Source organism: Achromobacter sp. 1014246743, assembly GCF_059760725.1.
The window spans coordinates 1-40,584 of the sequence record NZ_JCBANA010000065.1 but is presented as its reverse complement, the minus strand read 5'-3'; the positions used below and the strand labels follow the sequence as shown (position 1 = coordinate 40,584).

Sequence of the window (40,584 nt, the reverse complement as noted above, 5' to 3'; positions counted from 1 at the left end):
CGGGCCGCGAGATCATGTCTTGCAACGACAGGCCGGCATCGTCGGACAGCGCCACGATGCGCAGTTGCGCCACGCCCGACAGCGCCTCGCGGCCGGTCCAGCCTTCGACGTGCAGCGACGCCAGCGCACCCTCGCCTTGCAGGCGATAGAGGCGGGCGTCGGAATTGAACAGGCCACTCATCGCAGCGGCCCGACACGCAATAGCACCAATGTCAGCATCAGGAAACTCCCATGTCGCATTGCACCTGCGCGCCGACAACGAGTGTCGATACGCCTCGGGGTCAACATCCCCGATGGACAGGAAGAAATACCACGACGATCTGGCGTCAATGACAACCAACGTCGCTCAAGTTGCAACAAAAATTGAAAAAACGGCACGAGAATGAAAAAATCGAAGGCTTCCTATCCGTCGTGCCGCCCCCCCCGCGGTGCTTGCCCCAACGCCATGCGCCTGCTTGCCGGCACCGCTTCCTGGACCGACCCCACGCTATTGGCCTGCGGCCGCTTCTATCCGCCCCAGGCCAACAGCGCCGACGCCCGGCTGCGTTTTTACGCCTCGCGTTTTTCGCTGGCCGAGGTGGACTCCAGCTACTACGCCCTGCCCAGCGCGGAAAACGCCTACCTGTGGGCGCAACGCACGCCGGACGACTTCGTCTTCAACATCAAGGCGTACCGACTGTTCACCGGCCACCAGACGCCGCTGGCGGCGCTGCCGGCCGATATCCGCCAGGAACTGGGCGACTGGCCCGAACCGGTGATCTATCACCGCGGCATGCCCGATGACCTGCGCGATGAACTGTGGCGCCGCTATACGCTGGCGCTGGAGCCCCTGCGCATGGCCGACAAGCTGGGCGCGGTGCATTTTCAGTTTCCGCCCTGGGTCCAGCGGGATGCGCGCGGGATGGCGCGGGTTGCCGATTGCGCGCGGCGGCTGGAAGACCATCTGGTGTCAGTGGAATTTCGCCATCGCAGCTGGTTCGCGACGCCCGAGGCCACGGCGGCCACGCTGGCGATGGAACGCGAATTGGGGGTGGTGCATACCGTGGTCGATGCGCCGCAGGGCTTTGACAACAGCGTGCCCGCGGTATGGGCATGCACGCATCCCGACCTGACGCTGCTGCGCCTGCACGGGCGCAACACGGCCACCTGGAACGCGTCGGGCAGCGCGTCGTCGGGGCGTTTCCAGTACGAATATTCGGAAGAGGAACTGGCCGAACTGGTGCGCCGCTTTCAGCAAGTAGCGCAGCAAAGCGCGCAGGCGCACGCGGTGTTCAACACCAATTACGAAGACCAGGGCATGCGCAATGCCGCGGCATTCAAGGCGGCATTGAGCGCCCCCGGCACGCAAGACGGCCCGCCGTGAAGGGGATGGCGCGGCCCCGCATGCGGCGCCACGGCGGCAAGCGCTAGCCGCCCGCCTCGGCCAACGCCAGCGGCGCGGGCGACGTGCGTGCCACTTCCGCCAGGCTTTCCAGCAGCACTTCGAATTTGCGGGCGATGTCGTGCTCGGGCACGCAGGCATAGCCCAGCAGCAGCCCGGGGCGGCGCCCTTCGGCGCCCACGTAGTAGCGCGACAGCGCGCGCGTCAGCACGCCCTTGCGGCGCGCCACGTCCACCACGCGCAGGTCGTCCATGTGTGTCGGCAAGGTCAGCACCAGGTGCAGGCCCGCCAGGCTGGCGTCGCGATGCAGCCAGTCGGGCCCCAGGCGCCGTTCGATCAGGTTGACCAGCATGGCGCGGCGGCGCGCATACAGCATGCGCATGCGGCGGATGTGGGCGGCGTAGTGGCCTTCGGCGATGAAGGTGGCCAGCGCCGCGTGCGTCATCAGGTGGCCTTCGCGGTACAGCTCGGCGTGGGCCGCCTGGAACGCGGCGGTCAGGGGCTTGGGCAGCACCAGGTAGCCCACGCGCAGCCCCGGATACAGCGTCTTGCTGAAGGTGCCCATGTAGATCACGGGCGCATCGGGCTCCAGCCCCAGCAGCGACGCGATGGGCCGGCCGGAAAAGCGGAATTCGCTGTCGTAGTCGTCTTCGATGATCCAGCTGCCGTGCTGGTGCGCCACGGCCAGCAGCTGGCGGCGGCGCGCCAGCGACATGACCGGCCCCAGCGGATACTGGTGCGACGGCGTGACGAAGATGAAGCGCGGCGGCGCGCCGCCGGGCAAGACGCCGCCTTCCGGCAGGCGCATGCCTTCTTCGTCGACCGGCAGGTGCACCGTGTGCAGGCCGTTGGCCTGCAGCACCGTGCGCGCGCCCCAGTAGCCCGGGTCTTCGACCCAGGCGGTTTCGCCGGCTTCGCCCAGGATGCGCGTGGCCAGGTCGATGGCCTGGTGCGAGCCTTCGGTGATCAGGATCTGGTCGGGGTCGCAGTCGATGGAACGCGTCAGCGCCAGGTGCTCGGCCAGGGCTTCGCGCAGCGCCGGCAGGCCGCCGCCGTAGGCATAGGTGAGCAGATCGGGCGAGGGGTTGCGCCACAGCGCGGAAAAGATGCGACCGAATTTCTTGTGGGGAAATTCGGTCAGGTCGGGCACCCCGGGCATGAACGCCCCCCACTGGTAGGGCGAGGCCGAGACGCCGTCGACAATGGCGGCGCCGCGCGCGGACAGCGCCGGACGCGGCTGCGGGGTGGGTGCGCGGCGCGACTGGCGGCCGCTGGCCAGGTAGGAATCGGGCAGCGAGGCGTTGACGAAGGTGCCGTTGCCCTGGCGGCTGCGGGTGTAGCCTTCGGCAAGCAGCTGGCTGTAGACGTGCACCACGGTGTTGCGGGCGATGCCGAGTTCGGCGGCCAGGTCGCGCGAGGCGGGCAGGCGCGAATCCGCCGCGATGGAACCATCGAGGATGGCTTCTCGAATGCCATGGTAGAGCCGCTTGTTCATCGGCCCGCCGCCGGCATCGGCCAGGCGCAGCAGCAGCAAATCCCCAACGATGGACCGCAATTGGTTCTACCTGATTTATAAAAGTGGTTCCCAACAATGGGGCCATAGTAGCATTAAATAAGGTTTTTCCCGCCCACTTGCCATCCGAGGCTGAGATGAAGAATCAGGACCTGAATACCCGCCGTTCCCTGGCCACGCCGCGCGGCGTCGGCGTCATGTGTGATTTCTATGCCGTGCGCGCCGAGAACGCCACGCTGTGGGACGCCAACGGCAAGGAATACATCGATTTCGCGGGCGGCATCGCGGTGCTGAACACCGGCCACCTGCACCCCAAGGTCAAGGCCGCCGTCAGCGCCCAGCTCGACAATTTCACGCACACCGCCTACCAGATCGTGCCCTACGAGGGCTACATCTCGCTGGCCGAACGCATCAACCGCCTGGCCCCCATCGACGGCCTGAAGAAGTCCGCCTTCTTCACCACCGGCGTCGAAGCCGTCGAGAACGCCGTCAAGATCGCGCGCTCGGCCACGGGCCGTTCGGGCGTCATCGCCTTCTCGGGCTCGTTCCACGGCCGCACCATGCTGGGCATGGCGCTGACCGGCAAGGTCGCCCCCTACAAGCTGTCGTTCGGCCCGATGCCAGGCGACATCTACCACGTGCCCTTCCCCAACGCTACGCAAGCCATCACGGTGGCCGATTCGCTCAAGGCGCTGGACCTGCTGTTCAAGGTCGACATCGACCCCAAGCGCGTGGCGGCCATCATCATCGAACCGGTGCAGGGCGAAGGCGGCTTCAACATCACCCCGCCCGAACTCATGACCGCGCTGCGCAAGGTCTGCGACGAGCACGGCATCCTGCTGATCGCCGATGAAGTGCAGACCGGCTTTGGCCGCACCGGCAAGCTGTTCGCCATGGAGCACCACTCGGTGCAGGCCGACCTCATCACCATGGCCAAGAGCCTGGGCGGCGGCTTCCCGATCTCGGGCGTGGTCGGCCGCGCCGACGTCATGGACGGCCCGGCCGCGGGCGGCCTGGGCGGCACCTACGCCGGCAACCCGTTGGCGGTGGCCGCGGCCCACGCCGTGCTGGACGTGATCGCCGAAGAAAAGCTGTGCGAACGCTCGGTCACCCTGGGCGACAAGCTGCGCGCCCATCTGGAAGGCCTGCGCGGCAAGGTGCCCGGCATCGCCGACGTGCGCGGCCTGGGCTCGATGGTGGCGCTGGAACTGAACGACGCCAACGGCAAGCCCGACGCCGAAGCCGTCAAGCGCGTGCAGGCCCGCGCCCTGGAACAAGGCCTGATCTTGCTAAGCTGCGGGGTGTACGGCAACGTTCTGCGCTTCCTGTACCCCTTGACCATTCCCGACGCCCAGTTCGATCGCGCGCTGGCCATCCTGACCGAGTCGCTGGCCGCTTAAGAATCGGCCTTGGCCCCCCATAACGGCCCGCCCCCCTGTCGGGGTACCGCCCGATCGAGATGCCGCGGAGCCGGCTCTGCCGGTCCGCAGGCATGCCCCCTTGAGGGGGAAGCGCGCAGCGCTTCGGGGGTGGACCTATTCCATTGGAGACTTTTGCAATGACGTCTTTGACCCATCCCCTTTCGCGTCCCGAACTGCTGCGTGACGCCTGCTACATCGACGGCAAGTGGGTTGCCGCGGGCAATGGCCCGTCGATCCCCGTCGACAACCCGTCCACCGGCAAGACCATCGTGTCCGTGCCCAAGCTGGGCCGCAAGGAAACCGAACAGGCCATCGCCAGCGCGCAAGCCGCCCTGCCCGCCTGGAGCGCCAAGACCGGCAAGGAACGCGCCGCGATCCTGCTGAAGTGGTCCCAGCTGATGATGCAGAACCAGCAGGATCTCGCCGCCATCATGACCTCGGAACAGGGCAAGCCCGTGACCGAGGCCGCCGGTGAAATCGCCTACGCCGCATCGTTCCTGGAGTGGTTCGCCGAAGAAGCCAAGCGCATCGACGGCGACGTGCTGCAAAGCCCCAAGGCCGGCCAGCGCCTGCTGGCGCTCAAGCAGCCCATCGGCGTGACCGCCGCGATCACGCCGTGGAACTTCCCGGCCGCGATGATCACCCGCAAGGTCGGCCCGGCGCTGGCCGCCGGCTGCACCATGGTGGTCAAGCCCGCCCAGCAGACCCCGCTGACCGCGCTGGCGCTGGCCGTGCTGGCCGAAGAAGCCGGCGTGCCGGCCGGTGTGTTCCACGTCATCACGGGCAGCTCGCGCGACATTGGCGCCGCGCTGTGCGAAAGCGACGTGGTGCGCAAGCTGAGCTTCACCGGTTCGACCGAAGTGGGCCGCACGCTGATGGAGCAATGCGCCCCCACCATCAAGAAGCTGTCGCTGGAACTGGGCGGCAACGCGCCGTTCATCGTGTTCGACGACGCCGACCTGGACCGCGCCGTGGACGGCATCCTGGCGTCCAAGTACCGCAACGCCGGCCAGACCTGCGTCTGCGCCAACCGCATCTACGTGCAGGCCGGCGTGTACGAGGAAATCGCCAAGCGCCTGGTGGCCAAGGTCAACGCCATGAAGGTGGGCGACGGCTTTGGCGACGGCGTGACGCAAGGTCCGCTGATCGACGCCAACGCCGTGGAAAAGGTGCAGGAGCACATTGCCGACGCCACCGCGCACGGCGCCAAGGTCATCGCCGGCGGCAAGCCACATGCGCTGGGCGGCACGTTCTTCGAACCCACCGTGGTGCGCGACGTGACGCAGTCGATGCGCTTTGCCACCGAAGAAACCTTCGGCCCGGTCGCGCCGCTGTTCCGCTTCGAATCCGAAGACGAGGTCATCGGCATGGCCAATGACACCATCTTCGGCCTGGCCGCGTACTTCTTCACCCGCGACTACGCCCGCATCTGGCGCGTGTCCGAAGCGCTGGAATACGGCATCGTCGGCATCAATACCGGCCTGATCTCCAACGAAGTCGGCCCGTTCGGCGGCGTCAAGCAATCGGGCCTGGGCCGCGAAGGCTCGAAGTACGGCATCGAAGAGTACCTGGAGATCAAGTACCTCTGCGTCGACCTGGGCGCCTGAGCCCCGGCATCGCCCGGGCGCCGCTCGGCGCCCGTCCTGGCGGGATAAACGGGGCTCGGGTCCCGTTTATCCCCAGGAATTGTGGACAACCTGGCAGATAACTCCTGCACAGGTGCAAAATTCCCTTTAAGTTCATGCGGTTATAAATCGCGATCAATTGCCGCCCAGGCGTGATAGATTTGCGCGTTCCCTGGACGAGCGACTATGAGCAGATCATTTACCCGTGAGGACACCCGCCGGCTGGCGAGCATCCTGGCAGACGCGGCGCAGGCGGAAGTCATGCCGCGCTTTCGCAACCTGCCCGAGGGGTCCGTGCGCGACAAGACCTCGCCGCGCGACCTGGTCACCGACGCCGACGAGGCCGCCGAACGCCTGATCGCCGCGCGCCTGTCCAAGCTGCACCCCGGCGCCGTGCTGATCGGCGAAGAAGCCTCGACCCGCAACCCGGCACTGCTCAACATGCTGGTGGACGCCGACCTGGCGTTCCTGATCGACCCGATCGACGGCACCCGCAACTACGTGGCCGGGCTGCCGCTGTTCGGCATGATGATCGCCGCCTGTCATCGCGGCGACGTGATCGCCGGCGTCATCTACGACCCCGTCAGTCGCGACAGCGCGCTGGCCGTGCGCGGCGAAGGCGCATGGATGGAATACGAGAACGGCAAGCAGGCCTCACTGGCCGTGGCCGCCCCGGCGCCGCCCGAAGACATGGACGGGCTGATTTCCACCGGCGCCCTGCCCGAGCCGCTGCGCACCACGGTCAACGGCAACCTGTCGCGCCTGGGCAGCACGGCCAGCCTGCGCTGCGCCGCCCACGAATACCGCATGCTGGCGGCCGGGCACAGCCATGTCGCCCTGTACAACCAGCTGACCGCCTGGGACCACGCCGCCGGCTGGCTGCTGCACCGCGAAGCGGGCGGCTATGCGGCGCGCTTTGACGGGTCGCCCTACAAGCCCACCCACCGCAGCGGCGGCCTGCTGTATGCCCCGGATGCGGGCAGCTGGCACGCCGCCCGCAAGGCCTTGATGGGCGATGCCATCCCCGACGCCGAGGGCTGAATCCCGGCGATCACGGCGTTAAAAGTCGCTAAAAATCGGGGTTATCCCTAGGATTTATCCACAGTATCTGTGGACAACCCTATGGAAAGCTCTGTAACCGCGCGAAAAAACCCTTACGGGGCGGGTACTTGGTTAAACCGGTCAAAAACCGGCCGGTCTCCGTCCCCGTTATAGGGCTTCCAGCGCCACGGCGCAGGGCAGCGCTACCTTGAGCGTGAGCAGGTTGTCGGCGCGGGTGCGGCCCAGGTTGATGGCGGCTATCGGCAGGCCGTTGCGGGCCGCCGCCGTCACAAACCGGTAACCGGAATAGACCATCAGCGACGAACCGGCCACCAGGACCGCATCGGCAGCCATCAGGCCGGCATTGGCCCGGTCGACCCGATCGCGCGGCACGGTTTCGCCAAAAAACACGACGTCGGGCTTGACGATGCCGCCGCAGCGCGGACAGGGCGGCACGCGGAAGGAGGCGAAATCCACGCCGTCCAGGTCGGCGTCGCCGTCGGGTGCGTCATCGGCCTCGAAGGCGATCCAGTCGGGATTGCGTTCGTGCAGGGTGTCCTGCCAGGCCTGGCGGCCGCCCCGCCAGTCGCAGTTCATGCAGCGCACTTCGTCCAGCCGGCCATGCAGGTCGACCACGTCGCGGCTGCCGGCGGCCTCGTGCAGGCCGTCGACGTTCTGGGTCACCAGGATGGACACCAGGCCGCGATGCTGCAGCCGCGCCAGCGCGCGGTGCGAGGCGTTGGGCTGCACCTGGCCGAAGCGGCGCCAGCCCACCATGCTGCGGGCCCAGTAGCGGGCCCGTGCCAGGTCGTCGCCCATGAACGTCTGCAACGTCATGGGCGGCTTGCGCTTCCATTCGCCGTCGGTGTCGCGATAGTCGGGGATGCCGGAATCGGTGCTGACGCCCGCCCCGGTCAGGACGAACAGCCGCGGGTGGCGGTCGACGAAGCCGCGCAGCGCGGCCAGATCCGAAACTCGTGTGTCCATCGTGGCTCCGAGGGCGTGGGACCGCGGGCGTCAGCCGCCCAGGCCGCAATCCGGCATGTCGCTGACCAGGCTGGCCTGGGTGACGTTGCTGCCCGGCGGCACGCTGCGCGTGAGCCAGACGTTGCCGCCGATGGTCGAGCCCTTGCCGATGGTGACGCGTCCCAGGATGGTGGCGCCCGCGTAGATCACGACATCATCTTCGATCAGCGGGTGGCGCGCCAGGCCTTTCTTGAGCTCGCCGTTTTCGCCCGGCGGGAAGCGCTTGGCGCCCAGCGTGACCATCTGGTAGAGCCGCACGCGGTCGCCGATGATGGCGGTTTCGCCGATCACCACGCCGGTGCCGTGGTCGATGAAGAAGCTGCGACCGATGGTGGCGCCCGGGTGGATGTCGATGCCGGTGTCGGCATGGGCGATCTCGGCCACGATGCGCGCCAGCATGGGCACGCCCAGCCGGTACAGCACGTTGGCCAGGCGGTGGTGGATCATGGCCGCCACGCCGGGATAGCACAGCAGCACTTCGTCGACGCTGTGCGCGGCCGGGTCGCCCTGGTAGGCGGCGGTCACGTCCAGGTCGAGCGCGGCGCGCACCCGCGGCAGCTCGGCGCCGAACTGGCGCACGATCTCGATGGCGCGCTGCTGCGTGTCGGCCTGCAGGGTCGGATCGTTGCGCCCGACGTATTGCAGTTCCAGACCGACCTGGTGCAGCAGGGCATCCAGCGCCGCGCCGATGGTGTGGCCGACGTAGAAGTCTTCGACTTCCTCGCGCAGGTCGATGGGGCCCAGGCGCATCGGGAACAAGGCGCCACAGAGATCCTTGATGATCTGGCGCAGGCTTTCCTGGGACGGGAATTCGCGCAGGCCGGCATCTTCGCGCAGGCGGCCGCGCGGGCCGCGCCAGGCCACGCGGGCCTCGCGCAGGCCGGACACGATGCTGTCCAGGTTCCAGTGGGCGGGCGGCAGGTAGGTCGGGCCGCTCATAGGGACCGCCCCGCCAGGGTGGACAAACCGGCGCGCAGGCCGGCCAAGGAATGGAATGCAAACATGAGGGTGCCTCGCTGACGGTGCATCGCCGGGTGACGGCCGGGCCGCGCGGCGATGCTGCTTCGCAATATTTCCGTCAACTGTAACCGCTTGCGCGCCGTTCGCGGAACTCGTCCGACAGGCTGTTGGGGTTATGCCGCAGGCGGATCGGCCTCGTAGCCTTCGGGATTGCCTTGCTGCCAGCGCCAGCCGTCGGCGCACATGGCGTCCACCCCGTGGCGGCTGCGCCAGCCCAGCAGCGAAGCCGCCAGGGCCGGATCGGCCCACATCCGCTCGATGTCGCCCGGCCGGCGCGCCACCGTGCGCAGCGGAATGCGGCACTGGTTGACCCGTTCGAACGCCCGCACCAGTTCCAGCACGCTGGTGCCCTGCCCCGTGCCCAGGTTGACCGCCACGAAGCCGGGATGACCGGCGGCATAGGCCAGCGCCTGCACGTGCCCCTGGGCCAGGTCCATGACGTGCAGGTAATCGCGCACGCCGGTGCCGTCCGCCGTCGCGTAGTCGTTGCCGAACACGTTCAGGAAGGGACGCCGACCCACCGCCACCTGGGTGATGAAGGGGAACAGATTGTTGGGCACGTCGCGCGGGCTCTCGCCGATCTGGCCGCTGGGATGCGCGCCGATCGGGTTGAAGTAGCGCAAGGTCACCGCGCCGAAATCGGCTTGGGCCGAGCACAGGTCGCGCAGCATCTGCTCGACCATCAGCTTGGTGCGGCCGTAGGGGTTGGCGGGCGCCAGGGGGTGGGCTTCGGTGAAGGGCAGCGACTGGGGTTCGCCATAGACAGTGGCGGACGAGCTGAACACCAGCCGCGCCACGCCCGTCTCGCGCATGGCGCGCAGCAGCGCCAGCGAGCCCGCCACGTTGTTGTCGTAGTACTTGAGCGGGTCGGCCACGGACTCGCCCACGGCCTTGCAACCCGCCAGGTGCAACACCGCCTGCACCGGATCGCCGTCGGCCGCCGCCTGCGCCAGCACCGCCTGCACGCCGCCGGGCTCGCGGATGTCCCCTTCCACCAGGGGAATCCGCGCGCCGCACAGGCGCTCGACCCGCCGCACGGCCTCGGGGCTGCCGTTGCTGAAGTTGTCCAGCACCAGCGGCCGCTGGCCCGCGGCCAGCATCGCCACCAGCGTGTGGGCGCCGATATAGCCCGCGCCGCCGGTGACCAGTACCCGCATGTCTGCCATGGCCCGGCTCCGTCAGAGATGGGCGGCCACGCCAGGCACCCAGGCATGGCGCGGACGCGGCGCCTGCGCATGGCCACGGTAGCGGTCGATCCAGTACGAGGTCGAGGCGTCATGGCCCCAGTCGACCACGCCGGCCGACACAGGCACCGCCAGTTCGCGCTCGATGCCGGTGGCCAGCCGCTTGCCCAGTTCCACGCCCCATTGATCGAAGGGGTTGATGCCCCAGACCACGCTCTGCACGAACACCTTGTGCTCGTACAGTGCCAGCAGCGCGCCCAGGCCGCGCGGATCCAGCTGGCGCAGCACGATCAGCGTGGATGGCCGCCCGCCCGGGTGCACCATGTGGTGGGCGAGGCTCAACGCCTTGTCCGGATCATCGACATGGGCCACATCCAGCAGCGCCTGTTGCAGGGACTTGCCGCGTAACAGCGCCTGGCGCTGCGCCAGGCAGTTGGCCAGCAGCATGCGATGCGCGTCGGGGCTGTCCGCATGCCCTTGCAGGCTGGCGATGAAATCCACCGGCGCCCCTTCTGCGCTCTGGTGCAGCCACTGGAAGAACGTGTGCTGGCCGTCGGTGCCCGGCATGCCCCAGATGATGGGGGCCGTGGGCACGCCGACCTCGCTGCCGTCACCGGCGACCCGCTTGCCCAGCGATTCCATTTCCAGCTGCTGCAGGTAGGTCACCAGGTGCAGCAGGCGGGCGCTGTAGGCGGCAATGTTCAGGGAACTGTGGCCCAGCACGCTGCAGTTGACCAGCCCGGCCAGGGCCAGCTGCACCGGCGCATTCGAGGCCAAGGGCGCCTGCTGGAAGTGCTGGTCCATCGCTTCGGCGCCGGCGCGCATGCCGATCAGCACGTCGGCCCCGACGGTCAGCGCGATGGACAGGCCGGCCACCGACCAGACGGAATAGCGCCCGCCCACCCAGTCGCACATGCGAAAGACCTGGCTGGACGGCACGCCCAGCGCGCGCGCGGCGGGCACGTTGGCGGTCACGGCCGCCAGGTGGGTGGAGACGTCGGCCACGCCGCCCTGCTTGAGCCAGGCAATGGCGGCGCGCGCATTGTGCAGCGTCTCGGCGGTGGTGAACGATTTGGACGACACCACCACCAGGCAGCGGCGCGGGTCCAGCCCGGCCACGGCGTCATGGAAGGCATGCCCGTCGATGTTGGAAACGAAGCGGATCTGGCGGCGCTGGCCGGGCCCGCCGAACGCCTGGATGGCCAGGCGCGGCCCCCAGTCGCTGCCGCCGATGCCGATGTGCAGCACGCTGGAAAAATCAGCGGTCTGGTCGGTACGCCGCACGAAATCGGCCATGCGCGCGTATTCGCACACCGAATCTTCATCCTGCCCGTCCGGCTGCTCGCGGGTACGGCCGGCTCGCAGCGCCGTGTGCCAGGCGGGTTTGCCTTCGGTCCAGTTGACCGGCCCCCCGGCGAACAGCGCCTGGCGCGCCGCGTCCAGCCCGCGGGCGCGCAGCAATGCCACCGCGGCCGCATCCAGCGCCGCCGACTGCCGCTGCATGGTCAGGTCCACGCACAGCCCCGCCGCTTCGATCACCTTGAGCGCCGCGGCATCCAGCGGCGCATCGCTTGCCGACTGCGCGAACGCCAGCCATTCGGGGCTGCCGGCCAGCCCGGCCGTCTCGCTGTTGACCAGGGCCTCTATCGCAAAATTCGCCTTTCCCATCGCGTGATGCTCCTTAGAACGGTAAACGGATATGAGGTGCAATGCGCCGGAACGCGTTGCGGAAGTCCTCCTCGATGCGGGCCAGGGCGGCCACGGTGTCTCCTTCAAAACGCAGCACCACCGTCGACGTGGTGTTGGACGGCCGCGCCAGGCCGAAGCCATCGGCGTAGTCGACCCGCACGCCATCCAGGTCGTTGATGGACAGCGCGCCGGGAAACTCCCCGTTCTCGCGCAGGGCGTCCACCAGTTCGACGTGTTCGCCTTCGGCGGTTTCCAGCTTGATTTCCGGGGTGGCGCAGGACTGCGGCAGGCTTTCGAGCAAGGCCGAGGGGTCCGGCGCCGCGGACAGGATCTCCAGCAGGCGGGCCGCGGCATACAGGCCGTCGTCAAAGCCGTACCAGCGTTCCTTGAAGAAGATGTGGCCGCTCATCTCGCCAGCCAGTAGCGCGCCGGTTTCGCGCATCTTCGCCTTGACCAGCGAATGCCCGGTCCGGCACATGGTGGCCTTGCCGCCGGCCTCGACGACGGCGCGCGCCACGTGGCGGCTGCATTTGACGTCGTAGAGAATCTCGGCGCCCGGGTTGCGCGCCAGTACGTCGCGGGCAAACAGGATCAGTTGCCGGTCTGGCCAGATGATCTGGCCGGACTTGCTGACCACGCCGAGCCGGTCGCCGTCGCCATCGAAGGCCAGGCCGACCTCGCAGTCCGAATAGCGCAGGCAATAGATCAGGTCCTGCAGGTTCTGCGGATCCGCCGGGTCGGGATGGTGGCCCGGAAACGAGCCGTCGACCTCGCAGAACAGCTCGGTGACCTCGCAGCCCAGTGCGCGAAACAGCGCCGGCGCCACCGCCCCCGCCACGCCGCTGCCGCAGTCGATGGCGACCTTCATGGGCCGCGACAGGCGGATGTCGCCCAAGAGCCGTGCCGCGTAGCACGGCTGCATCTGCATCTGGGTGCGACCGCCCGCCACGCTGGCGGACTCGATCGGCAGGCGCATGGCATCGCGCAGCGCGGTGATGCCCTCGCCATACAGCGAGGCGCCGTCCAGCACGATCTTGAAGCCGTTGTGGGCCGGCGGATTGTGGCTGCCGGTCACGGCAATGCCGGCGCCGGTATCCATCAGGCGCGCCGCGAAATACACCATCGGCGTGGTGGCCATGCCGATGTCGATGACGTGCACGCCCGCCGAGCGCAGCCCGGCCTGCAGCGCCGCCGCCAGTTCCACGCTGCTCAGGCGGCCGTCACGCCCTACCACCACGGCGCGCGCGCCCAGTTCCACCGCCCGCACGCCCACCGCCATGCCCAGGCTATGGGCGAAGCGCGCGTCGATCTCGTCCGGCACCGTGCCGCGTATGTCGTAGGCCTTGAAGACCGCATCCAGGATCTGCGGGGATTCCCAGCCAAAAGTTCCATGCATGCCAGTTCTCCGCCGGGGTTACTTGGGGCCGTTCTGCTTGAAATCGCCGTAGTACGCGGCCCGCGAGTAGCGGTAGCCGCCGTACTTGGACCGGAAGCCGAAGCGCTCCGGCATCAGCTTCAAGCCGTTGAACAGCACCCCGTCCACCGGCGCGCCCGCCTGGATCAGGCGCTTGGCCGTCTCGCGGATCTCACCCACGGTATTCATGCCGGAACGCACCACCACCATCACCGCCGCCGCATGCGTGCCGACCACGGCCGCATCCGGCGAGGACAGCACCGGCGCGGTATCGAGGATCACCATGTCGTACTGGCTGGACAGTTCACGCAGCGTCTGGCCGAAGATCGGCGAGGCCAGCAATTCCGACGGATCGAAGGTGACCGCGCCCGTGGCGATGAAGTCCACGCCTTCGGACACGCTGTGCTTGCGCACGCGTTCCAGCGGGATGGTGCCCGACAGCACTTCGAACAGGCCATCTTCCTTGGGCACGCCGAAATAGCGGTTCAGCTGGCCTTTGCGGAAGTCGGCGTCGATCAGCAGCACGCGCTTGCCCACCCCGCCCTGGATGAAGGCGAAGTTGGCGGACAGGAACGACTTGCCCACCCCTGCCACCGGCCCGGTGAACATGACCATGTTGTTGGCGGACTGGCGCAGCGACGCCTGCAGCACGTTGCGGAAGGACCGCAGGCTTTCGATGGGTGGCGCATTGCCCTGGCTTTGCGCCAGCAGCGCCGGCACGGTCGCGTTCTTGCGCCGGCTGCGGCGCCACAGCTTGTCCTGCAGGTCGCTGTGGGGAATGGCGGCCAGCACCGGCAGGCCGGTGTAGCGTTCGACGTCGTCCGGTTCGGACAGTCCGCCGAACAGCGCGTTGCGCACGAAGGCGCACAGCACGCCGAAGATCAGCCCGATGGCGGTGGCCACGCCGATGATGATGGCGGCCTTGGGGCGCACCGGCTTATCCGGCTGCACCGCGGCGTCCAGGATGCGCACGTTGCCGACCTTGCCCGCGCGGATCAGGCGCAGTTGCTGCGCGTTGTTGAGCAGGCCCGTGTACAGCTCGGTATTGACGCGCACGTCGCGCACCAGCCGCACCACGTCCTGCTCCAGGTCGGGCAACTGCTTGATGTTGTCACCGATCCGGTTGACGTCGCCCGTCAGCGACGCGATCTGGCGGTCGATGGCGACGATGCTGGGGTGGGTCGGCGCGAACCGGGTGATCAGTTCCTGGCGCTTGGAGCGCAGTTCCATCACCTTGGTCTGGGCGTCGACCGATTGGGCCAGGATCAGCTTGGCCTCTTCGCTCAGGTCGATGGTGCCGCGCTTGTTGCGCAGCGAGTTGTACTTGGTTTCAGCCGCGTCCAGTTCCTGCTTGAGCTGCGGCAATTGCTTGTCCAGGAACGCCAGCGACTTCTCGGCCTGGGCCGACTTGCGGTTGACGTTCTGCTGCACGTATTCCTGGCCGATCTGGTTCAGCACGGCCGTGGTCAGCACCGGGTCGTTGCCTTCCATCGTGACGCCGATGACGCCCGACGTGCGGCCGCGTTCGAAGATGCCCAGGCGCGACTGCACGTCCTCGATGGCCGCCAGGCGCGAGGTGCGCGACACGGTGAATTCCGTGCCCGGCCGCCCGCTGAGCGCATCGATGTGCACGTCCATCGCGCCGCCGCCCGGCAAGAGGAAATGCTCGGGCTTGCCGACCGTGCCCTTGAACGTGGACCCGGTGACCTTGTCGAACAGCGTGAAGGCGCCTTCGCCCTGGGTGGTGATGCGAAAGGGCTTGCCCAGCCATTCGTTGGGCACGTCCAGCTGTGAAATCGAAATCGACTCGCCGCCCCAGGCATAGCCGCCGCGCGGCAGCCCGGACGGATACGGCAGGCTTTCATGCCGCTGCGCCAGCCATTCACCCACCACCGGGAAGTAGCGCGGCTTGGCATGGATGTACAGCCTGAACTTGTCGACGGCCGGCCCGACCACCATGCGCGAGCGCAGCACTTCCATTTCGCCGGAGGTCTCGGCCTTGGTGTCGAAAATGGCCGAGACGTCGCCCAGCAGGCTGCGGTTCTGGCCTTGGGGGAGTTCCTCCTCCACCTGGACGATGATGTCCGCCTGGTAGACCGACGGCGTCACCATGACGTAGAGGACCGCGCCCAACAGCGCAATCAACGTCAGGGCGATGATCAGCCATCGGTTGGAGAAAATGGCGTCCACATGCGAGGACAGCGGGGTTTCCTGCTGGCGAGCCGGGACGGAGGGCTCGAACGATTCGATAGGCAACGACATGCAGCTCTCCAAGAATAGGCGCCGCCGCGGTCGCGACGCCCCCAAAGGCGTGGGTCGGGGCCCGCACGCGCCGGACGGCGCCGGGCGGGCCCCGGGTCGATTACTTGATGGAATGCACGGTCTGCACCGTTTGCGCACTCGGGAACAGGTTGCTGATGAAGCGGTTCCACCGCACCAGCGCTGCCGTATCCACGAACACGACGTCTTTGGGTTGCAACTCGAACTTCTCCGCCACCGCATAAGCCTGCGGCGATGCGGCGTTCAGATGGAACACCAGCGGCGTCGCCTGCTCGGTACTGCGCACCACAAACACCTGTGACGAGTCCGCAGTCATCTGGTTGGGCCCGCCGGCCACACCCAGCGCTTCGTTCAGCGTCAGTCTTCCATCCCTCATCACAATCGAGGCGGGCGTAGTCACTTCGCCCGTCACGAACACCTTGCTCTCGTCGCGCGGCGTCACCCGGACGATGTCGCCCGACTTCAGCATGACCTGGTTCAGGTCCTGCCCACGCTCGATCAGGGCGGGCAGGTTGACGCGTGTGGCCTTGCCTTCGCGGATGACATAGACGCTGCTGCGGTCACCGGTGGGCAGGATGCCGCCCGCGCGGTTGATCGCTTCCAGCAAGGTCATGGGAATGTCGTTGATCGCGACGGTGCCAGGCGTCTTGACTTCGCCCTCGACGTAGACCCGCTTGCTGCGGTAGCCCAGCACCCGCACCGTGATCTGCGGGTCCTGGATGTATTTACCCGAACTGTTCACTATGAGATTGCGCGCCTGAAGTTCCGTCAAGCCCGCCACTTTCAGCAGTCCTGTATAGGGAAATTGGATATATCCAGAGGATGAGACCGTATAGCCCGGAATGCCCGAGGCGGTATCCCCGAAGGCTAGTTCGGTCACCCCAGTCCCGATGGCGTAGGTTTGCGTCGGAAGCACGAGTTCGGGGTGATCCCACACCACGATCGAAAGGATGTCGCCAGGGCCGATGCGGTACGGCTCGGTCTTGTCGACCAGCTTCGACACCCCATCGTTGTTCAGCAGCGCCTGGCGCGCACGGTTGTCTTCCAGCACGAGGCTGGGCGTGATTTCCCGAATATCGGCGACCGAGTTCGGGTCGAGCGGATCGACGCGATGCTTGGCGTTGAAGGTCATGCCGGGAGAGAGGGCGCAAGCGCCTAGCGAGGACACGAGCGCGATGGCAGCGATGGCTCGGCTCAACGTTCCGAAAAATGTCGTCATGGCAAATCCACTGTGAATGACTTCGTTGCTTGGAAAGGAGCCCGATGCGTAACGGGTTGCGACATTCCACTCTCTTTTCCAGCCCCCGCACATTCGACGGATGCCCTAAGCCTTCTCCTACATCGTTTGGAGGTTTCGGGTGGCTCTTGCACTCAATAAGATTCCCACGGTAGCCACATGCTTTGCGGCAGTGCACCGTTGTTTTCCTTGCGGCCGCAGGGCGACTCCCCCCACCCAGGAGTTCGCGATGGAATCGTCCCACACGGACACGTCGGCAAGATTCAACCGCTCCAGCTATCTGTACCGCATGCTGGATGCCGCAATCGTCGTCATCTGCGGCCTGGCCGTCACCGAGCTCAAGTTCGCGGACGAGACCCTGGCGGAACCGCCGCAGATCCACCTGTTCCTGATCTACCTGTGCGGCCTGGGCGTCATCGCCCTGTTCCCCGCCTTCCGGCTGTACGTATCGTGGCGCGGCCGCATGCTGACCGACCTGGTGGTGCGCAGCCTGGCCGCCTGGGCCACGGTGTTCGCGCTGGGCATCCTGGTCAGTTTTCTCATGCATCAGAGCGCGGCGGTATCGCGCATGTGGGCGGCCACCTGGTTCGGCACGGCCGCCCTGGCGCTGGCCGGCGTACGCCTGGCGGTCTACGCCGTACTGGGCGCGGCGCGCGACCGCGGCCTGAACAAGAAGCGCGTACTGCTGGTGGGCTTCGGCGCGCTGGGTCACGACCTGTGGCGCCGGGTGGAACGCTATCGCGAGGCCGGCTACGAGGTCGCGGGCATCTACGCCGAACCGCACGAAAGCCTGCCGCCACAGGTGCGGCGGCTGCATCAACTGGATGCCCTGCACGGCTTCGTGCGCGAGCACAACGTGCGCGAAGTGTGGATCGTGCTGCCGATGGAGGCCGGCCAGGAACTGCGCGAAGTGCTGTACCACCTGCGCAACGACCTGGTGGATATCCGCTGGATACCCGACGTGATGTCGATCCAGTTGCTGGGGCACCGCATCGGCGAATTCCTGGGGCTGCCCGCCATCCAGCTGAACAGCCTGCCGGCGGCCGGCGTACGCGGCCTGGCCAAGGAGGCCTTCGACCGCAGCTTTGCGCTGTGCGCCCTGATCGGCCTGTCGCCCCTGATGCTGGGCGTGGCGTGCCTGGTCAAGCTGACGTCGCGCGGGCCGGTACTGTTCACCCAGCCGCGCCTGGGCGTGGACGGCAAGGTCTTCCATGTCTACAAGTTCCGCACCATGACCGTGCACCAGGAACACGGCGTGGTCACCCAGGCCACGCGTAACGATGCCCGCATCACCCGCGTCGGCGGATTCCTGCGCCGCACCAGCCTGGACGAGCTGCCGCAATTCCTGAACGTGCTGCGCGGCGACATGTCGGTGGTCGGCCCGCGCCCGCACGCGCTGGAACACAACGAGATGTACAAGGACCTGGTGCAGCGCTACATGATGCGGCATCGCGTCAAGCCCGGCATCACCGGTTGGGCGCAGGTCAACGGCCTGCGCGGCCAGACCGACACGCTGCGCAAGATGAGCGACCGGGTCGAGCACGACATCTACTACATCCAGCACTGGACGTTCCGGATGGACCTGATGATCATCGCCCGCACGGCGATATCCGGATGGACGGGCCGAAATGTCTACTGAACCCCTGGGCTGGCCCGCCGTGGCCGGCGCACGCGCCCGCCTTGCCCCTCGCCCCGCCGCGCCGGCCCCCGGCCTGCTGCCCGAAGACGACTTTCGCCGGGCGGTACAGATGCTGCCGCTGGTGTCCATCGACCTCTTGCTACGCGACCCCGAAGGCCGCTACCTGACGGGGCTGCGCTGCAACCCGCCCGCGCAGGGCGCCTGGTTCGTGCCGGGCGGCCGGGTGCGCAAGGACGAAACGCTGGCCCAGGCGCTGCGCCGGCTGGCCCGCGAAGAACTGGGCCTGACGCTGCCGCCGCAGGCCTGGCGCCAGCGCGGCGTGTACGAACACTTCTATGGCACCAATTTTGCCGGCGAGAACGGCCGCTCGACGCACTACATCGTTCTCGCCTACGAAGCCCAGCTGGCGCTGGATACCGCCAGCCTGCCGCTGGGGCAGCACCGACGCTACCGCTGGCAGCCGCCCGCGGCCATCGCCGCCGATCCCGGCGCGCATCCGTACACCCAGGCCTACTTCAAGGAGTCAGCGCCATGACCAACCCCCATCCCCCGTACCGGGCCGTCATCCTTTGCGGCGGCTCCGGCTCGCGCCTGTGGCCGTTGTCGCGGGAGCTGTTGCCCAAGCAGTTCATCCGTTTGACCGATGACCGCAGCCTGCTGCAGAACACCTTGCGGCGGCTGGGCTCGGCCGGCGCCCAGGCGCGCCCGATGCTGGTCTGCAACGAGGCGCACCGCTACATCGCCGCCGAACAGGCGCTGGAGCTGGACATCCAGGACGCCGAGATCGTGCTGGAACCCTTTGCCCGCAACACCGCCCCGGCGATTGCCGCGGCCACCCTGCGGGCGATGCGCGACGGCGAAGATCCGGTGATGCTGATCATGCCGTCCGACCACGTGCTGGAAGACGGCCCCGTGCTGGCCGAGGCCTTTGCCCAGGCCTACCAGGCCGCCCGCCAGGGTGCGCTGGTGACCTTCGGCATCACCCCCACGGCGCCGCTGAGCGGCTATGGCTACATCCAGGCCGCCGAACCCGACGACCTGGCCCCGGCACGCCGGGTGCGCCGCTTCGTCGAAAAGCCGTCGCCGGAAGTCGCGCAGCGCTTCATCGAGGACGGCGGCTACTACTGGAACAGCGGCATGTTCGCCTTCCAGGCCTCGGTCTTCCTGGCCGAAATGGAACGGCTGGCGCCCAAGATATTGGCCCAGGTGCGCCTGGCCGTCAGCGCCGGCCACGGCGAAAGCGCCCTGTTCCAGTTGGACGGCGCCGCCTTCGAGGCCTGCCCCAGCGATTCGATGGACTACGCCATCATGGAACGCACCGACAGCGCCGTGGTCATCCCGCTGGCGGCCTCCTGGAGCGACGTCGGGGCCTGGGACGCGGTCTGGGGCATTGCCCAGAAGACGGCCGAAGGCAATTCCACGACGGGCGACGTCATGGTCGAGGACTCGCGCAACTGCCTCATCCATTCGACCAGCCGCCTGGTGGCCTCGGTGGGGCTGGACGACATCGTGGTGATCGAGACGGCCGACGCCGTGCTGGTAGCCCATAAGACGCGTTCGCAGGACGTCAAGCGGCTGGTGGAGGTATTCAAGACCCAGCACCGGTCCGAAATGAACCACCACCGCGAAGTGCAGCGCCCCTGGGGCTCGTACGACTCGGTGGGCCACGGCCCGCGCTACCAGGTCAAGCGCATCACGGTCAAACCGGGCGCGCGGCTGTCGTCGCAGATGCACCACCACCGGGCCGAGCACTGGGTGGTGGTGTCGGGCACGGCGCGCATCTACAACGGCGACAAGCAATACCTGCTGACCGAGAACCAGTCGACCTACATCCCCCTGGGCGAGGTCCACAGCCTGGAGAACCCCGGCAAGATCCCGCTGGAAATCATCGAGGTGCAGTCCGGCGCCTACCTGGGCGAGGACGACATCGTGCGCTTCCAGGACATGTATGGCCGGGTATGACGCGCCGGGCCGGGCCTCATCCTTTTGGCGCCCGGGCGTGGCGCGCTACTGCCTGCCCGCCGCGGCGGCGTTCTTCGGCGTGCTGGTCACGGTGGGCAACCTGCCCGGGCTGGCCGCCCAGATGTCGGACACCTTCGGGGACAAGCGCCTGCACCTGACCGCCTATGCCGTGCTGACGGCGCTGATCTACGCCTCGGTGCAGCGTCGGCCCGGGCTGACGGCGCTGTTGGTGGTGGCGGTGCTGGGGGGGCTGGACGAATGGATCCAATCCTTTTTTGCCTATCGCCAAGCTGAACTCTTAGACCTTTTGGCCGATATCTCTGCGGCGGGTGCGACAGTAATCTCGTTGAACATCGGTTCCGCAGCCTTCGGCTCTTTTCGTGCAATGACTAAGTCTTAAGGATAAAACCATGCCAAAACGGGCACTGATTACCGGCGTTACTGGGCAAGACGGCGCATACCTGGCGGAGTTCCTGCTGGCCAAGGGCTATGAAGTCCACGGCATCAAGCGGCGCGCCTCGCTGTTCAACACCGCGCGCATCGACCACCTGTACCAGGACCCCCACGACCAGCCGCGCAACTTCGTGCTGCACCACGGCGACATGACGGACTCGTGCAGCCTGATCCGCATCGTGCAATCGGTGCAGCCCGACGAGATCTACAACCTGGCCGCGCAAAGCCACGTGGGCGTGTCGTTCGAAGAACCCGAGTACACCGCCAACGCCGACGGCCTGGGCACGCTGCGCCTGCTGGAGGCGATCCGCATCCTGAAGCTGGAAGACAAGGCCCGCTTCTACCAGGCCTCGACGTCGGAGCTGTACGGCCTGGTGCAGGAAACGCCACAGAAGGAAACCACCCCCTTCTACCCGCGCAGCCCCTACGCCGCCGCCAAGCTGTACGCCTACTGGATCAGCGTGAACTACCGCGAAGCCTACGGCATGTACGCCTGCAACGGCATCCTGTTCAATCACGAATCGCCCAAGCGCGGCGAAACGTTCGTGACCCGCAAGATCACCCGCGGCCTGGCGCGCATCGTGCTGGGGCTGCAGGAATGCCTGTACCTGGGCAATCTGTCGGCGCTGCGCGACTGGGGCCATGCCCGCGACTACGTCGAAATGCAGTGGCTGATGCTGCAACAGGACACGCCGGAAGACTACGTGATCGCCACCGGCATGCAATACAGCGTGCGCGAGTTCATCAATACGGCGGCGCGCGAGCTGGGCATCCTGCTGGCCTGGGAAGGCGAAGGGCTGGAAGAGACCGCCACCGTGCTGTTCAGCCCGGTGCACGACATCAAGCCCGGCCAGGTCATCGTGCGGGTCGACCCGCGCTACTTCCGCCCGACCGAGGTCGAGACCCTGCTGGGGGACCCGACCAAGGCGCGCGAAAAGCTGGGCTGGTCGCCGCGCACCACGTTCGCGCAGCTGGTCAAGGAAATGGTCGAGAGCGACTTGAAGGACGCCCGGCGCGATGCGCTGGTGGAACAGAACGGCTACGAAATCTACGCCTACAAGGAGTAGTCCGCCATGACGAACCTGGATCAACGCGTGTTCGTGGCGGGCCACCGCGGCATGGTGGGCGCCGCGCTGGTGCGCGAATTGCAGCGGCGCGGCTATCGCAACGTCATTACGCGCAGCCACACCGAACTGGATCTGGAAAACCAGAACCAGGTGCACCGCTTCTTCTCGACCACCCCGGTGGACGTGGTGTACCTGGCCGCGGCCAAGGTCGGCGGCATCCTGGCCAACCAGAATCATCCGGTGGACTTCCTGTACCGCAACCTGATGATCCAGTGCAACGTGATCCGGGCCGCCTACGCGGCCGGGGTGCGCAAGCTGCTGTTCCTGGGGTCGTCGTGCATCTACCCGCGCGAGGCGCCGCAGCCGATCCGCGAAGATGCGCTGCTGACCGGCCCGCTGGAAGCCACCAACGAGCCCTACGCCATCGCCAAGATCGCCGGCCTGAAGCTGTGCGAGGCCTACCAGCGCGAGCATGGGGCCCGCTTCATCTGCGCCATGCCCACCAACCTGTACGGGCCGCACGACAACTACGACCTGCACAGCAGCCACGTGCTGCCCGCGCTGATCCGCAAGTTCCACGAAGGCCGCGAAGCCGGCCAGGAGAGCGTGACGCTGTGGGGCACCGGCACGCCGCTGCGCGAGTTCCTGTACGTGGACGACCTGGCGCAGGCCTGCCTGATGCTGATGGAATCGCCGGCGGCCGAGGGCATCTACAACATCGGCGCCGGCCAGGACCTGTCCATTGCCGAACTGGCCCGGGTGGTGGCGCAGGTGGTGGGCTTCCAGGGCAGCGTGGTGTACGACACCAGCAAGCCCGATGGCACGCCGCGCAAGCTGCTCGATTCGTCGCGCGTGCGCGCGCTGGGCTGGAAACCCGAGATTTCGCTGCACCATGGCGTGACGCTGGCCTATGGCCATTTCCTGCGCGAGCAGGCACGCCATCCGCTGCCCGTGGCCTAGGGCCAATCAACAACCGACAACAGGCTATCCGATGGTCCGATTCATCAGGAAGCACATCGCCGGCAATGCCTCGTTCTGGGGGCTGGTGGAATACGGCATCGGCCCGGTCGCGGCGCTGGTGGCGCTGCCCTTGCTGTTTCGCCAGCTGGGCACGGTGGGCTTTGGCCAGTATTCCATGATCATCGCGCTGGCCGGCTTCGGCAACGCCGCCAACCTGGGCGCGGCGGTCACCGCCACCAAGCTGGTGTCCGAACGCATGCACGAACCGGGCGGCGCGCTGCGCGCGGCCGGCGTGGCCATGTCGTTGATCGGCTGCGCGCTGGGCGTGGTGACGCTGGTGGCCATGGTGCTGTGGCTGGCGGTGGACCTGGGCTGGCCGGCGGCCACCTTCGGCGGCGTCGCCGTGACGCTGCTGGCGATGCCGGCGCTGGCCATCTACCTGACGCAGCAGTACGACCAATTGATGTCCGGCTGCCTGAAGGGCCGCGAAGACTTCCGGGCCACGGCGCTGTGCGAGGTCGTCAGCCGCAGCGGCACCATGGCGCTGGCCTGCGCCACGGCCTGGCTGACCGCCTCGCCCACCTGGACCGGGCTGGCCCAGGCCCTGGGGCTGCTGCTGGCCGGCTCGGTCAAGATGCGCGTGTTCGCCCGCCGCTATGGCCGCGTGCTGGTGCGACCCGTGCGCGACCGCGGCGCCATGGCCGAAGCATTCCGGTTTTCGCGCTGGTCCTGGCTGAACAGCCTGAGCGCGCTGGCCTTCGGCTCGGTTGACCGGGTGCTGGTCGGCAGCCTGATGGGGCCGGCGGCGCTGGCGATCTATACCGTCGGCGTTCAGGTGGGCCAGATGATCCACACCGCATCGGTGGCGATTTTCCAGAAGGCCATGCCGCGCGTCAGCCGCCTGTCGGTATCCCCGCCCTACCCCGGCGCGGCCGAGGCCGAAATCCGCCGCATGATGCTGTGGAACCTGGCGCTGTCGGCCAGCGCCACGCTGGCGGTGCTGGCGGTCAGCCAGCCGCTGCTCGACCTGCTGCTGGGCGATGCCGTGGCCCACGGCCACCTGGGCACCTTCCGGCTGCTGATCGTGGCCTCGGGCCTGCTGTCACTGAACGCGGCCGCGCATTTCTCGCTGCTCGGGCTGGGCAATTCCCGCGCGGTCGCCATTCTGAATGGCCTGGGCGGCCTGGCCATGCTGTGCGTCATGGCCGGCCTGGTGCAGGCCGCCGGAGAACATGCCGCGGCCTGGGGCCGCATGGCCTACGCGGCGATCACGCTGGCCGGCGTGGCCCTCGCCATCCGTCAATCCCGACCAGACTGCCCGGGTGCATTGCCCGCGGCCCGGTAGCCATCATGTTGAGGTCTTATATGCGCAAGCGTCACAACGAGTATTCGCGTCAACTCATCGACTTCGTCAGCGAGTTGCGTCCGCCCGCGCCGATCGCCGGGGGCCTGCTGCCCAAGGTAACCATCGTGACGCCCTCGTTCAACCAGGCCCGCTTCCTGGAACGCACCATCATCTCGGTGCTGAACCAGGGCTATCCGCGTCTGGAATACATCATCATCGATGGCGGCTCCACCGACGGCAGCGTGGACATCATCCGCAAATACGAGCGCTACCTGACCTATTGGGAAAGCGCCCCGGACCGCGGCCAGTCGCACGCCATCAACAAGGGCTTCGAACGCGCCACGGGCGACTACGTCGGCTGGCAGAATTCCGATGACCTGTACTACCCCGGCGCGCTGCGCAAGCTGGGCGCGGCGGCCGCCAAGGGGCGCGCGCCGATCGTCAGCGGCAACCTGTTCGTGGCCGACGCCAACAACCGCATCTTCCGCAAGATCCACTACACCCCCGTCAACCGCGGCACGCTGACGGTGGTGAAGGCGTCGATTCCCAACCAGGCCGCGATCTTTCGCCGCGACCTGTTGCGCAAGCACGGCCTGTTGCAGGAAAGCATGCGCTACTGCATGGACCTGGAACTCTGGAGCCGCCTGCTGCGCGACGGCAAGAACCTGATCGTGCCCGACGCGATGGGCGTCTACACCACGCACGACGAAACCAAGACCGCGCTGATGCAGGACGTGCTGCTGGAAGAACGCTCGCAGATCGTGGACCGCATCCGCCGCACGGAACCGGGGCTGGGCAAGCTGTTCGAGCTGTCGTGCCGCGCCTCCAAGGTGGCGGCCCATGCCCGCCAGGGCGACCTTTCCTACCTGTTCGAGAAGCTGACCACCAAGCTGTTGGGACGCGACGACTGGGCCGCGCATTGACGCCTGCCACCCGCCATGGAGACGCCATGCAACCGCACCGCCGCCTTTCCACCTTGCATTTGCTGGGCCTGTTCGCGTTCACCGCGCTGGCCCTGAACGATGACCGCTTCATCCTGGGCGTGGGCAGCTTCAAGCTGTCGCCCTTCGACGTGCTGTTCGTGGCGATCCTGTTCGTCAAGATGCTGCGGCTGGCAGACCCCGGCGCCTACGCCCTGCCGCGCGGCGCGCTGGGCATGCTGCTGGGCCTGCAGACCCTGTCGGTGATCTACCTGCTGCTGGTATCGCTGCACCATCCGGGCATCGAGACCGGCGACGTCGCGCGCGACCTGCGCATCGTCTTCTACTTCCTGTGCACGCCGTTCCTTTGCTACAAGGACATCGACAGTCCCAAGGCCTACGCCGTGCTGCAGAAGTACATCGTGGCGGCATGCCTGGCGGTTGCCACGCTGATGCTGCTGGAACAGTTGCAGGGTTTCAACGTCGCCAATCCGCTGCGCAACGTGCGGCTGGGCGTCTGGGCGATTCCGTTCGGCGTGGTGTCGCTGCTGTACTTTCGCAAGACGTTGAACGTGTCCGGGCCCAAGGCCTACATGCTGACGCTGTACATGCTGCTGGCGCTGGTGTTCTCGCTGAACCGCAGCCAGTACCTGCAGCTGGCGGTCTCGGTGCTGCTGGCGATGATGCTGGCCAGCGGCTCGGACATCCGGCGCCGCGTGGTGATGATCTTCGCCCCCGCCGCGGTGGCCGGGCTGCTGGTGTTCGCCAGCATCGGCTACCTGGACGTGCTGACCAACCGGGTCTTCAGCGTCGAACGGCTGGACGAAGACTCCAGCTACGGCGCCCGCATCCAGGAAATGCAAGGCCAGATGGACTCGTTTGCCGAAAGCCCGGTGTTCGGCAAGGGCGCCGGCTTTCGCAGCTGGGTCATGGGCGAGAACGGCTTCGAACTCAGCACCTTCGCCCACAATTCCTGGGCCTTCTACCTGATGAAGTTCGGCGTCGTCGGCACCATCATGATCATGCTGCCGCCGCTGCTGATCCTGCTGCTGACCCTGTTCCGACGCTACGCGCATCCCGGCCTGGAGCTGCATCGGCGCTACCTGCTGGCCACCGCACCGATGTACATCTTCGTCGATTCGCTGTCGGGCGGCCTGGCGTACGCGCCCAAGACCGCCTTCACCGGCTTCCTGCTGTGCTATTGCCTGTCGTTGATGCGCAATGCCCGCGCCATGCCCGTGCCCCGCCCCGCCGCCGCGGCCCCCAGCCCCAGCCCGGACGTCGATCGCCGGGCGCACCCGCGAGTCATGCCCCATGCCTGATGTCCTGTTCGTCGCGCCCGACCTGCATGGCGGGGTCGGAAGATGCGTGGCCTTCATCGCCGATGCCCTGCCGCAGCGCGGCGTACCGGCGTCGCTGTTCCTGCTGCGCTCGCGCAACCGCGAATATCCGATCGCCAATCCCAGGGTGACGCGGGCCCTGCCGGTGCTGGAATCGCCCAGTGCGCTGCGGCTGCGGCTGCCGCTGGCCTTCGCCCGCCTGGTGGCGCAGATCCGGCGCGACAAGCCCGCCGTGGTCTGCTCGCACGGCCTCTTGTGCAACATGCTGGTGGTGCTGGCCAAGAAGGTGCTGCGGGGGCAGTTCGCCACCGTCGCGTTCGAACACAGCAGCCCGGCCATCCACTACGGCGCCTCGCGCATGCGGCGCCTGAAATGCTGGCTGGTCAGCCAGACCTACCGCCGCCACGACGCCGTGGTCGGGGTGTCGCGCGGCGTCAAGGAAGACCTGGTCAGCATGTTCCCGCCGCTGCGCGGCAAGGTTCGCACCATCTACAACGGCGTGCCCCTGGAAGACGTGCGCGAACAGAGCTCGGCCTGGCCCGCGCCGCTACCGGCGGCGGGCGACGTCACGCAGCCGTATCACGTGGTTGCCGTCGGGCGCCTGGAAGCGGTCAAGGACTACGCCACCCTGATCGACGCCGCCGCGTTGCTGGACGACCCGGGCATCCGCTTCACCATCCTGGGCGAAGGCTCGGAGCACGCGGCGCTGCAAAAGCGCATCGATGCGCACGCGTCGCGCAGCCCGGTGACGCTGGCGGGCCACGTCGACAACCCCTTCCCGATGATCGCCGGGGCGGGCGCCTTTGCCCTGACCTCGCTGCGCGAAAGCTTCGGCAACGTACTGGTCGAGGCCCTGTGCCTGGGCGTGCCGGTGATTTCCACCGATTGTCCGCACGGGCCGGCCGAAATCCTGGACTCGGGCCGCTACGGCCTGCTGGTGCCGGTGGGCGACGCGGCAGCCCTGGCCGCGGCGGTGCGCCGCCTGGCCGACGACGGCGAGATGCGCGAACGGCTGGCCGCCCAGGGCCCCGAGCGCGCCGACGCCTTTTCACTCGAACGACATTGCCAAGATGTCATCGCGCTGTTCCAGCCGCTGCTGCGGCGCCGCGCGTCCTGAACAGGAAAGCACCATGTCAAAGATACCGGTATCCGTCGTCGTGATGACGAAGAACGAGGAACGCAATATCGCCAAGTGCCTGAAGGCGCTGGCCGACTTCGATGAAGTCTTCGTGGTGGACTCCAACAGCACCGATGCCACCTGCGCCATGGCCACCGCGCTGGGCGCCAAGGTGTCCAATTTCCAATGGAACGGCAAGTACCCCAAGAAAAAGCAGTGGTGCCTGGAACAGCTGCCGTTCACGCACCCCGTGGTGCTGTACGTGGACGCCGACGAGGAAATGACGCCGGCGCTGGCCGACGAGATCCGCGCCTGCCTGCCCCGCTTTGCGGCAGGCGCCGGCGGCGCCTTCGTGCCGTTCGACTACGTGTTCTGCGGCAAGAAGCTGCTGCATGGCCACCGCGTCTACAAGCTGGCGCTGCTGGCCCGCGACCAGTCGCGCTTCCTGGACTACGACGACCTGGACGTGGCCCACATGTGGGAGGTCGAAGGCCACTACCAGCCGCAGGTGCAAGGCGAGACCTTCGCGCTGCGCGCCCGCATGGTGCACAACGACCACGATTCGCTCTATCACTACTTCGACAAGCACAACCGCTATTCCGACTGGGAAGCCAACCTGCGCATCAAGGGCCTGATGAACGACCCGCGCGAAGCCAACGTCGGCGCGCGGGCGTTGCTCAAGCGCGTCTTCCAGGCCATGCCGTTCAAGGCGCCCATTTCGTTCCTGCATTCCTACGTGCTGCGGCTGGGCTTCCTGGATGGGCGCGCGGGCTTTGACTACGCCGTGGCACGCGCCATGTACTACTGGCAGATCCGCATCAAGACCGAAGAGATCCGCAAGGCCCGCCTGGCCGATGCCGCAGACGAACAGGGCGATGCCGTGCCGGGAGCCGCCAAATGAGCGCGCTGCAACGGCTGGACCAGTTCGCGCTCGCGCCCGGCCAGCGCGGCCGCTCGGCGCTGACCGTGCAGCTGTGGTGGCTGGTGCAGGGGTCGCTGTTTCGCTGGTCGCCGCAGGTGGCGTATGGCTTTCGCCGCTGGCTGCTGCGCCGCTTTGGGGCGCGGGTGGGCAGGAAGGTGCTGATCCGCCCGAGCGCCACGGTGACCTACCCCTGGAAGGTGGACATCGGCGACTACGCCTGGATCGGCGACGACGCGGTGATCTACAGCCTGGGCCCGGTGCATATCGGCGCGCATGCCGTGGTGTCGCAACGCAGCTACCTGTGCGCCGCCGACCACGACGCGGCGCAGCCCGACTTTCCGCTGCGCGAGCGCGCCGTGCGCATCGAAGACGGCGCCTGGGTCGCCACCGATGTGTTCGTCGGCCCCGGCGTCACCGTCGGCCGCGAGGCCGTGGTGGGCGCGCGCAGTTCGGTGTTTCGCAGCCTGCCGCCGGCCATGGTGTGCCACGGCAACCCCTGCCGGCCCGTCAGGCCTCGCGTGGCGCCGCCGGCATGAAGATCCTTCTGTACGGCATCAACTACGCGCCGGAACTGACCGGCATCGGCAAATACAGCGCCGAACTGGCCGAATGGCTGGCCGCCCGCGGGCATGAGGTCAGCGTGGTCACCGCGCCGCCCTATTACCCCCAATGGCAGGTGCACGACGGCTACCATGCCGGCCGCTACCGCAAGGAAACTCGCGCGGGCGTCACGGTGCGGCGCGCGCCGCTGTGGGTGCCCAAGCGGCCCGGCGGCGCCAAGCGCCTGCTGCACCTGGCCAGCTTCGCGCTGGCCAGCCTGCCCTCGCTGCTGCGCGCGGCGGCCGGCCGCCCGGACCTGATCATGGTGGTCGAGCCGGCCTTGTTCTGCGCGCCCGCGGCCTGGCTGGCGGCGCGGCTGTGCGGCGCCAAGGCGTGGCTGCACATCCAGGACTACGAAGTGGATGCGGCGTTCGACCTGGGCCTGCTCAAGGGCGCCGGGCTGCGCGCGGCGGTGCTGCGCGCCGAGCGCTGGCTGATGCGGCGCTTCGACCGCGTGTCGACGATCTCGGGCCGCATGCTGGACCTGGCGCTGTACAAGGGCGTGGACCCCGATCGCGTGGTGCTGCTGCCCAACTGGATCGACGTCCATGCCATCACCCCAGACCCTGCCAACAACCTGCGCGCCGAGCTGGGCATTCCCGCAGACGCCGTGGTGGCGCTGTACTCCGGCAACATGGGCGGCAAGCAGGGCCTGGGCACCTTGGCGCAGGTCGCCCGGCTGCTTGAGCCCCAGGAGAATCTCTGGTTCGTCTTCTGCGGCCAGGGGCCCGAGAAGGCGCCGCTGCAAGCCGACTGCGAGGGCCTGGCGCGCGTGCGCTTTCTGGACCTGCAGCCGGCCGACAGGCTGGGCGCGCTGCTGAACACGGCCGACATACACCTGCTACCGCAACGCGCCGGCGCGGCCGACCTGGTCATGCCGTCGAAGTTGACGGGCATGCTGGCCAGCGGCCGGCCGGTCGTGTGCGGCGCGGCGCGCGGCACCGAGCTGGCGGGCGTGGTGGCCCGCTGTGGCCTGGTGACGCCGCCCGAAGACGCCGCCGCCATGGCCGAGGCCGTGCGCAAGCTGGCCAGCAACGCGCAGATCCGCGAAACGCTGGGCGCCGCCGCGCGCCGCCATGCGCTGGACCATCTGCATATCGATGCGGTGCTGGCGGCAGCGGAACGGGCGTTCGCCGACGTGGTCGACGGCCCGGCCCGCCTCATTCCTCGTCGCCGGCCTTGACGCCCGCCGGCGGCAGCGACGGCGCGCCGCTGCCGCGCACCAACCCCATCTGTACCGCGATATAGGCCGCCTCGGCCTGGTTGCGCGCGTTCAGCTTCCAGTACAGCGTACGGGCGTGGCTTTTCACGGTCGCCACGGAAATGCCCACGTGCTGCCCGATCTCGCGCATGGTCTTGCCTTGCACCAGCAACTGCAGTATTTCCTCCTGGCGCTGCGTCAGTTCGCGCAGCTCCTGCAAGGGCGTATTGGACGCGGCCAGCGGCCGGCCGGTGGGCTGCGGGTAGCACTCGCCCCCTGCCAGCACCAGGCTCACCGCGGCGGCCAGCGCGTCCGGGCTGGACGCCTTGGGCAGATAACCCGCCACGCCGGCGCGGGCGCAGGCCGACATCACACTCTGGTCCAGTACCGAATACAACACCAGCACCAGCCGAGGCATGAACAGCGCCATGGCCTGCGACAGCAATCCGATATCGGGCTCGGCCACGCCGCTACAGCCGATCACCAGCAGTTCCACCGGTCGGTTGATTGAACTGGGCATGTTCAAAAGATGGGCTGGCGAGATCGCCAGAATATCCTCGGCGTTCCGGACACGCTCCAGCACATGCTGGATGGCGACACGAAGCAGCGCGTAGTCTTCGATTAGAACGGTTGTCATCCCGGGAAGAACCTTGTGACGCGGGGCCCAGACACGGTTCCCATGGCCAAGGCTGCGGCACGCTGCAACGGGGTTCTAGTGCGTTGCCTGACTCACGGGAATCTCGTCCACTGCACGGCATCGCGCTGGCGAGTAATTGTGATTCGCCATCTCAACCCATGCTTGAGGACACAACCCATGCTATCAGCGGCTACGTTCGCTGAATCTCGTGCAGGAGGATGATTGGAGGAGGAAGGCCGCGGCACGGCGACCGCCGATGCTGCGTTGGATGCCCTAGGCGGGATGGCCGGGTGGCGCCGCAACCACAGGATAGCGCGCGCCCGGCTGCCGGGCCGTCGCAGACCGCTATCCGAGCTTGCGTCCGTAAAGCTGCCCGCCATCCGCCTCGCGGCCGTTGGGTTCATGCCATTCCAACGTGGCGCCGCGCTGCAGGGCCGCGTAGACCGCTTCGCCCTTGTTCTTGACGTGCAGGCGCTGATACAGCGTGCAGGCATGCGTCTTGGCCGTGGCAACCGAGATATTGAGCATCCGGCTGACCGTCTTGATCGGATAGCCCCTGGCCAGCAGCACCAGCACCTCGTATTGGCGCGGCGTGATCTGCAACAACTGCGCCCCGGCGCTCATCGGCATGGAACTCTTGCCTGCGCCATCGTCAAGATCACGCGTCGGCAATGCGCAGGCCACCTGGGCCGGCGACTGCAACGCCTGTTCGCTCGGAAAACACTGCCCGCCCGCCATGACCAGGCGGATGGCCGCCTCCAGTATCTCGACCGAAGCCGTTTTCATCAGGCATCCGTAGACACTGGCGCCCGGCAAGCCCTGCACCGGCATCGGCAGCGGCATGACATCCGTCAACAGCAGGATCCGCTTCGGGTTGAGTACCCGCTGGATCTCGTGCAACGTCGTCCACGCTTCTTCGTTGTCTACCGGCAGGCCGTAGATCAAGAGGTCGGCGCCCGCATGCGCGCCGTCCGCCTTGGAAACGTCCGCCAGCCCCATCCCTTCGATTTCCCACACATCGTCCAACTTGCTCAGAATCTGCCACAACCCCAGCCGCAAGAGCGGATGGGCTTCAATCAGGACCATCTTGGCCATGGTGTCCTCCCGGTTGTTCAACAGGCCTAGAAGGGATCTTCGCTGTGCTGAAGACTTGTTTTTTTTCCAGCCCCGCGGGGGTGGTCCGCGTATCCCGGAATATCTAATGAAGCTGTACCGGGTCGTTTGGGCTGGGAGACTTTCGTAGCCAACATAACGGATGGCATGAACCCATCTTATGGTTCGAAATGGGCAAAATCAAGACGCTTCGACTCGATATAATCCGACAAAAACAGAAATCATTCGTTAGCCTTAATCATCCTCGTAAATCAGGATGAGAGGCCCCCATCATCCTTTCATACGCTAGGGTTTCCCCCACGAATGCGCAGGGCGCAAACCGCTCTCCCCCTGGGGGAGGCCGAATGAAAGGAATGTCGGGGCGGGCGAATTCGGGCGGCTGACAGGCGCGATCCCCGCCCGCTGGCGCCGGGCGCACAGACGGACAGGATCGGCCAGATTCGTCGACAGGTCTGTCGATATGTTTCCACGGACACATCAAGCCCGGGCGTGCCGGCGGCAATCGAAATATAGGTAACATTTTTATTTTCAATTACGCCAGGTCATTTACTCCATATAGGCGAAGTCAAATACCGTGTGACCCCCCTGATGGTGCCAATGGTGCATTGAAGCATGACGCTTCTTCAGGAAGCTGGCGTAGTGGATTTCGCCGTCCGTTTCGACGTAGGTCGACGGCGACAGCTCTTCGATGCGGTTGAGCGACACGCCCTTGCCGTAGTGGCAAAAACCTTGGTACTGCGCGCAGCGGATCACCTCTCCCCCAGGCGAGACAACGATCCCGGCGTTGCGGGCCCGCATCGGGTTGCGCACGATAGGGTTGCTGGCGTGCGGCGTCCACTGCGTCGTGCGCGGCGAATCGGCGAAGAACGCGAACAATTCATCACAGTGATTCTGGCCATCCGTGCGATCGATATTGGTTAATAGCCACCAATATTCACCGCGCTTGAAAATAATGGTATCGACGGCAGAAATATTATCCATCAGCGTCAAATCCAATTCCCATTTCAACGGGAATTCAGTGCATTTCCATAATTCTATACTGCGATTTCCGCACGTTTCAGGGACCATGTAGGTCACGCCATCATATTCAAAAACGTACGGAAAGGATAAATGATAGGGCAGGTTCAAGGCCGTCCCCAGAAAGCGGAAAGCCCCGTCCTCAAAGGTTGCCACGGAGATCGTGCCCTTGCGGGAGGTGAAATCGTAGTCCTCGAAAAATATATAGGGATTCTTGTCCTTGGTATATACAAAAGGATCCGCGAAAAAGCGGCCTTTTGGCGGCTGCAATACCATGGCCTCGGATACCACCGCCTGTTGGCGGGCCGAGGGAAACATACCAATCCGCCAGCGCACATTGCGTTTCATGATGCGCCGCACAATCAAATCCGTCATTAACCAGGCCTGGCGCGCGATATAGGCGGCGCTGTCCCACTCGGCCGGGTCGTCGCGGCGCTGGCCGCTCATGATCTGCATGCCGGGCGGCGTGGTGCCGGGCCGGGCGCGGGCCAGCGCCTGCAACGCGTCGTAGACCATGAAGTTGCCCAGGCTGAATGCGCGCGTCTGGTTCTTCAGCCAGAACACTTCCGTATTGAAGCTGCGCTGATCGAGCAGCGTGTCGGCATCTGCGTCCAGCCCCACCCGCCACAGCTTCACCGTGGTGTGGTCCTCGCGCTGGTAGACCTCCCAGAAGCCGGCGTAGCGGCTGGTGGAAACAGCGATGTCCGAATAGCTCAACCGCCACAGACCCAGGCGGGCCCAGCCGACCATGCGCGTGCGCACCGCCGGCACGGCCCCCAACAGGATCACGAGGTCCAGGCCCAATGCGGCTACGCCGTCGTCGCTGCCCTCCGTGCCTTGCGCCAGGGTCAGCACCGCGGTCGATGCGGGCACGCTGGCGCGCATGTCGCGGCAGCTCAGCATCTGGCGCTGGCGCACCGGCAACAGGCGCGACTCCAGGCGCGACAAGGTGCTGAACAACGCCTTCGCGCCCAGCCGGGGTCTGGGCTCGACAACGGCCTTCTGCATGACCAGCAGCGCCGCCAATTCGAAGTCCTGGCTGCGCGCAAGCCAGTCCGCCATGTCGTGGATCCACCCGGGCTGGTCCGTCCCGTCCAGCAACAGCCCCACTCTGTAGGTCTTCATATCTCCTGCTCCTGTGTCAGGGCGATGAGGCCCGCGGCACCGGAACGGCGATCGGGCTCGCCAGGTGCATCCGCAGTGCCACGCTTTCAAGTCCTCGCGCTGATACTGAGGCGTTTCGGCGAAGGCTTCCAGACGGCTTTCATCCTAGGGCGGGCGTCCGAGGACAAACGGCTCACTGCCATCTGGATGAGGCGCGGACCCCGGAAAGCCATTCGGATGATGCCCACCGGGCGTTAGGGGTAAACCCTATTCGGGATTGCCGGGATCGCATCCCTGCACCGGGACGCGCATACTGCATTCAAACGAACGTTTGAATTCAACCCGATGCAAGAACTCAGATCCTCCACGACTCGTGAATCCATCCTGGACACCGCCGAAGCCCTGTTCGCGCAGCAAGGCCATGACGGCACGTCCATGCGCCAGATCACCGGTGCGGCGGGCGTCAACCTGGCGTCCGTGAACTACCACTTCGGCTCCAAGGAATCGCTGGTGCAGGCCGTGCTCAAGCGGCGGCTTGAAATCCTCAACCGCGAACGCCTGCGCCTGCTCGACGAGCTCGAAGCCCAGGCCGGCGGCAAGCCGCTCAAGCCCTCGCAGATCGTCGATGCCTTTTTCGGCACCCTGCTGCGCCTGGCTGCCGACCCCGGCCAGGCCGGCAGTACCTTCCTGCCGCTGCTCGAACGCACCATGACGGACCCGTCCGACTTCATCCGTGCGCTCTTTGCCGAGGAATACGCCGATGTGCTCGAGCGCTACCGCAATGCGCTGTTCGCCGCCTTGCCCGACGTGCCGCGCGCCGAGATCGTGTGGCGCTTTCAATTCATGCTGGGCGCAACCTCCTACGCCATCATCGGCACCGACCTGCTGCGGTCGGTGACGGGCTGGACGCTGGACGAAGCCGAGCAACCCGACAACCCCGGCCTGCTGCTGCCCCGCCTGATGAGCTTTCTGCTCGGCGGATTGCGCGCGCCGTTGCCACCGCACTGCGCCACCTAGACCGAACGACGCACGCGGCAGGCCCACAAGAACATAGAGAAAGGAGACAAGGAAATGAACGCAGTCCTCATCGCGCTGGTCGTCATCGCGCTCCTGGTTGCCGTCCTGCTGGGCGTGCGCCCGATCAGGCGGGCCTTGCTGTCGGCCCCCATCTTCAATCTCTACCGCAAGGTGCTGCCGCAGATGTCGGACACCGAGCGCGATGCGCTGGAAGCCGGCACGGTCTGGTGGGAAGGCGAACTGTTCCGCGGCCGCCCCGACTGGAGCCGCCTGCTGGCCTATCCGCGCCCGCGCCTGACGGCCGAAGAACAAAGCTTCCTGGACAACCAGGCCGAAGAGGCCTGCCGCATGGTCAACGACTGGCGCGTCACGCAAGAACAATTCGACCTGCCCGCCGACGTCTGGACCTACCTGAAGCGCAACGGCTTCCTGGGCATGATCATCCCCAAGGAATACGGCGGCCTGGCGTTCTCGGCCTACGCCCATTCCGAAATCGTCACCAAGCTGTCGACGCGATCGTCGGCGCTGGCCGTATCCGTCATGGTGCCCAACTCGCTGGGCCCGGCCGAGCTGCTGCTGCACTACGGCACCGACGAACAGAAGAACCACTACCTGCCGCGCCTGGCTCGCGGCGACGAGGTCCCCGCCTTTGCCCTGACCAGCCCCTGGGCCGGATCCGATGCCGCCGCCATCCCCGACAGCGGCATCGTCTGCAAGGGCGAATGGCAGGGCCGCGAAGTCATCGGCATGCGGGTCAGCTGGGACAAGCGCTACATCACGCTGGCGCCGGTCTGCACGCTGCTGGGCCTGGCGTTCCGCCTGTACGACCCGGACGGCCTGCTGGGCAGCAAGAAAGACCTGGGCATCACCTGCGCGCTGGTGCCGCACGACCACCCCGGCGTGGACACCGGCCGGCGCCACTTCCCGCTGAACGCGATGTTCATGAACGGCCCCACCCGTGGCCAGGACGTGTTCATGCCGCTGGACTTCATCATCGGCGGCCCGGCCATGGCGGGCCAGGGCTGGCGCATGCTGATGGAATGCCTGGCCGCCGGCCGCTCGATCTCGCTGCCGTCGTCCAACACCGGCATGTCCAAGCTGACGGCGCGCGCCGTGGGCGCCTATGCCCGCGTGCGCAGCCAGTTCCGCACCCCGGTCGGCAAGTTCGAAGGCGTGGAAGAAGCGCTGGCCCGCATCGGCGGCCACACCTACATGATGGACGCCGCCCGCAGCATGACGGCCGGCGCGGTGGACCTGGGCGAAAAGCCCTCTGTGGTGTCGGCCATCGTCAAATACCACGTCACCGAACGCGCGCGCCAGGTCGTCAACGACGGCATGGATGTGATCGGCGGCAAGGGCATCTGCCTGGGCCCGTCCAACTTCCTGGGCCGCGCCTACCAGCAGATTCCCATCGGCATCACCGTCGAAGGCGCCAACATCCTGACGCGCAGCCTGATCATCTTCGGCCAGGGCGCGATCCGCTGCCATCCCTACGTGCTGGCCGAGATGCAGGCGGCCCAATCGCCCGACCGCAAGCAGGGCCTGCAGGATTTCGACCGCGCCTTCTGGGGCCATGTCGGCTTCGTCGTGCGCAATAAGCTGCGCGCGCTGGGTACCTCGCTCACCGGCGGCCGCTGGATCGGCATCAATGCCGACGTGGCGCCCGAGATGAAGCGCTACTACCAGTTGCTCAGCCGGTATTCCGCCGCCTTCGCGCTGCTGGCCGACACCTCGATGCTGGTGCTGGGCGGCAGCCTGAAGCGCCGCGAACGCCTGTCGGCGCGCCTGGGCGACATCCTGTCGCAGATGTACCTGGTCAGCGCCACGCTCAAGCGTTTCGAAGACGAAGGCCGCCAGGCCGCCGACGCGCCGCTGGCCCATTGGTCGATCCAGGACGCGCTGTTCCGGTTGCAGGAAGCCTTTGAAGGCGTGCTCGAAAACTACCCGAACCGCCTGGTGGCCTGGAGCCTGCGCCGCATCGTCTTCCCGTGGGGGCATGCACAATCGCTGCCGTCCGACCAACTGGGCCAGGACGTGGCGCGGCTGCTCATCAACCCGGGCGCCGCCCGCGACCGCCTGACCGCCGGCTGCCACCTGCCCGCCACCGCCGACGAGCCGGTCGGCGCGATCGAACTGGCGCTGGCCGCCACGCTGGACGCCGAGCCCATTGAATCGAAGATCCGCGAATTCGAGAAAAGCGGCGCGCTGGCAGGCAATCCGCAGGCCAATGTACGCGACCTGGCCGACGCCGCGTTTGCCGCCGGTGGCATCACCGCCGAAGAATATGCGGTCGTCAAACGCCGGAACACCTTGCGCGATACCGTGGTGAAAGTGGATGATTTCCCCTTTGACTTCGGCATCACGGGTGCGGTCAAGCCGGCCGCCGAACGCAAAGCGGCCTGAGCCAGGGGGGATCGGATGGCATTCAAACCGGTATACGTGGTCGACGGCGCCCGCACGCCCTTCCTGAAGGCGCGCACGGGCCCCGGCCCGTTTTCGGCCGGCGACCTGGCCGTGCAAGCCGGCCGCAGCCTGCTGCTGCGCCAACCCTACGCGCCCACGGACCTGGACGAGGTCATCGTGGGCTGCGCCGCGCCTTCGCCCGACGAAATCAACATCGGCCGCGTCATCGCGCTGCGGCTGGGCTGCGGCGACAAAGTGCCCGGCTGGACCGTGATGCGCAACTGCGCTTCGGGCATGCAGGCGCTGGATTCGGCCATCGCCAACATCCAGACCGGCCGCTCGCAGCTGGTGCTGGCCGGCGGCGTCGACGCCCTGTCGCGCGCGCCGCTGCTGTTTTCCGACAACATGGTGCGCTGGCTGGCGGGCTGGTATGCGGCGCGTGGCATGGGCGCCAAGCTGGCCGCGCTGCGCCGCCTGCGCCTGCGCGACCTGGCGCCGGTGATCGGCCTGCTCAAGGGCCTGACGGACCCGGTGGTGGGCCTGTCCATGGGCCAGACCGCCGAGAATGTCGCCACCCGCTTCGGCATCAGCCGCCAGGCCATGGATGCCTATTCGGCGCAAAGCCATGCGCGCGCGCTGGCCGGTCGCGCCCATGGCGCCTTCGCCGAAATCGCGCCGCTGATCGACGCGCAAGGCAAGCCCTACCCCGACGACGACGGCGTGCGCGAAGACTCCACCCCCGAAAAGCTCGCCAAGCTCAAGCCCGTATTCGACAAGCCCTGGGGCAACATCACCGCCGGCAACAGCTCGCAGGTCACCGACGGCGCCGCGATGCTGGTGCTGGCATCCGAAGACGCCGTGCAGCGCTGGAACCTGCAACCGCTGGGCCGCATCCTGGACAGCCAGTGGGCCGGCCTGGACCCCGCGCAGATGGGACTCGGCCCGGTGCACGCGGCCACGCCCATTCTGCAACGCCACGGGCTGGGCCTGAATGACCTGGACTTGTGGGAAATCAACGAGGCCTTCGCCGCCCAGGTGCTAGGCTGCCTGGCGGCCTGGCAAGACGACGCCTACTGCCAGGAACACTTCGGCACCCCCGCGTGGGGCGCGCTGGACCCTGCCCGCCTGAACGTGGACGGCGGCGCCATCGCCATCGGCCATCCGGTGGGCGCGTCAGGCGCCCGCATCGTGCTGCACCTGCTGGACGCGCTCAAGCAGCGCGGCGCCAAACGCGGCATGGCCGCGATCTGCATCGGCGGCGGCATGGGCGGAGCGATGCTGGTCGAAACACTGAACAAGGACCGCCAATGACCGCTCTGGAATCGCTTTCGCATTGGCGCCTGGAGCGCGACGCCGACGGCCTGGCGTGGCTGATCTTCGACCGCGCCGGCAGCGCGGTCAATGCCCTGTCGGCCGATACCATGGCCGAGCTGGCCACGGTGCTGGACGCGCTGGACGCCCAGCCGCCCAAGGGCCTGATCATTCGCTCGGGCAAGTCGTCGGGCTTCATCGTGGGTGCCGACGTCAATGAATTCGCTGAGCTCACCACGCCGGAACAGGGCCGTGCGCTGGTGGCGCGCGGCTGGAACCTGTTCAACCGCCTGGCCGCCGTGCGCTACCCGACGCTGGCCCTGATCCAGGGCCACTGCCTGGGCGGCGGCCTGGAACTGGCGCTGGCCTGCCGCTATCGGCTGGTCGAGGACGCGCCCGGCGCCTCGCTGGCGCTGCCCGAAGTGATGCTGGGCATCTTCCCCGGCTGGGGCGGCATGCTGCGCCTGGCCGACGTCATCGGCGCGCCCGCCGCGCTGGACATGATGCTGACCGGCCGCGGCGCCGACGCGCGCCGTGCCGCATCGCTGGGCCTGGTCGACGCCCGCGTGCCGCCACGCCTGCTGCTGGCCGCGGCGCGCGCCACCGTGCTGTCGGGCAAGCCGCCGCGCCGCGCGCGCGGCCTGGGCGCCTGGCTGAACCGTTGGCCGCTCAAGGCCGTGGCCGCCAACCGCGCCCGCAAGCAGATCGCCGCCAAGGACCCGCTGGGGCACTACCCGGCCGCGCCCGCCATCGTCGACATCTGGGAAAAGCATGGCGGCAACGCCTTGCAGGCGCCGCAACGGATCGACGGCATCATCGCGTCCGACACCGCGCGCAACCTGCTGCGCGTCTTCCGCCTGCAGGAACGCCTGAAGGCCAATGGCCGCCAGGCGGGCGCGGCGCCCATCCGCCACGTGCACGTGGTGGGCGCCGGTGTGATGGGCGGCGACATCGCCGCCTGGTGCGCGTTCAAAGGCATGACCGTCACCTTGCAGGACCAGGACCTGGCCCGCATCGCCCCCGCCATCAAGCGCGCCGCCACGCTGTTCTCGCGCCGCCTGAAAGACCCGCGCGCGGCCCGCGCCGCCTTCGACCGGCTGGTGCCCGACCCTGCCGGCGGCGGCGTGCCGCTGGCCGACCTGATCATCGAGGCCATCAGCGAACAGCCCGAGGCCAAGCGCGGCCTCTACCAGACGCTGGAGCCGCGCATGAAGGCCGACGCCCTGCTGGCCACCAATACGTCCAGCCTGTCGCTCGAAACGCTGCGCACCGGCCTCACCCACCCCGAGCGCCTGGTGGGCATCCACTTCTTCAACCCCGTGGCCAAGATGCCGCTGGTCGAAGTGGTGCACGCCGACGGCATCGCCGACGCCACGCTGGCCCGCGCCTGCGCCTTCGTCGGCCAGATCGGCAAGCTGGCCCTGCCCGTCAAGAGCGCGCCCGGCTTCCTGGTCAACGCGGTGCTGGCGCCCTACATGCTGCAAGCCATGCGCAGCGTCGACGAAGGCCTGTCGCCCGCCACGGTCGATGCGGCCATGGTGGCGTTCGGCATGCCGATGGGGCCGCTGGAACTGGCCGACACCGTGGGCCTGGACATCGCTCGCGCCGCCGGGCAGGAACTGGCC

At 67.3% G+C, this 40,584-nt stretch carries 33 protein-coding genes; 21 read left to right on the top strand and 12 right to left on the bottom strand.

The window, feature by feature from the left end; translation table 11 throughout:
* The coding region (locus AC6LJ2_RS23525) for a hypothetical protein (protein ID WP_498152290.1) at positions 1-181 on the bottom strand (181 nt) is incomplete at its 3' end.
* A 264-nt stretch (positions 182-445) separates the two neighbouring features.
* On the opposite strand from AC6LJ2_RS23525, the gene AC6LJ2_RS23520 reads away from it, so the two are divergent.
* On the top strand, positions 446-1,363 hold the full coding sequence (locus tag AC6LJ2_RS23520; protein ID WP_445657071.1) for a DUF72 domain-containing protein: 918 nt from the start codon (positions 446-448) through the stop codon (positions 1,361-1,363).
* A gap of 43 nt (positions 1,364-1,406) precedes the next feature.
* On the opposite strand, the gene pdxR is transcribed toward AC6LJ2_RS23520, so the two are convergent.
* The gene (pdxR, locus tag AC6LJ2_RS23515) at positions 1,407-2,936 is read right to left on the bottom strand and encodes a MocR-like pyridoxine biosynthesis transcription factor PdxR (protein ID WP_445657072.1); all 1,530 of its coding nucleotides are present in this window, start codon (positions 2,934-2,936) and stop codon (positions 1,407-1,409) included.
* A gap of 95 nt (positions 2,937-3,031) precedes the next feature.
* Between pdxR and gabT the strand changes: the two genes are divergently transcribed.
* The 3 genes from gabT (at position 3,032) to AC6LJ2_RS23500 (ending at position 6,981) form a co-directional block, all read left to right on the top strand.
* Positions 3,032-4,294, top strand: a complete 1,263-nt coding sequence (gene gabT, locus AC6LJ2_RS23510) for a 4-aminobutyrate--2-oxoglutarate transaminase (protein ID WP_498152289.1) — start codon at positions 3,032-3,034, stop codon at positions 4,292-4,294.
* Positions 4,295-4,452: 158 nt separating this feature from the next.
* Complete coding sequence (locus AC6LJ2_RS23505) at positions 4,453-5,922, top strand: NAD-dependent succinate-semialdehyde dehydrogenase (protein WP_263915351.1); 1,470 nt, start codon at positions 4,453-4,455, stop codon at positions 5,920-5,922.
* Between the two features lie 204 nt (positions 5,923-6,126).
* Positions 6,127-6,981, top strand: coding sequence for an inositol monophosphatase family protein (locus AC6LJ2_RS23500; protein ID WP_263915352.1), 855 nt, complete (start codon positions 6,127-6,129; stop codon positions 6,979-6,981).
* Positions 6,982-7,149: 168 nt separating this feature from the next.
* Here the strand turns inward: AC6LJ2_RS23500 and AC6LJ2_RS23495 are convergent, their stop codons facing one another.
* The 7 genes from AC6LJ2_RS23495 to AC6LJ2_RS23465 form a co-directional block, all read right to left on the bottom strand.
* Positions 7,150-7,968: an NAD-dependent protein deacetylase gene (locus tag AC6LJ2_RS23495; protein WP_263915353.1), complete on the bottom strand. Its 819-nt coding sequence runs from the start codon at positions 7,966-7,968 to the stop codon at positions 7,150-7,152.
* Positions 7,969-7,998: 30 nt separating this feature from the next.
* A complete protein-coding gene (gene epsC, locus AC6LJ2_RS23490; protein ID WP_263915354.1) occupies positions 7,999-8,946 on the bottom strand; it encodes a serine O-acetyltransferase EpsC in 948 nt (315 codons plus the stop codon).
* A gap of 194 nt (positions 8,947-9,140) precedes the next feature.
* Positions 9,141-10,193 carry a UDP-glucose 4-epimerase GalE gene (gene galE, locus AC6LJ2_RS23485; protein WP_498152288.1) on the bottom strand — a complete coding sequence of 351 codons (1,053 nt, stop codon included), beginning with the start codon at positions 10,191-10,193 and terminating at the stop codon, positions 9,141-9,143.
* A 12-nt stretch (positions 10,194-10,205) separates the two neighbouring features.
* On the bottom strand, positions 10,206-11,879 hold the full coding sequence (gene pgi / locus AC6LJ2_RS23480) for a glucose-6-phosphate isomerase (protein ID WP_263915356.1): 1,674 nt from the start codon (positions 11,877-11,879) through the stop codon (positions 10,206-10,208).
* A 13-nt stretch (positions 11,880-11,892) separates the two neighbouring features.
* Positions 11,893-13,296, bottom strand: coding sequence for a phosphomannomutase/phosphoglucomutase (locus AC6LJ2_RS23475; protein ID WP_498152287.1), 1,404 nt, complete (start codon positions 13,294-13,296; stop codon positions 11,893-11,895).
* 18 nt (positions 13,297-13,314) lie between these two features.
* Positions 13,315-15,576 carry a GNVR domain-containing protein gene (locus tag AC6LJ2_RS23470; RefSeq protein WP_263915358.1) on the bottom strand — a complete coding sequence of 754 codons (2,262 nt, stop codon included), beginning with the start codon at positions 15,574-15,576 and terminating at the stop codon, positions 13,315-13,317.
* Positions 15,577-15,676: 100 nt separating this feature from the next.
* On the bottom strand, positions 15,677-16,813 hold the full coding sequence (locus tag AC6LJ2_RS23465) for a polysaccharide biosynthesis/export family protein (RefSeq protein ID WP_445657074.1): 1,137 nt from the start codon (positions 16,811-16,813) through the stop codon (positions 15,677-15,679).
* A gap of 247 nt (positions 16,814-17,060) precedes the next feature.
* On the opposite strand from AC6LJ2_RS23465, the gene AC6LJ2_RS23460 reads away from it, so the two are divergent.
* From AC6LJ2_RS23460 to AC6LJ2_RS23400, 13 genes are read left to right on the top strand one after another with little or no spacing between them, the layout of a single operon-like run.
* Positions 17,061-18,470 carry an undecaprenyl-phosphate glucose phosphotransferase gene (locus AC6LJ2_RS23460; RefSeq protein WP_445657075.1) on the top strand — a complete coding sequence of 470 codons (1,410 nt, stop codon included), beginning with the start codon at positions 17,061-17,063 and terminating at the stop codon, positions 18,468-18,470.
* Positions 18,460-19,005: a GDP-mannose mannosyl hydrolase gene (locus AC6LJ2_RS23455; protein ID WP_498152286.1), complete on the top strand. Its 546-nt coding sequence runs from the start codon at positions 18,460-18,462 to the stop codon at positions 19,003-19,005. Before AC6LJ2_RS23460 ends, AC6LJ2_RS23455 begins: the two co-directional genes overlap by 11 nt.
* A complete protein-coding gene (locus AC6LJ2_RS23450) occupies positions 19,002-20,432 on the top strand; it encodes a mannose-1-phosphate guanylyltransferase/mannose-6-phosphate isomerase (protein ID WP_263915363.1) in 1,431 nt (476 codons plus the stop codon). The genes AC6LJ2_RS23455 and AC6LJ2_RS23450 overlap by 4 nt, the downstream gene beginning before the upstream one ends.
* Positions 20,419-20,832, top strand: coding sequence for a VanZ family protein (locus AC6LJ2_RS23445; protein ID WP_445659388.1), 414 nt, complete (start codon positions 20,419-20,421; stop codon positions 20,830-20,832). The genes AC6LJ2_RS23450 and AC6LJ2_RS23445 overlap by 14 nt, the downstream gene beginning before the upstream one ends.
* Before the next feature lie 10 nt (positions 20,833-20,842).
* Positions 20,843-21,952 carry a GDP-mannose 4,6-dehydratase gene (gene gmd, locus AC6LJ2_RS23440; protein WP_025140082.1) on the top strand — a complete coding sequence of 370 codons (1,110 nt, stop codon included), beginning with the start codon at positions 20,843-20,845 and terminating at the stop codon, positions 21,950-21,952.
* A gap of 6 nt (positions 21,953-21,958) precedes the next feature.
* Positions 21,959-22,912, top strand: coding sequence for a GDP-L-fucose synthase family protein (locus AC6LJ2_RS23435; protein WP_445657076.1), 954 nt, complete (start codon positions 21,959-21,961; stop codon positions 22,910-22,912).
* Positions 22,913-22,943: 31 nt separating this feature from the next.
* Positions 22,944-24,257 (top strand): lipopolysaccharide biosynthesis protein, encoded by a 1,314-nt coding sequence (locus AC6LJ2_RS23430; RefSeq protein WP_263915366.1) that lies wholly within the window; start codon positions 22,944-22,946, stop codon positions 24,255-24,257.
* 20 nt (positions 24,258-24,277) lie between these two features.
* Positions 24,278-25,180, top strand: a complete 903-nt coding sequence (locus AC6LJ2_RS23425) for a glycosyltransferase family 2 protein (RefSeq protein WP_263915367.1) — start codon at positions 24,278-24,280, stop codon at positions 25,178-25,180.
* A gap of 26 nt (positions 25,181-25,206) precedes the next feature.
* The gene (locus AC6LJ2_RS23420) at positions 25,207-26,499 is read left to right on the top strand and encodes an O-antigen ligase family protein (RefSeq protein ID WP_263915368.1); all 1,293 of its coding nucleotides are present in this window, start codon (positions 25,207-25,209) and stop codon (positions 26,497-26,499) included.
* Positions 26,492-27,634: a glycosyltransferase gene (locus tag AC6LJ2_RS23415; protein ID WP_263915369.1), complete on the top strand. Its 1,143-nt coding sequence runs from the start codon at positions 26,492-26,494 to the stop codon at positions 27,632-27,634. Before AC6LJ2_RS23420 ends, AC6LJ2_RS23415 begins: the two co-directional genes overlap by 8 nt.
* Before the next feature lie 13 nt (positions 27,635-27,647).
* Positions 27,648-28,535 carry a glycosyltransferase family 2 protein gene (locus tag AC6LJ2_RS23410; protein WP_498152285.1) on the top strand — a complete coding sequence of 296 codons (888 nt, stop codon included), beginning with the start codon at positions 27,648-27,650 and terminating at the stop codon, positions 28,533-28,535.
* Entirely contained in the window at positions 28,532-29,092 is a 561-nt protein-coding gene (locus tag AC6LJ2_RS23405) for a putative colanic acid biosynthesis acetyltransferase (protein WP_445657079.1), read from the top strand. Before AC6LJ2_RS23410 ends, AC6LJ2_RS23405 begins: the two co-directional genes overlap by 4 nt.
* Complete coding sequence (locus AC6LJ2_RS23400) at positions 29,089-30,339, top strand: glycosyltransferase WbuB (RefSeq protein WP_498152284.1); 1,251 nt, start codon at positions 29,089-29,091, stop codon at positions 30,337-30,339. Before AC6LJ2_RS23405 ends, AC6LJ2_RS23400 begins: the two co-directional genes overlap by 4 nt.
* Here the strand turns inward: AC6LJ2_RS23400 and AC6LJ2_RS23395 are convergent.
* The 3 genes from AC6LJ2_RS23395 to AC6LJ2_RS23385 form a co-directional block, all read right to left on the bottom strand.
* Positions 30,317-30,994 carry a helix-turn-helix transcriptional regulator gene (locus AC6LJ2_RS23395; RefSeq protein ID WP_263915373.1) on the bottom strand — a complete coding sequence of 226 codons (678 nt, stop codon included), beginning with the start codon at positions 30,992-30,994 and terminating at the stop codon, positions 30,317-30,319. The genes AC6LJ2_RS23400 and AC6LJ2_RS23395 overlap by 23 nt on opposite strands.
* Positions 30,995-31,339: 345 nt before the next feature.
* On the bottom strand, positions 31,340-32,089 hold the full coding sequence (locus AC6LJ2_RS23390; protein WP_263915374.1) for a response regulator transcription factor: 750 nt from the start codon (positions 32,087-32,089) through the stop codon (positions 31,340-31,342).
* 564 nt (positions 32,090-32,653) lie between these two features.
* The gene (locus AC6LJ2_RS23385) at positions 32,654-34,249 is read right to left on the bottom strand and encodes a glucosamine inositolphosphorylceramide transferase family protein (protein ID WP_263915375.1); all 1,596 of its coding nucleotides are present in this window, start codon (positions 34,247-34,249) and stop codon (positions 32,654-32,656) included.
* A 324-nt stretch (positions 34,250-34,573) separates the two neighbouring features.
* On the opposite strand from AC6LJ2_RS23385, the gene AC6LJ2_RS23380 reads away from it, so the two are divergent.
* The 4 genes from AC6LJ2_RS23380 to AC6LJ2_RS23365 form a co-directional block, all read left to right on the top strand.
* Positions 34,574-35,245: a TetR/AcrR family transcriptional regulator gene (locus AC6LJ2_RS23380; protein WP_263915376.1), complete on the top strand. Its 672-nt coding sequence runs from the start codon at positions 34,574-34,576 to the stop codon at positions 35,243-35,245.
* Between the two features lie 54 nt (positions 35,246-35,299).
* Positions 35,300-37,648, top strand: coding sequence for an acyl-CoA dehydrogenase (locus tag AC6LJ2_RS23375; protein ID WP_498152283.1), 2,349 nt, complete (start codon positions 35,300-35,302; stop codon positions 37,646-37,648).
* 15 nt (positions 37,649-37,663) lie between these two features.
* Complete coding sequence (locus tag AC6LJ2_RS23370) at positions 37,664-38,959, top strand: acetyl-CoA C-acetyltransferase (protein WP_263915378.1); 1,296 nt, start codon at positions 37,664-37,666, stop codon at positions 38,957-38,959.
* A partial coding sequence (locus AC6LJ2_RS23365) for a 3-hydroxyacyl-CoA dehydrogenase NAD-binding domain-containing protein (RefSeq protein WP_498152282.1) occupies positions 38,956-40,584 on the top strand: 1,629 nt, incomplete at its 3' end. The genes AC6LJ2_RS23370 and AC6LJ2_RS23365, both read left to right, overlap by 4 nt.

Excerpts from the sequence above, each read along its gene's own strand:
- AC6LJ2_RS23520 (WP_445657071.1), top strand. The coding sequence starts at position 446 with ATGCGCCTGCTTGCCGGCACCGCTTCCTGGACCGACCCCACGCTATTG.
- gabT (WP_498152289.1), top strand. The coding sequence starts at position 3,032 with ATGAAGAATCAGGACCTGAATACCCGCCGTTCCCTGGCCACGCCGCGC.
- AC6LJ2_RS23505 (WP_263915351.1), top strand. The coding sequence starts at position 4,453 with ATGACGTCTTTGACCCATCCCCTTTCGCGTCCCGAACTGCTGCGTGAC.
- AC6LJ2_RS23500 (WP_263915352.1), top strand. The coding sequence starts at position 6,127 with ATGAGCAGATCATTTACCCGTGAGGACACCCGCCGGCTGGCGAGCATC.
- AC6LJ2_RS23495 (WP_263915353.1), bottom strand. The coding sequence starts at position 7,968 with ATGGACACACGAGTTTCGGATCTGGCCGCGCTGCGCGGCTTCGTCGAC.
- epsC (WP_263915354.1), bottom strand. The coding sequence starts at position 8,946 with ATGAGCGGCCCGACCTACCTGCCGCCCGCCCACTGGAACCTGGACAGC.
- galE (WP_498152288.1), bottom strand. The coding sequence starts at position 10,193 with ATGGCAGACATGCGGGTACTGGTCACCGGCGGCGCGGGCTATATCGGC.
- pgi (WP_263915356.1), bottom strand. The coding sequence starts at position 11,879 with ATGGGAAAGGCGAATTTTGCGATAGAGGCCCTGGTCAACAGCGAGACG.
- AC6LJ2_RS23475 (WP_498152287.1), bottom strand. The coding sequence starts at position 13,296 with ATGCATGGAACTTTTGGCTGGGAATCCCCGCAGATCCTGGATGCGGTC.
- AC6LJ2_RS23470 (WP_263915358.1), bottom strand. The coding sequence starts at position 15,576 with ATGTCGTTGCCTATCGAATCGTTCGAGCCCTCCGTCCCGGCTCGCCAG.
- AC6LJ2_RS23465 (WP_445657074.1), bottom strand. The coding sequence starts at position 16,813 with ATGACGACATTTTTCGGAACGTTGAGCCGAGCCATCGCTGCCATCGCG.
- AC6LJ2_RS23460 (WP_445657075.1), top strand. The coding sequence starts at position 17,061 with ATGGAATCGTCCCACACGGACACGTCGGCAAGATTCAACCGCTCCAGC.
- AC6LJ2_RS23455 (WP_498152286.1), top strand. The coding sequence starts at position 18,460 with ATGTCTACTGAACCCCTGGGCTGGCCCGCCGTGGCCGGCGCACGCGCC.
- AC6LJ2_RS23450 (WP_263915363.1), top strand. The coding sequence starts at position 19,002 with ATGACCAACCCCCATCCCCCGTACCGGGCCGTCATCCTTTGCGGCGGC.
- AC6LJ2_RS23445 (WP_445659388.1), top strand. The coding sequence starts at position 20,419 with ATGGCCGGGTATGACGCGCCGGGCCGGGCCTCATCCTTTTGGCGCCCG.
- gmd (WP_025140082.1), top strand. The coding sequence starts at position 20,843 with ATGCCAAAACGGGCACTGATTACCGGCGTTACTGGGCAAGACGGCGCA.
- AC6LJ2_RS23435 (WP_445657076.1), top strand. The coding sequence starts at position 21,959 with ATGACGAACCTGGATCAACGCGTGTTCGTGGCGGGCCACCGCGGCATG.
- AC6LJ2_RS23430 (WP_263915366.1), top strand. The coding sequence starts at position 22,944 with ATGGTCCGATTCATCAGGAAGCACATCGCCGGCAATGCCTCGTTCTGG.
- AC6LJ2_RS23425 (WP_263915367.1), top strand. The coding sequence starts at position 24,278 with ATGCGCAAGCGTCACAACGAGTATTCGCGTCAACTCATCGACTTCGTC.
- AC6LJ2_RS23420 (WP_263915368.1), top strand. The coding sequence starts at position 25,207 with ATGCAACCGCACCGCCGCCTTTCCACCTTGCATTTGCTGGGCCTGTTC.
- AC6LJ2_RS23415 (WP_263915369.1), top strand. The coding sequence starts at position 26,492 with ATGCCTGATGTCCTGTTCGTCGCGCCCGACCTGCATGGCGGGGTCGGA.
- AC6LJ2_RS23410 (WP_498152285.1), top strand. The coding sequence starts at position 27,648 with ATGTCAAAGATACCGGTATCCGTCGTCGTGATGACGAAGAACGAGGAA.
- AC6LJ2_RS23405 (WP_445657079.1), top strand. The coding sequence starts at position 28,532 with ATGAGCGCGCTGCAACGGCTGGACCAGTTCGCGCTCGCGCCCGGCCAG.
- AC6LJ2_RS23400 (WP_498152284.1), top strand. The coding sequence starts at position 29,089 with ATGAAGATCCTTCTGTACGGCATCAACTACGCGCCGGAACTGACCGGC.
- AC6LJ2_RS23395 (WP_263915373.1), bottom strand. The coding sequence starts at position 30,994 with ATGACAACCGTTCTAATCGAAGACTACGCGCTGCTTCGTGTCGCCATC.
- AC6LJ2_RS23390 (WP_263915374.1), bottom strand. The coding sequence starts at position 32,089 with ATGGCCAAGATGGTCCTGATTGAAGCCCATCCGCTCTTGCGGCTGGGG.
- AC6LJ2_RS23385 (WP_263915375.1), bottom strand. The coding sequence starts at position 34,249 with ATGAAGACCTACAGAGTGGGGCTGTTGCTGGACGGGACGGACCAGCCC.
- AC6LJ2_RS23380 (WP_263915376.1), top strand. The coding sequence starts at position 34,574 with ATGCAAGAACTCAGATCCTCCACGACTCGTGAATCCATCCTGGACACC.
- AC6LJ2_RS23375 (WP_498152283.1), top strand. The coding sequence starts at position 35,300 with ATGAACGCAGTCCTCATCGCGCTGGTCGTCATCGCGCTCCTGGTTGCC.
- AC6LJ2_RS23370 (WP_263915378.1), top strand. The coding sequence starts at position 37,664 with ATGGCATTCAAACCGGTATACGTGGTCGACGGCGCCCGCACGCCCTTC.